The sequence below is a fragment of the Candidatus Omnitrophota bacterium genome, assembly GCA_026387175.1.
Classification (GTDB): domain Bacteria; phylum Omnitrophota; class Gorgyraeia; order 2-01-FULL-45-10; family 2-01-FULL-45-10; genus CAIMPC01.
Genome location: JAPLME010000002.1, coordinates 1 through 57671 on the forward strand (window position 1 = coordinate 1; position 57671 = coordinate 57671).

Consider the following 57671-nt stretch of genomic DNA (forward strand, 5'->3'; position numbering starts at 1 on the left):
CCGCCCCTTGTAGCTGTTGCACTACCTTGATTTACTACGGCGTGGTGATGGCGGGACGCCGAGCCGGCGGTTAACGGTTTAGGTTTTTTCTTCAGGGGTACCCCTGAAGATCGTTCGAACGCGGTGAAGCACACACCGCCAACTTGAAAAGTTGTTGAAATAGACTTGACTTAAAAGCGCATCCGTTGTATACTTTACAACAGTTGATGTATATATTACAACTGTCAGGTAAAGACTATGACACCATTTAGCGGATCAAAATTAAGATCAAGACTGCTAGCCTATTTTTTTACCAATCCGGAAAAGTCTCTCTATGTCCGCGAACTCGGCGTTATCCTCGACCTAGACCCCGGCAACCTTTCACGTGAACTTCGCAAGATGGAACAAGAAGGCATATTCACCTCCTACGCTAAAGGCCAGATAAAATTTTATTCTTTAGATAAAAGGTATCCGCTATTCAACGATCTGAAAAATATAATATTTAAGACGGAAGGCGTGGAGGGGAGTATGCGACAGCTGGTTTCCGAATATCCTGGAATATCGCTCGCTTTCATATATGGCTCATATGCAAAAGGAAAGGAGAGGAGCGCCTCCGATATAGATATGGTTGTCGTAGGTTCTTTTCCGAGGGACGAATTCACGCACAAGCTTCGGGCGCTCGAAGCAAAATTAAACAGGGAGGCCAATTTTAATTCTTACACTAAGGCGGAATTCGGAAAAGAGAGCAAGGAGAGCGGCGGATTTCTTAATATGGTAGTAAGGGGTAAGATTGTATTGCTGAAAGGTAGGCTTAATGATTGAAGCCCTTATAAAGAAATTTATTAAAGAGGGGAAACTCGCGGAACAAAAAGCAGGGATCGTTCAGGTGGAAGCCCTTTTAAAGGAATCAATTATTGATCTGAAAGAGGCTAAGAAGATACTGCGCATAGCCGACCGGGCAACTTATATAATGGCATACATTGCCATGCTTAAAGCGGGGCGCGCGCTTCTTCTCTTGAAGGGTTACAGGCCTACTGATGGCGCACAACACAAAACCGTGGTGGAGATGACGGGCGCTATTTTAGGTGAAAAATACACCGATCTTGTCAGTCATTTTGAAACAATGCGCAGGAAAAGGAACGAACTAACATACGATGCCGGAACGTTACTTTCCGGATCGGAATCTAAACAAGCCCTGGATGACGCCACCTTACTCGTAGGAAATATTTTTAAAGAGGCAAAATCGCGCAATCCTCAGCTTGAGCTGGATCTTTAACTGTAGCGACAGGCCCATGCGCAATTGCTCTATCAAGCCGGCACTGACTCTAATTATGAAATTGAATAAACTGCGGATAGCGTTATTACTCATCATCCTCGCTTTATGCATTCCCGCGTTTGCTGTCGCCCAGGGAAGCGAATTCCATCCCGCTAAGGTAAGAGATATATCCGATAGGGCATACGAGGGCGCCGTCATACAATTACTCGACAGCGCCAAGGAATCTATAGTCATGTCCATGTACCTGATAAAGGCTGACGGGAGCGGGCCGGTCTACCTTTTAGTGAAGGACCTGGAAGAGGCCCTCGACAGGGGCGTAAGAGTAGAGATATACCTCAATACGCATCCTATGCCTGATATACCTCCCGTAGATCTTACCGCACAGCCGCTCAAAACCATCATCGATAAAGGGGCCAAGGTCTATAAATTCACGCCAAGCGTGCGCATGCACGATAAGCTCATAATAGTGGATTCCCGCTACGTCGTGGACGGCAGTGTGAACTGGAGCGTTTCCGCGATAAAGAGTAATTATGAATCGGCTGTCTTAATAGATTCTCCGGAGCTGGCCAAGGATAAGCTGACACGACTCAGGAATTTTCCGTTGGAAGGCCAGGTGAAGAAAGAGGATAGGCTCGACAGGCCGGAGGCGTTTACGCCGCTCCCCGCGGGCGCAGTAGTCGAGATACCTTCGGAGCTTATGAATAACAGGAGCTATCTGCCGGCCATGCACGTCTCCTCGGCGGACCAGGATATTACTACATATCTTTTGCTACTGGCGGAATCGGCGAGGACGGGGAAGAGAGAGTTTTTCGTGCCGCTCGAAGAGCTGTCGGCTATCCTAGGCGTTCGTCCGAAATGGACCACCACCGAGATGCGCCAACAGGCGATGGGGGAACTGAGAACGCTTGAATCGCGATATAAGCTCATCGATGTGAGATTTAGCCACAGTAAGGATGCCTGGGTGAAGATGAGGGAACTGCCGGGTGCGGCCTTTAAGGTGAGCGGAGGCTTCTTCGAGGCGAAGAGCCTTGCCGGGATGAGCCTCTCCGCGAAATTCGTGTATCTCATGAGGGCGCTGCTCGAATCGGAGGGGAAGTCGATAGATTCGATCAGATTGAGCGATCTGTCGAGGCGGTTCGGCGTGAGCCGGTCCTCGATAAGGGCGGGGTTGAGGGAGATAAGGGGAGGGGATTCAGGCGCCGTCCCGGAAGAGGATACCCCGGGATCGCAGGGTGTCCCCGCGTAGGATGGCCCCATAAGGAGTAACCTTTTATGGCAAAACTAAAATTAGACCTTCATGATATCTTCAATAAATCCGGAGCGATCGAGGCGGAGCTCAATCGCGTCATTAACGAGGCCATGGAGAAGAGGATAGCCCTGGTGGAGATAATCCCGGGAAAGGGAAGCGGGCAACTGAAGAAGCATGTACTGCGCTTTTTAGCCGAACCCCGCATAAAGAAGCTCTACCACAGGATAGAGAAGGACGATAAGAATTTCGGAAGGGTTTTCGTGCATTTCAGACATTGAAATGAACGCAATGAATGGGGCCATGTCCCAGAGGGACGAAATAGTTGCAAATTTCTCAAGATGTGATACACTTATCTCATAGTTAATATCCGGCCCGAGGGCCGATAAAATATATTTAGCATCAGATTAGATCGGGTTTCATAAGTGGTGTGTTTCACAGTAGAATTGACAGAACCTTCATCGGTCGAACTATGACCGGCGAAGGTTTTTTATTTTAAACGAATTATAAAAAGGGGGAGTGCGCATCATGGAAGGCGGGAATTTTTTAAAGAATTCACAGATCATAGTTTTGGGCGTTTGTATCGCGGCGGCAACGATCATTTCGAGCGTTATTTTATCGGGCGGGTTCCTGAAGGTGATGAAATTTACCAGAGAACAGATATCGGTGACCGGTTCAGCTACAAAGGAGATCAGGAGCGACTATATCGTATGGGTGGGAGAGTTTACGAGGCGGGAGATCGATCTGAAAGCGGCGTATAAAGGCCTTCGGGAAGACTTGGATAAGGTGAAGGCATATCTTAAGTCCAAGAATGTAAGCGAGAATGAGATAATCATTTCTCAGGTCATTACGGAAACCGTTTACAGGAAGAACGAGAAGGGAAATGATACCAACGATATCGAAGGGTACCGTTTAACGCAGAATGTCCAGATCAGATCGAACGATGTCGATAAGATAGCGGTTGTTTCACGGGAATCGACGGAACTGATAGACCAGGGTGTTCAATTCACATCCACCGCCCCGGAGTACTTCTATACCAAGCTCGACGAGCTTAAGATCGAAATGCTCGCGAAGGCCACGGAGAACGCGAAGCAGCGCGCGGAGAGCATGGTAAAGTCCACCGGCAATAAGATCGGATTTATGCGCTCAGCCAAGATGGGCGTCTTCCAGATAACGCCCATCACCTCTACGGACGTATCGGATTGGGGGATGAACGATACGACGTCCCTCGATAAGAAGGTGATGGCTGTGGTGACGGTGAATTTTGGGATTGAGTAGGGGGTATGGAGGGCTGCCCTGGAAGTGCGCGCCCTGCTTATTTCTCACCCTGTTTACTTAAATGTTCCGCGCCTCTTTTAGTCAGGCGGTATTTCTGCAAGCGGCTGTTGGGTTTATCGGGAATGGTATATTCAATGTATCCTGACAGAAGCGCCGGATCAATATAGTTTGCGCGAAATGTCGGCCGATGTTTGATATTTAAGCTTAAACGCAATTTACCAGCAGCCATTTCTTTTATTCGCAACATCTGCAGGAGTCGAACGACTGGGTCGGTCGACTGGGTCGGTGACTGGGTCGGTACATCCAACTGCTGTTTACCACCCACGGCTTCATAAGCACGGCCAGGCTTACGGTAAACCGTAGTTACGAACCCGTCTGTAAGACTAAATCCCGGCTCCGCAAGCCCCGCATTTCTACAATCCTGAATCATATCTCTTGTCCCTGTACCCATGCGCTCGATGTATTTGGCAAGGTAAAGCGATTCCGCGAGCAGCGGATTTGCCGGAACAGAATTGTGGGGCTTGCGCAACTTGTCTAAAGTGAGCGATGGCGGCAATGAGCCCGGATTTGACACTTCAAATCTATCAGAAAAGAGCATTACCTGAACACTTCCGTTACTCGTATAGTCCCGATGTGCCACTGCATTAACAATGGCTTCCCTCAATACATCGGGAGGTATTTCATACTCGACCGGGGCTTGCATGCTTTTTGCTCTTGTACCGACAGCGAGATCTATTTTTGACAAGACGAAGTTGAGCGCCTGATCAGTTGTTTCAAACACGGTTCCTTTATATACCTGATAAAAGGGGATAGGTTTGCAAACTTCCGTGCCATGAAAATGCGCGCATTTGACCTCGGATGAGATCAAAAAGCGTTGCGGCTCTTTTCCAAAAAGAAGAATGGCGGCGTTAGTAGGCTTACCTTTTCTGAGAAGGTTTAAATGTTCCAGCACTTCTCTTGCAGGAGCATTTTCTCTTAATGGAAATCCCCTGGCTCCTCGCGCTATCCTGACAAATCTCCTTATTTTTTCCGCGGAAAGATCCTTAAGGGATGCGTTTTGGCAAGCGGCAGCATCAAATGGGCCGGATCGAAGAAGGTCTTTGGCCGCCAGATAGTTCACCAGGCTGGCATAGACGGAGGATATAAGCTCGGTGGTACTTTGAAATCTACGGCGAATCACCTGTGTTCCCGCCGTTTTAATCAAGGCGCACATTCTTGGATCCCGGAGCTTGTCGTCGGTTCCTTTGATAAAAATAAACCTCGGTTTTCCCGACAGCTTTGCCGATAAAAATTCTCTATGCGTTGGAGACATGCCTTTCTTATCTATATCACCGTATTGGTCGCCAAAAAGCCCAAGATAAATATCGCTATTCTTTACCCCATCTATATAAGCTCTATCCGGATGATGGCCGCTGGCAGGCAAGCTTTCAAACAAGAAGATTTCGAAAAATCGGCTGAGCAACACATCATAATAGATATAGTCTCTCAGCGCTTTACGCTCAGCCTGAAATTCCTTCTGAACACTGCTGATAAATATCTTATGTTTCATAAATAAGCCCATTTACCCCCCTATATATAAGACGCTAAAAGGGGCTAAATTGTTGCAAACTATTTTAAAATAGTTTGCAATGAGGTAAGGCACAAGCGTAGGGGGGCTGTTTCTAAGCGTCCTATCTCAATAAGCCCGTAGATTCGCGTATAATCTGAATATTTACTAAAATAGCGCGCTTACTATTCAAAACAGTGGAAAGCATCGCGAAGCCCTGTCCGGTAAACGCATAAGGTAACGATCTGCGGACACTCTCGTTAGGTCTGCCAGCTTGGCACCTCAATAATTCTTGCCTTGTCAGTCTAAACATAGAATCTTTAGGAAATCGTGTTATATTCTTTTTTACCCGCTGCCTTAATTGATAAGTTTTGACTTCATAAAACTCTGCCAGGTCCCGATCCAGCATTACTCTCTTACCTCTTATCCGGAATATTCTGTTTTCGACATTTTTAAATGGTTCCGATTTATCCATGACGCCTCCTTTTAGGTTACTACCTCTTCACCCTACAACACTCTCCTCAACATAAACCTCAAATCTATCACCCTTCAACCTTATTCCTTTTATCCGGGACTTCGGGATCCAGAATCTTCTGCCGTTGTCCGCCAGGATAGCCTTCTCGGCCTCATGTAAGATCCTGACCCCTGCCCATATGTGTTTTTCCTTAGGATATATAACGGCGCGGATACTGAAGGGTAGGGTCATTTTATCTCCATAGCCTTATCACCACGGGCAGATTTCAGTATAAATAACGATATTTTGTGATACAATAAGGATAATTATATTGAGAATAAACTATTGAATACATAGTAGTATAAATATACTATATTGTCAAGCTAAATGATATCACGCAGAATAAAAGAGCTAAGGAAGAAGTCCGAATGGTCTCAGCAGAAATTAGCTGAAAAGGCCGGCGTGTCCTACAATACAATCACTAAAATCGAGCAAGGTGCGGCAACTATGCCCACAATTCAGACAATGATAAAGATAGCGGATGCTTTCGGTGTTAGCCTGGATGAATTAGTCGGGCGCAAGTGAGTGACAAAGGAATTACGAGGCCCAGGATGGTAAAATGACAAATATTTTTATCCTGTATATCCCAAAAGGAAATTACGAAGCCCTTGTTCATTATGAAGATACTATTAAAAAGAAAGTTGCCCCCGATCGCATATCCCGCCACGTAGATTCCAATCTCCAGCATAAACTTACAGAAATATTCGGAAATAAACGGATAGCTGTTTGGGGATCCAGGGATTCATTGACTAATAGAGCGCGCTTTCAAAAGATGAAGCCGGGAGATGATATATTGATAGTCGAAGGAGAGACTATCAAGCTGTTAGGAAAGATTGCTACGACAACCATAAATCCAAGCCTATCAAAAGAGTTATGGAAAAATATAAAGGATGGCAGATCCGATGGGTGGGATCTGATATATTTTATAGCCAACCCGTTGGAAATAGAATTACCTTTCCGGGAATTTAAAAAACTTTTCGGATATGCAATCAACTGGGGACTTCGCGGGTTTACGAGTATTGCTGAAAATAAACTGACGGAATTCTATAATAAGTACGATGATCTGTATTCGATACTACAATGTATAAAAAATGGCCAGAAAATCGAAGAAAAGAAAGCTGTTGATACCGAGAAGAATGATAAGCTCGAAAAAACCGAAATAACTAAGGACGACATTGATGATATATTGGATAATAAAACGCTGAGTGACCATATAGTGATGCAATGGAAATTAATACGTCTTGGGATGAAGTCCGGTTCGCGAGTATGGATTCCCAAAAATGATCAGCCTAAGATTACCACTGCATACGGTTTTAAGGAGTTTGAGAAGGAGTTTACCTCCGGCATAGATACGCCAGCAAGATATGTGGAGAATATAGACGTAGTCTGGAAAGAAGAGTTCAGGATAGACGCCGCGTTTGAAGTGGAGAATACGACGTCTATCTATTCAGGCCTGCTGAGATTTTCAGATTTAAAACTAGTAGCCCCTAATAGCAACTATCCCTTATTCATAGTTGCCCCTACCGCTAAACGTAATCGTGTAATGGAACAGGTTAAAAGGCCAACGTTCAAAACATTTAACTTCGAGAAAAAGGTCCGCTATCTATCTTATGAAGCGTTAGACGAAGTAGACAAATTTTTCGAAAGTTCTAATAGTGGATTGAATGTCGATTTACTCGTTGGTAAGTCAGAAATGATTAATTAGTATAGGCTATCTCCGAACAGGATGGCCCCAGATACGGCCGAAACCGGCGAGCTGTTTTTTTGATGAATAAAAGGTGCCCTAGCCGGGAACTTTCTAATTAATGCTGTTTTTGTTTATAAATTCAGACTTATAATATGAAAAAAAAGTATACGAAGGTGGTTGGGCTTATAGATGCCGATTTATTGGATAATGGCACTAGACATCCGAATCTTGCCTTAATGAAAATAAGTGGTTTTTTAAAAGCGGAAGGAACTGGGACATCCTTATTATTAGATTATAACGAACTCAATGATTATACCGAAGTGTGGATGTCGAAAGTATTTACAACTACGAAAATACCAGCAGGAATTTTAGAACGTCAGAATATAAAATATGGAGGAACCGGATTTTTTCTAGAAAAAGCGCCTAATTTACCAGATAAAATAGAGCACCACATGCCAGATTATCATCTTTATGATAAGTTCATCGAAAAAGAAGTTGACCGGGGTATTAAAGAAAATAGGTATTTGGATTATAAACATTATTCAATTGGTTTTACGACAAGAGGATGTTTTAGAAAATGCAAATTCTGTGTTAACAAGAAATACAATAAAGTAATCCAGCATTCGGATGTCAGAGAATTCCTAGATAAATCTAGGAAATATATATATTTATGGGATGACAATATTTTTGGATACGAAAAATGGCGTGAAATTTTTGATAGATTGAATGCTACTGAAAAACGATTCCAATTTCGGCAAGGACTAGATATAAGGTTACTTACAAAAGAAAAAGCTGAAGTTTTATCCAAATCCAATTATATAGGGGACTACATTTTTGCCTTTGATCACCTGAAAGACAAAGATCTCATCATAAATAAACTCAAATTATGGAGGCCGCATACTAAAAAGACAACGAAGCTTTATATCCTTTGTGCTTATGAGTCTCAAGACTTACACGATATTATAGGTGTTTTTAAGCGGTTAAAAATATTGATGCAGTTCAGATGTATTCCGTATATCATGCGGTTTAATACATACAAGAGCACAGAATTTGAAGGCATGTATATTAATTTAGCAAGATGGTGCAACCAGCCTAATATCTTTAAAAAAATGAGTTTTGCCGAATTTTGTGAAGCAAACGGGTCGGATAGTTCAACGATGAGATACTTTAACAGTTTTAAGAAGAAATACCCAAGCATTGCGAAAGAGTACTTTGGTTTGAAATTTGAAAAGGAAGCAAAGTATTAATGGGAAGGCAATGAATTTTAAATCGCTTCAATTAAAAAAAGCATATAATTCAGATGAGGATGACATAATTGCCAATTTTTATGTTCCCGCATTGGAATCAGCAATTCAATATAAAAGGCTTACGGGTTATTTTACATCATCAAGTCTTGCTGTAGCAGCGTGCGGGATTTTAGGACTGCTGGATAATGGCGGGACAATGCAAGTTATAACATCTCCACAGTTCAGCTCGAATGATATAGAGTTAATAAAAAAGCATGCTCTATCTCTAGATGCATTAGTAGGTGACAAATTATTAAATGAACTTAAAGATGTGCGTGATGATTTTATTAAAGACCATTTATTTGCTCTCGGATGGATGCTGGCAAATAAACGGCTAGAAATAAAAGTGGCTGTTTTACTTGACGAGAACAACTGCCCTATTGACCAAACGAGGATTAATGAGCATGGTATTTTCCATCAAAAGGTAGGAATCCTTACTGATAGAGAAGGGAATATTATTACATTTAGCGGATCAATTAATGAAACTGGAGCAGGGTGGGCTGGGAATGATGAAGAATTTAAGGTGTTTCGAAGCTGGTGTGAAGATGAGCGCCCATGGATTGATGATGATATCCGAAAATTTAATAGATATTGGGATAACGCTGCGAACAGGGTACAGATATTGAGCTTGCCACTTGCTGTAGAAAAAGAGCTGATTAAAATAGCTCCTGATGAGTATCCAAAAATTAACTTAGCAAGATGGTATAAAAGCAAAGCCAAGAAAAAAGAATTATTTTTATATCAAAAAAATGCCATTGAAAAATGGGATGCAAATGGAAAAGTTGGAATATTTGAGATGGCAACTGGTACAGGCAAAACCTTTACTGCGCTTGGATGTGTAGAGCGAGTATTGAGTAGCGACAAGAAAATAGCCATTATTATTTCATGTCCATATAATCATCTTGTTCAACAATGGAAACGTGAAATAGAGGCTTTCGGCCTTAATTATGATAAGTTAATTATTGTTGATGGTACAAATGCTTCTTGGAAAAAAGAGATGCATGAACAGCTTGCCTACTTATCTATGTATGGGTCCAAGCCGCTCATAATTATTACAACTCATAGGACCCTTTCATCAGCACCATTTCGGGCTATCATAGGAAAAGTGCCTGCTAACAAATATTTTTTAATTGCTGATGAAGTGCATGGAATTGGGGCAGAGGTTAATAGAAAGGGGTTACTTGCAGAATATGGTTATCGCCTAGCATTAAGTGCTACGCCTAAGCGATGGTTTGATGATATAGGGACCGACGTTATTTATAAATATTTCAAAAATACTGTTTTTGAATTTAGCTTGAAAGATGCAATAGCTAAGATAAATCCATTAACAGGTCAATCATATTTATGTCCCTATTATTATTCTCCTAGATTTGTTTCATTAACCGAATTTGAGCTCGAACAATATATTAAGATCACGTTCAGGATAATAAATTTACTAAAGAAAAAAACGGGCGATGAAGACGAGTCGAGGCTCAGTATACTATTTATTCAAAGGGCAAATATAATAAAGAATGCAGCTAATAAATATAGCGTTCTTAAGGATGTCTTGGAGGAGATAAAAAAGAGAGACCCTACCTTTTACGGTACGATTGTTTATACGAGTCCACAGCAGATAAGAGAGGCCCAGAGAATAGTTAATGAATATGATTTGCAGACACATACATTTACGGTGAAAGAAAGTGCCCAGCCACATAAAAAGCTTAATAATTTTTCTGAACGAGAAATTATTTTAGACAAATTTGCAAAAGGGGACTACCAGGTCTTAATGGCTATGAAATGTCTTGATGAAGGAGTTGACATTCCGCCTGCAAGAAATGTAATCCTTATGTCGAATAGTAAAAATCCTAGAGAATACATTCAAAGAATTGGTCGTGTGATTCGGCAATATCCTGGTAAGAAAGAAGCGTACATTTATGACTTAATAGTAAAACCATCAAAAGAGTTAATTCCAAAGGAATTAAGAACCTTTGAGAATAAAATATACGCAAAAGAGTTAGAACGATGTGAAGAAATAGCGAAGACAGCACAAAACGGCCCTAGTGCCCTACGTGACCTATATAAATAATAGGAGGAATGAATGGCTCGATATAATCCGATGATAAAAGAAGAATTAGAAAAAGCGTGTGGTAGCGACGTGGTTCTTAGAGATGTTATAGAATCGCTGCTAGATATTGAGTTTGAAGGTGGGCAATATAAAAGAAAATATCACGATTTAATAGACCAAGTGGCTTCTGAGTGGGGAGGAAAAGAATGAGAATTGAAAAAATAGTTTTTAAAAATTATCGGCAATTGCGTGATCTACAAATACTTTTTGAAAAAACGCCCAATGATTTGCATGTTTTTGTTGCGCAAAACGGAGCAGCAAAGACCAACATCTTAAATGGTATAAATTGGTGTCTCTATGATGAGGAGCCTCACCTGTCAAAAGAATCTGAGGCTTTGCCTAAACTTAATCTGAATGTCATACAGGAGTCTAAAATTGGTAGTGAGCAGAGCATATGCGTTCAATTATATGTAAGAGCCACGGACAAACGATTATTCATCTGTAGTAGGACGCAACGTTTTAAAATAAATGAAAATACCGAAATTGGCGCAGCGAAAAAGCTACCTTGGCTAAGTTCTGTAGATTTTGCTGTAACAAGGATGGAGCCAGATGGGAATAGCTGCATTTACCACGGAGAAGAGGCGCAGCAATGGGTTGAAAGATTTGTGCCGCGCAATATCCGGGAGTTCTATTTTTTTGATGGAGAAAGACTGGATACGTATTTTAAAGATGCAACGGCAAAAAATATTTATTTAACAGTAAATAAAATATCTGGGTCAGATGATTTGAGAAGTATTCATCGAAAACTAAGTATAATTAAAGACGAGATTGCGAGGTTCTTAGGGCGTAGTAATCCAGCTGTCGAAAGGATAAACGAAGAGCTAAATAACACCAGAGGTTCAATTGGATCAAAAATAGGAGAGAAAGAGAAATGCCAAGTGGCGATAAACGAAGCCGACTATGAAATATCGCAGCTAGATGAAAAAGTAAAAAATTCGCCAGACGTTCAAACTTTAAAAAATAAACTAGATGACCTTGAAAAGCGCAGGGTGGATAAAGAAGCACTCCAATTAAGAAAACAAAAAGAAAAAAGAAACATTTTATTTGACTATGGGAAAATCTCATTCTACTGGCCTCTAATTGTGAAAATGAATGAACTAATTAGAGAAAAAGAAACAAAAAAAGAAATGCCTCCTCCAATTGACGAGGATATTCTAATCAAAGCCCTGAGAGTAGGTGTTTGTGAATTGTGCGAAAGAGATTTGGATGACAAATCACGACAGCATATTGATAAACTAGTGTACAGATTTCATACAATAAACGAAGTTGCTCAACAATTGAAACATGTAAAAGATCCCCTTTATGATATCGAAAAGAAGTCCATGCTTTATAAAAAAACGGTATCTGATTTAACGCTTATAATCAAAGATTACAATACAGACTTAGACAAGATTGAATCTGAAATAACCGATATTAAAAATAAACTACAAGGGCATGATCTGGAGGAAGTCAAGACATGGTATAGTAAGCTTAAAACTTATAAAGAAGCGCGAGATTTTAACAAAGAAAAATTAGGAGGTTTAAAACAAGAAATTGATAGGCTTGAAAAAGAAGCAGCTAAACTAGAAAGAGCCCTTGAGGAAGAAGCGAGAAAACAAAGTGAGGTAAAAGAAGCAGAAACTAAGCTTAGATTTATATCGGCAGCGCTAGGTGTGATTGATGAGGTTGTTAAAAATGTAGCTAAGAGTATTAAAAATAAAATAGAAGAAGCGACAAATGTGTTATTTAAAAATATGATGTGGAAAAAAAATACATATGAAAAAATTTATATAGACGATGATTATAATATTAATGTAATGCATGTAGATGGATATCGGAGTTTTGGGTCAATGAGCGGAGCCGAGGGTGAGGCCTTGGCGTTATCATTTACTTTGGCGCTTCACAAGATTTCTGGCTTTGAAGGGCCTCTATTAATAGATACGCCAGTTGCTAGAGTTGATGATGACAATCGAAAAAACATGGGCAATGTGTTACTCTCAATCAGTTCTCAAAAACAAGTCATACTTCTTTTTACACCAGTTGAATATACTGGAAGTATAAAGACTGTGCTAGAACTCAAAACGAATAATAAGTATAAATTGGTGATGGATGGCTCAGAAAGAGAAACCAAAATGGAGGCCTTGTAAATGCCGGAAGACATCATTATAGGAATCGATAATGCAGATGTTCCGTTATATGAAAAACTTAAGAAAGAAGTATTGCTTTTTGGTGACCAGGGCAATACGGAATTGCTCATGTTTGCTATTGGCTATGGCTATAAACATAATAAGCCGCTTCCGTTACGTGCAAAATATAGTGGCTTCACAAGAACCAAATATTTAAAGCCAGATGATTTAGCATTATTAAAAGCGCTCGCTTTGCAAGTTGGAGGGATAGAAACGCTTAAAGATCAGTCTAGGATGGTTGAAATTGCAGAAAAATATGCACATGGTGGAATTCAATTGCTCATGCAAGAGATTGGATCATCTTCTTTAGATTCCTTTGAAATTGACTTTGAATTAAGTCTATCGCAGCATTACGATACTATTACGAATGTGCAAAATAGCTAAAATAAAATGTTATGGATGCTGAACTAATTCCACAATTTAGTAATTTTGATGATGGCACAGTTAAGGTCGTAGAAATTCTTTATAACGAAAATGATAGAGGATTAACTTTTAACGAATTAGGATGGTTTCTTCAAAGAAGATTAAAAAAAGATGGTGCCCATAAAAAATACGGTGAAAATCACGCGAAATTAGCAAACTTGCTTGGGTTTGTTAAAATTAATAACTCAAGACCTAGAAATGTATTTTTATCAGCAGTAGGGAAAGAACTTCACCTCGCTCGTAATGAACAAAAGAAATTAATAATTAAAAATCAGCTACTTAACATGGCATTAATAAAAGATATTTTATCAAATTACAACGATGTATTTGACCTGAGTTTGTATTTAAAGCAAACGCTTTCAACTAAAACAGCCGTGCGCCGAATGCCTAATATTAAAAAGTTAATTCGAATACTTGCCATTGATTATAAGGTTCCAATCTTCAATGATATTTACAATGCAATGTAATAAGTGGACGGTCTAGAAAGTGCCAGCCCATAAAATTATAGGGTGGAACCAAATGGACCGTCCCTGATAAAACAAAAAGAATTTATATGATTAAAATCAAATATAAACTAGCTAAAAAAAGAATCCCACCAATGTTATGGGACGAATATGTCCACATAGCAAAAAGTGAATATGAAACGCTCCTTAACAAACAAGAATCGGGCGAAGCAGTTTTTCATAAATTCTTTGAACGGCATCCCTCCTTTATTCCTGGAGGATGTGACCTTGATGATGGCTCGGGGCATGCGCCGTATGCGCTGTCTTTAATTTCAAAACCAGGGCTATCTGGATCCTTTGAGAGAATACCTGATTTTTTATGGCTGGCTTCTTATTCGGGAGTTTTTCATCCTATATTCATCGAAATAGAATCGCCAGGTAAGAGGGTTTTTAATGTGGACGGTAGCGCAACGAAAAAATTTAATCAGGCCGTGGATCAGCTACGCTATTGGAAAATATGGATAGAAGAGCCTTCTAATATTAGCATTTTAATGAAAAAGTTCGGATTAGATAAAACATATTTAGCAGACAACAAGTTTGTGCCGAAATTTCTCCTGATCTATGGCAGGCGTGCCGAGTTTACGTCTAATAAAATGCGAAAGAAGCTAAGGGAAGAGTTTCTGTGTGGCATAGGGACGATTAGAAGTTATGACGGGCTCATACCTTCACATAAGTGTAAAGATTGTTTTAGCGTTAAAATTACTGAGAATGGGTATGAGGCTATAGAGGTAATGCCTACTATCGAAATCTGTCCGGCGTCCGCGGATAGTTATAGCCTTATTACTGGTAAGGATCAGGCTATAAAGAAAAATAAATATATATCAAAGGCAAGAAAGGAATTCCTGATAGATCGTTTCAAATATTGGGATAATTGGGTTATATCGACACCTTCCAGTGCGCGGGGCGTTTTTAATGGAAGAGATGTTGAGTGAGTTGGGAATAAAGAGTTTTTTTGTCGGAATTGTTTACGCTTAAGTTGGGAAATAGGAATTGTGCCACTCTCAAATCGCAGGTTGGCACTAAGTGTAAAATTGGGGAAGGCCCAGAAAGTGCCAGACCATAAAATTATAGGGGGCATCGAATGGATCGTCCCTAAGAGTACCTATACAGCATGCCGTCTCTAAAACGAAACAAACGGCATCGGCCCGTCAATTTATAGGTGAGCGCCATGATTACAATAGACTCAAATATTATAACAGCTTGGGCCACTCTAATAGGTGTTTTGGTGGCTATTTGGGCTGTGATATATCAAAACAAAAGATCTACATTTGCATTAGGCGTAGATTTAATTATGAAGCTAGACGATCGTTTTAATAGTGAGAAAATGCGTAAAGCCAGATGTGCAGCAGCTACATCATTACTTAATGGAAATATTTCTGATGCTACTGAAGTGTTAGATTTTTTTGAAACAATAGGATATTTTATTCGTAGAGGAGCGCTCGATAAGAAGACAGTATGGCAAATATTTTTTTATTGGGCAAACAATTATTGGCATTCCGCAAAAGAATATATAGAGCAAGAAAGAAGAGGCGATCCCACAGTTTGGGCGAATATTCCCTATCTTCATTCTGTGCTTATGTTGATTGAAAAGCGTGAACGACGATGCGGGGATTCAGCTATATTGCTTACAAAAGAAAAGATTAATAACTTCCTTAATGAAGAAACTAGGCTATCCTAAAATAGCTGAAAATCATTATGAACAATTTAAAAAAATATAGCAAAATTAGATCAAGAATGCAAAATGGAGACGTGATTGCTTTTCAGGGTACGGATTTTCCTGCCATGGCTGTACAAAACACCACTGGAAGTCAATTTTCTCATGTTGGGTTAGTTATTAGAATTACAGATGTAGATATTGATAGAATTTTTATAATAGAGTCAGTTCCATCGGCCGGAGTTGTGCTTCTCCCATTAAGCCGAAAGCTATATACATTTCCTGGTAGAGCATGGTGGGCTCCTTTACGGTTTTCTAAAATATCAAATAATATGTTACCGCAACTTAACGAACAAAAAGTACGTTCTATTATTTATAAATGGGCAATGTGCGAACTCGGTAAAGCATACGATTTTACAATGATAGGATCTATTATAAAAAGCATTCTATTAAAGTGCAAAGCTTCAGAAGAAGATTGTCGGGAATATATTTGTTCGGAACTTGTTGCCCAAGCTTTTAAACAGGGCCAAATCTGGCCCAAAGGCATGAACATATCTAACATTACGCCTGTGGATATCATCAATTTGCCAATAATAGATGCGCTGGTCGAGCTTTACTAAACTAAATAAGAAAGAATGGTGGCATATTCGAAGGTGCCACCCTCAAAGCGCAGACTGGCACTAAGTAGCATGACACCAAAAGAACATAAAAAGAAGGAGGAGTAAATGGGCGATAAAGGCAAGAAGGATAAGGATAAACACAACAAGCAAGCAGAGCAAGCAAAGAACGAAGCAAACAAGAAGAAACAGCCAACAATCAAGCATACTTGAGATTCGGCAAGCACTAAAGCTGAGGATCTGTTGAAGTAAGAGTCAAATAACAGACGTCCTATAAAGTGACACCCTGATAATAGGGTGCTACAAAGTAGGATGTCTACAAGATGCGTAGGCTGGCACTATTTAGGATGGTACCAAAAGAATTTAACATACAATGCTTGAATTCTTAGCACCATTAATATTTATCTGTATTATCTTCTTCCTATTCAGGATTCTTTTCCTCAGTTGGGTATCCGGCGAGGAGGGGGTAGCTAGGAAGCTTGAGTCCTTGCGAAGAATAAACAAAGAATACCACCCATTCAATAATATCATATTGAAAACTCCAGATGGAACTACGCAGATCGATCATATATTAATATCTCCTTACGGAATATTTGTAATTGAAACTAAAGATTTTAAAGGATGGATTTTTGGTGATGCACATCAAAAGAAATGGACTCAATCTCTTTTTGGCTCCAGACGCTCTTCTATTAAGTACCAATTTCAGAATCCGATCCGCCAAAATTATAAGCATGTAAAGGCCGCTCAAGACTTCCTAGATATTGATTCGAAATCCATATTTAATGTGGTCGTATTTACTGGAACGAGCGAATTTAAGACAGATATGCCAGAAAATGTTTTAAAATTGCATGATCTTCTCCCATGTATTAAACTCCAAACAAAAATATTATTTACTAGTGAAAAAGTAGAAGCGCTTTCGCAAAAACTTAGGGATTACGTTGAACACGCTTCCTATAATGAGGAAGATCATTTTAAAAACATTGTAAATAATATGATGCATCCAATCTGTCCCAGATGTGGCAAGCCGATGGTTCTTCGAAAGGCGAGAAAGGGGGCTGGGGCAGGTTCCGAATTTTGGGGATGCCCCAATTTTCCCGAATGCAGGATAACAAAGAACGTGGCCTAACGAAAACCAAGGAATAATTAGGCCAGCGCCCATTAAATAAAGGAGACCACATGCCCGAAGGAGGATTCTTAGTAAAGATTAACGGCAAGGAGCTGTGCCGTTGTTATGCGATAGCGTTCTGAAGATACCGAAAGCATAGCCATCGAAATTGAATAAACTATTAGGGCGGCCGTAAAAATGGGACAGTCCCGACCTCGCTGAGATTACGGTCCCGGGACAGTCCCTATTTTTCCACCGTAACCCGTGCTATGGCGCGGGTTTTTTATTGGAATTATTTTAAAATAGTTTGCAACTATTTTGGCACTTTTAGCGTCTTTATATGTAGGGGGATAGATTTTAGCTCACCAACAAGAGTTGTTAGGAACAAAAAAGTTTAAGTTAATGTATTGACAATGTAACTACAAAATGATATTCTATCCAAAAGATATTATAAAGAAAGGCGGCGATAAAAATGAGGAAGAAAATGCCGGAATTTAAATCAGAAGAAGAGGAGGCGCTTTTTTGGAGCAAACACAGCCCCCTCGATTACCCTGATGAAGCTAAAGCGGCAGAAAAACCTTTCGAATTTGCTATGTATCTTCTTAAGCGCGCCGCAAAAGAACACAAAGAGAAAAAGCGTTTGCTGACATTTAGAATGGAGCAAAGCCAAATATTGCTGGCAAAGATTATTGCTAAAAAATATGGCGATAATTATCAAAGTTTGTTACGGAAATGGATCAGGGAACGAATTTATGAAGAGATAAAAGGAAATCCAAATATCGCAAAGGATGTTAGGAAGCAGAATTTGCGATTGGTATAAGACAGAGAAATAGGTAATAACGGGGCCATCCTGCGCGGGGACACCCTAGATTGCAGGCTACCTCCAGATAACATATGAAAATACTAACCGAAAAGATCAGAGTAGATACTAAAGAAGCGAAGGATCTCGTAAATATAACGGGTGAGGTCGCGGATATCCTGAAGGGCTCGGGCCTTAAAAAGGGGAATGTCACAGTGTTTGTAGTCGGTTCGACCGCGGCCATAACGACATTCGAATACGAGAACGGCATGATAAAGGATATGCAGGATCTCTGCGAGAAGCTGGTGCCGTCAAATAAGCATTATAATCACGATGAGACCTGGGGAGACGCGAACGGATTCAGCCACCTTAGGGCCGCTCTCTTTGGCCCATCGCTCACGATACCGTTCGAAGGCGGCAAGCTGTCTCTCGGCACATGGCAGCAGGTGGTCCTGGCGGAATTCGATAACCGTCCGCGTAATCGCGAGATAATTGTTCAGATGATAGGGGAGTAACTTGTAAGAACCCGGAATTATAAACCGTGTAAGACCGCAACCCGTGCTAAGGCGCGGGTTTTTTATTTTGAACTATTTTAAAATAGTTTGCAACAATTTTGGCACTTTTAGCGTCTTTATATGTAGGGGGTATTATGGTGAATTCGCCATAATTAGAAGCCAGATTAGCCTGAATAAAACAGAAAGGTAGCAATATGAAGAATTTGAAAGGACCTAATGCTTAATAATTACCACATTTTTTTATCGAGTTTAAAGGAAAAGATACGAAAAGAGCGCTTGCGGGTTGTTCTCGCAAGCAATGCGGCGTTAGTGATGTTGTATTGGGATATAGGCCGGAGTATATTGAAAAAACAAAATGAAGAAGGATGGGGCTCAAGGGTTATTGACCGGCTTTCATCGGATTTAAGCAGAGAATTCCCGGATATGAAAGGATTTTCACCAAGAAATCTAAAATATATGCGCTCGTTCGGTATCGCATGGCCGGATAAGCTAATTGTGCAACGGGTCATTGCACAATTACCATGGCGCAGTAACATAGCTTTAATAGATAAGCTTAAAAAGCCCGAAGAACGTTTATGGTATGCGATGAAAACCATAAAGCATGGCTGGTCGCAACCGATTCTTTGTTTACAGATAGAGGCACAAGCTCATAAGCGTGAGGGTAAGGCAACCAATAATTTTTCACTGGCACTTACATCGGTTGACTCGGATATGGCCAAAGAGGTATTCAAGGATCCATATTTATTCGATTTTTTAGGAACCGCCGATATACGCAGAGAAAAAGAAGTTGAACAGGCATTGGTGGATCATATACAACGATTCTTGCTGGAATTGGGGCAGGGATTCGCTTTTGTTGGCAGACAGGTTCATCTTGAGCTTGGTGGAAATGATTATTATATTGATTTGCTTTTTTATCACCTTAAATTGAGGTGCTACATAATTATTGAACTTAAGGCAGGAGATTTTGTCCCGGAATATGTGGGAAAGATGAACATGTATCTAAGCGTTGTGGATGATATTCTACGGCATCCTGATGATAACCCAAGCATTGGACTGTTGCTTGTAAAACGAAAAAACAAAATGATCGCTGAATATGCTTTGAGTGGTTACACAAAACCTATAGGTGTAGCGCAGTGGGAAACAAAAATAACCAAAAGCTTACCTAAAGAACTTAAGTCGAACCTTCCAGCTATTGAAGAGATCGAGAAAGAGTTAAGTAAGGGCAAATTTATGCCATAATTACCCCATGGCGCGGGTTTTTTATTGGAATTATTTTACATATGGTGAACAGAATAAGGCAGGTTAAAGCGAAAAAAGCTAGATATCTTTCTATTGACTTAACGGAATTCTGTGCTATAATCATCTACAATGATTACCTATAAGCATAGATATAACCTACTATTTAAAGCTATCGCAGCAGCTGTAGTGTTTCTATTTGTAGCTAATGACATAGCCTGGACTCAGCTTTCCAATTGTGACTCTTCGAAAAGTTCTACACTTGCCCCCCTTGCAGGTAATCCTCAAGTATATAGCGCAATGCGCCAGATGATGGAAGAAGAACGTGTTCTACACCGGGAAGACATGGATGAGGTCATAGAACGGCACGCTAAGAATGCAAAGGATCTATTCGATGCTTCCTCTCTAGAAGATCTCAAGAAAGAGTTTATGGAGCGCATTGTTGATTGCGGCGCTAATAACATGCTGTCAAGGCTAAAGGCAACACTAGCTTCCACGGGAGGACAGGTTCAGGTCATATTCGTGAAGAGTGAAGATGAGCTGCCGGTATTTGAAGGAAAGAAAGTGTGGGGGCATGCCGGCACTTCCGTTACAGCATTTGCATTAGAAAGCGAGAAGGATTCAAAAGAAGGAAGAAGAGAGATAATCGCAAGGCTCTTTCACGAGATAAGGGCGAGATCGACCTTAGCCGGTGAATTCGCGAACCTTACTTTTGCCACCCATGTAAATGCCATTAATAGAATTCCGCCGGTTACGGAAGCGAAGCCCGTGCCGCAGGCTATCGATATTACTAAACCCCTCCTTGTAGTTTTTGATCTGCATGGAACCCTCCTTAAGCCGAGCTGGAAAGAAGCTCACGCCTTAGCCTATGCAAAAATAAAAGATGTAAGCCAGGAAGAAGCGCTCATATGGCTGGAGAACCTTCCGCTTAAGCGCCTAAGATATGAGTTCATACAATTACTTTCCCAGGCCACCGGTGTTTCGGAGGCCAAGGCGCGAGAATATCTGAAATGGGCCCAGAAACACTGCGCGAGGATAAAGACGCCTGAGGTTATGCCCGGAGCGTTGGAATTTATGGAGGCGTTATATAAAAAAGGCGTGCCTATGGTCATTATTAGCGGATCTAAGAGAGATGTTGTAATGGATCAACTCAGAGAACGCGGGTTTCTCAAATTCATTCCTGCAGAGATGGTGGTCTCCAGGGATGATGTCGCGCTTTCCGCTCCTCGTGCTAAAAATGATTCACGATTCCGTGAGGCCGCTATCGAAAGCTTAACATATAAATTTCAGGGTTACCGCCTCGCGCACTTTAATGACTGGGTCGGCGGCATCCGATCCGTGAAGAAGCGCGGGGGTATAGCCTTTGGCCTGCCACAGGGCGAAGGAGAGGAAAAGGATTTGAACAGCGCGGCTATGGAGAAAGAAGGCGCTGATTTAATGATAAATGGATGGCATAACTGGAAGGAGATCCTGGCCGGTTTACAGATCAATGAGAAGTTACAAAAAGAAAATAGGCGAGTCCCGGTTTATCTTAAGAAGGCAAAGGAGCTGCAGCTTGTGCTTCCTGCCCGGCGGCCGGATAAGTTAACCCTATTTATCGATGTAAGCGATGACCTTAGAGAATTAACATATTATGAAGTGGAAGATGACGACGGGGTGATGAGGTATGACGGCAGTATTGATTATGGCCGGCTTAAATTAAGAAAGATCTGCCGCTTACCTAGCTCTTATCTTATTTCTCCGGAAAGATACATGAATAAGCACCTTACCGGCGAGGCGAAGGCCAGTATTTACCGTGTCTGGCCTCAAGGTAAGCGCTATACGCGGTATCGTAATATCATTACCTCCTGGGACAAAGAGGTTGACAGAGATGTCTGGACGACAAATATCGATACTGTCTATCTGCACAAATGCATTGAAGATTCCGGACTTCTGGATTTCGGAGGTATCAGCCGCGCAATCGAAATAGGTACAGGCGGAGGGCATCTGTCTGTATTGCTTGCCTCCCGGATTCCCAACTTAAAAGAAATTATCATTACAGACATCAGCATGTACGCCCTAGAGGCAGCCAAGCGGGTTATCATGCCCTTCATGAATAAAGGCTTGCGCCTGCGGACCTATTTAGGCAAAGGTTTAGGCACGATAAGGGAGGCAAAAGCGGATCTGGTCGTTGTCAATCCGCCGTATATTCCCACCCCGCCATTTATACAAGGCCGGCACGTCGATCCTTACCGCGGCACCGGCCTGATCAGGGAAGTGCTGGAGAAAGGGATCTATAAACTCAATCCCAAAAATCCAAATGCCTGTATCGTTATGAATGTAAGTTCAATGGCGCAAAAACAATTTCAGGAATATACCCGGGAGTTCGGCGATAACCTTACGGTGGAGAAATTCGGCGAGCCGCTCAGGGTGCCTCTTAAAATCAGCGGTATCACCGATGAGTGGCGACAATGGCTGGTTAATGAGGGAGGATTGGAATATAGTCCGAATTGCGCGGAAGACGAAGAGCCGTATCATCACACGCTTCAGGCTTATATTATCAAGCCAAGATCGGGAGCGGTGAAGACCTGGGCGGTAAAAGAGAAGGATAAGATAGAGTCGAATATTTATACGGATACAGACGCAATGATCAGGCTATTCCGGCCGCTATTGAATCCGCAAGCCACCCCGGAAGAGAATGAATTAAAGTTAAGATTCCCCGAGATCTACGGCTATCTCCTGCTGCGCCCGGAGGAGATGAATTTTGACGCCGCGCCGGCCCCACTCGCGCCGGAAAGAAATCTGACGTTTACCAATCATATCCTTAAGCGCGGGTTTGGCAGGAAATTACTTGGTTTAGAGAATGAGGATTTTGAACTATTTCAAAAGGGACTCGGGGTCCAGGAGGCAGAATTCACGCGCCTATGCCGGATCGTCAGCGCCCTAAAAGATACCGATATTCTTCCTTATATCCGCTGCGCATTTCTTTATCATGATGTGGCTAAGGCGCAGCTGCCGGAATTAAAGAAAGAGTGGGAAAAGCTTCCCGGAATCGATTTCCGTATTTCGAATAAGGCCTCGGCGATAATTTTGCGTAACTTGTCTTCTCGGGCAAGCCGGAGAAAGGGGCTGTTTGAAAATATCGATCTGTTTAACAAGCACCCACACAATGAAATTTTAAATGAATTCTTCTATCGTATTATTGAGACCCGCGGTTTTGCCGGACAGCAAATAAGGGGGGAGCTTTCTTACGATGTGTTTGAGGATTTCACCCGATGGATACGCGACAACTTTTCAGAACTTCAAACTGCGCTTGGGTTTGAAAATAGAGACGCTCAGGCATGCTCCGATGGGATAACAGATATAATATATCTTTTCAATTTCATTGATGCGGCGAGTTTGCGCGAAGGCCTGATGACCACGCGGCTAAACGAGAAGTTCCGGGAATTCTTCGCTGATTTCCGGAAGGTGATCACACCTTCTGCCGGCAATTTACCGGTTAACTGGCGGAATATATTGTCCGACCGCTGGAATGACTTTAGGACGACCTATGACCAGCGCAATTATTTGAAGGATCGCCTAGGCCGGTTCCGCCAGGAGAGGCGCGATCTGGGCGAGAATGAATCGGAATTAAATGAATTTATCGATTCGATGAGCCCCGAGGCAGTTAAAGTTTTGACGCGGGATCTACAGCATTTTCAGGGTTGGTATGTGGAGAGCGCAACCTTTGGACTGACCCCGGAGGCGATGCTGAAGATCGTAATGCTTTCCATTGTCCTGGCAAAGCGTAAAGGCGCGGATTTGACCCGGCCATTTCATGTTAATTTCTTTAATCTTATGCGCATGCTTTCATCCGACCGGCACGATTTTGATTCTTACCGCATCCGGATGGTTGAAACATTAGTGCGCGACCTTGATCTCGACGATATCATCCTAAAACCGGAGGTTGCCGGCCGCTTAGATCTAGACGCCGATGATCAGTCGCGAGCCCAGCCGTTATTGGGTGCCGTGAGCATGGCGGTTAACGGTACGAAGTCCATCTCTTTCGATTTCCATTTCAGCGAAGAGGCGGAACACCTCCTCCACCTGGTGCATAAATACGAAAAGAGCGATTCGGTGAAATTCCACCAGGTCTTAAAGTTGCTCCTGGACGCCTATGGTATCCGTAAAGATGAATTTGACCGTGTAAGCAATGAAGCCTCATATCTTAATACTATGGCCTTATCCAAAAATGACAAGACGCGCTTATTGCGTTACGGAAAAGGCCCAGTTTGGGTGGATATCGGACCGGCGGACGGGGTAACCCTGGAGATCGCCGAGATGATGAAAGAAGAGAAAGGCCTTGAGAATATCGTCGCGGTGGAAAAATCGCAGGAAGCGATTAACGCCCTGCGAAGAAGAATAAAACTAAAGAGTCTCTCCGCCATGGCTTTAAAAGGGGATGCCCGCGATTTGACGGATATTTTGGAGAATGCCGGAATTAAGTCCTCGAATACTATCATTTTTTCCGCCGTGCTGCATGAGATTTTCAGTTACGCCGGTAAAGACGGCCGCAGTTTTAATATTGAGACGGTAAAAGATGTGTTGCGTGCCGCGCTGCGCTCTCTCGCGCCCGGCGGCCGGCTTTTAATCCGCGACGGGCTTATTCCCGAAGATGGCGAAGAGACGCAGATCTTGGAGTTAAAAGGCAGGAACAATAAAGAGGTCTTTGACTATTATGTAAGGAACTTTGCCGGCAGGGACCTCTCCCGCGCGTATGAGGTAATCGACGAGGATACATCAGGCGAGATTTATCGCATTCGCATGAAACGCAAGGACGTGATGGAATTTCTCTTTACGCTTACCTGGTGCTATCGGCCGCAATTTAGCCCTGACAGCCTGCCATATGAGGTAAGGGAACAGTATGGTGTCTTAACGCGAAGCGGTTATATTAAACTTATTCAGGAACTTGCCCGCGAAGAGAATATAGACATGCGCGAAGTCGAAATGCCGGAAGATGAACGAACCTATATTCAGCAGGGCTATGTCGATAACCTGAAAGGAATCGCCCGGCTGATGACGCTCGATGGCAAGGAAGCCCCCTTGCCGCCCAGCAATATGATGATCGTTGTAGAAAAAACCGATAAGGCTATGCCGCCGCCGATCGCGTTTGAAAAAGAGTGGGAGGCGTCGCGGTTGGATGCCGGCCAATTCCTTTCGGCGCTGTCTCCTATACTTGGATTAGAAACGGTTATAGACCATAATAAACCGATATTTGTATTTTCGGAAAAAGTCGCGTTCGATAATAATCTGGTAAGATGTCTTCCGAAACTTGCGGAGAAAGATATAAAGGTAGCGGTAATAGTCAAGGCTGATAATTATAAGGCAAAGGCTTTGATAGACAAATTGAATGAGGGCAAGACTGAGGATAAAAAGATCCTCCAGGCCGACACAATTGATGGTATAAGAAAAGCGGCGGCAGACGCAAAGATCTCCGCGCCAAGATTTTATTATTTCAGGATAAAAGATAGCGAAGATCCGGCATTTGAAGGACGCAATATCACGATGTATGATTTGACGCCTGATATGGTCAAAAGAATAATAGACGCTATCGGCACTGCTTGCGGCGTAGAAATTGAGAAACTCCCGCTCCTTCAAGAACTAGCGCATAAGTTTGCGGAAGCCGCATAATCTCCGGTCTTTAATCATCGGACGACAATTTATGTAATTTAGTTTTTTTGTTACATTTGCATAACATATAGGATGATGAGAGAAACCGCAACCCGTGCTAAAGCGCGGGTTTTTTTATTGGAATTATTTTAAAATAGTTTGCAACAATTTTGGCACTTTTAGCGTCTTTATATGTAGGGGATGAAACGACTATATATAAAAAAGGAGGCAAATATGAAGAATCTAATACCTCGGGAGGTTATTGAGAAGAAGATATATCTCATCAGAGGGCGAAATGTAATGCTGTCCAGTGATTTAGCAAATCTCTATGGCGTAGAAACAAAAAACCTGAATTTACAAGTTAAGAGAAACATAAAACGTTTTCCCAGGGATTTCATGTTTCAAGTGACTAAGGAAGAAAACTTGAGGTTGCAATTTGCAACCTCAAGTTATGGTGGACGCAGATATTTGCCATATGTATTTACGGAGCAGGGCATCGCGATGCTTTCAGGCATACTCAATAGCGAACGTGCTATCGAGGTGAATATAGCTATTATGCGGGCGTTTGTGCGATTGAGGGAGATTTTGCTGACACATAAGGACCTCGCCGATAAAATTGCAGCTCTTGAACTTAAGTATAAAAATCATGATCTGAGGCTTTCGGAATATGATAAGCACATAACGGCCATTTTTGATGCGATCCGACAGCTTATGGCACCACCGTCAGAACTCCCTTAATTCCACTACTCTTTGGGTTGTTTTTTGATATAATATGATACATAGACATGGCAATATTCTGGCCAAAGAAAGGTGATTATGCGAATAATTGATGCCATATCATTAGGTATCGGTTCTTTCGGAGTCATTTAACTAAGATGAAGATAAGAAGCGGTGTTCTCGGAACCAAAAAGACGGCGGGCAATATATGAGCCGAAAGACGCCGCTCAGGACAGCCTTTTTAACCATTTCCATATTTCTCCTATGTTTTTCCGCCTGCGCCTACGAAGCCAAGACCCACGGCAAGAGCGCGCGGTTGGCCTCAGAGCTTGTCCAGAGAACAGACTCCCTCAATATCTATAAAGAGCTTTACGACAGAGGTTACGCCAGCCAGATAATGGCGGGAGCCGAGGCAGGCGATTTCGGCAATGTCGACGGCAATAACCGTTCCTTCCGTCATTACTACGACCCCTACGCAAACACCTCCCAAAAAGGCCTCAAGTATTTCGATTATTATCAATTATGGGCCCATTTCGATGTCATAAAGAACCTTATCTGGCAGTCGCAGGGCAGGTGGATCGATGATATGGAGATCACGCCGCCCAAGAGCGGTTATTACGACGATGCGCTCGAGTGGGCCAGGAATAGCGCCGGCGCCGCCGATATGATGAACTGGGAAGGCGCGCTTCGCGTTTACGACTATACGACGAGCTCGCGCGGCCAGGCCTATCGCAGGCTGGGCTATGTTTCGCATCTGGCGGCGGATATGGCGCAGCCGGACTACGTCTTTGGCTATCCCCATCCGGGCTCGAGCTACCGCCGCGAGGAGGGAGGGAAAGTCTATTACGGCTTCGAAGCGCTGGTCGAGAATTACATCGACGATGTGGATTTTTCCGGGAAAGAGGTTAAGAAGCTCAGTTCTCTCGACGATTATTTTAACGAGATGGCGAGGGCCGCTAAGAGGACGGGCAGTCCCGCGCGTTACGTGCTTCCGCTGGGGCTTAAGACACAGACGCTTTCCGGCGCCAAGGATGTGGCCATTATCCCGGCGATAGACGACAGTAAACCGGGGGGACGTAAGAAATATCTGGATCTCGCCAGGGAACTTTTAGATCAAGCTGTCGAATATAATGCCGGCATACTGGAGCTATTTTACGATATCGTCAATCAGCCGCCTTATGTTGCGGACGTTACCGTTACCCAGAGCGGGGAAGGCCGCTATCATGGCTGGTATGAGGAGATGTATGACGATATCCGCGAACAGCTCGCGGGCGTGATCAATCCGGCGGTTTACAAGAGAGTATCCGCAAGGAGCCTGCGTAAAAAAGCCTCTCCGATAGATAGCGGCAAGAAAGCGCTTGTCCGCGTTACGTTCGGTCCGACTGAGGACATCGAAGAGCATATCGATCCGGCGAGCGTTAAGGTCCTTGTCGGCGATATCGAGGTGCCAGGGGCCATGACCGGGCCGAGGACGTGGGAGGGCGAGTTCACTTATAATTTCGAATCCAAGGAGCCGGAGAAGACATTTCCCATAAAAATATCCGCCAAAGATATCCATAACCATTTTCCGCGCGCCGGCCTCTCCGCGCAAGGCTATGAATTGGACTCGAATCCGGAAACACCGGCGAGGCTCTCCGGTTACGTGCCGCCCTATCCCTGGAAGGATTATGAGCCCGGGGCGGATGCTAACCATTCGATCGTGATACGGCAGATTGTCCCGCCTCCGATAGCGGAGTCGATAGAGGTATTTTCACAGGGCACATATTTTGTAAGATCGCGCTGGATAGCTCCCTCCGCGGCGGAAGCCCGAAAAGGCAAAGAGGCGCTCCTAGAAAAAGACTCTTCAGGCGTGAAGGACGGAGTGGAGCTCGGGAAGACCGACTCCGCGACGGTCAGGATCACTTTTAGCCAGATAATGGACGATGGGACCCTGCGCCTTAAATTAGGCGGGGTCGATCTGCCGCTTTCCAAGACAGGTGAATTTACCTATGAAGCGATCATCCCGCTGGAGGAATTTAACAGGCCCGGATCCGATCAGGCTTACAGATTTGAGATAACGGGTAAGGGGATATCGGGGCTTGAGCTTGACGCGCAGCCCGGGACGGTCGCGGTCTTCAACGATAAAGCAAACCGTTGGATCGCCCTGGAATCCGGGCCGGATACGACGCATTCCCTGCGTATCTACGGGGAGTTCGGAAAGGCCGCACTTAAAGGCATCGTCCACGAGATGGAGCTCGTTTCTCCGTCCGGCCGCCCAGTGGCCGGCAAACCCCTCGCAGGATGGAACGTCGTCATATATGTCGGTTCGATAGAGGTCGATCAGTCTCTTTGCGAAGAGGCCCTGCGGCTCGCGCGTTTGGCGGGCATTGGGGAACATAAAGAAGACCCTAAGGCGTTAAACCTCTTAAAGGATAAAGTGAAATCGTCGTGCCGCCTTCTTTACGGCACCATGCCGGGCTGGATCGTGAAGACCGACTCCGAAGGTAAATTTACGTTTCCTCTTTATAAGTATCCGGGGCTGGATGGAGTGATAGAGGCCTACTATACGTTCTTCGTATTTCCTCCCGATAATGTCGAAACCTACGATCCCCGTTCCATGGTTTCCGACACGCTGTCATGCGATATCTTTTTCCCGCGGGGCCGTTCGCGCAATTTAGACGACGTGTCTATCGAGATAGCGTTAACGGGAGAGAAGGGTGATTATAAACAGTCGCCTGTTTTGAGCGTTTATGAGATAGGCGGGACGGTCTCCGGAGAGGAGATGGCCCCGCCGGTAAAAAACGGCTACACTACCGAAGTCCATCTGATAAAACGCGGGCTCGATGAATCCAGGACCAAAGAGAGCGTAACTGCCTTAAGCGTCGATACGCATGACCGCCTTATCACAGGCGATCTCACCGACCCGAAGAGCCATCAGCCGCCGTATAAGTTCAGGTTCAGCGAGAAGATCCCGGAGCACCTGGCGATCAACAGGTATGTGCGCATTTCCACCGGCAGCCTGGTGGTAAAGCCTGTAGGCGCGGGGCCTGTCTTATTCGAATTGAGCCCTAACGGGGACAGTAAAAAGTTCACGGACGAGGCCATAGATACATTGTGGAACAATTTTACTGCGGGAAAATAAGAATATGAAGAGATGGTCTGATGCCGTGACGAATATGTAATTGTTTTGCCTTGATGGCAAACATCCTGTATAATATTACTAAGGGATGGTGCGTGACCATGAGTGAAAAGAAAAAAATATTAATTGTTGACGATGATATTGATTTTATGTTCCTTACTAAAAAGAAGCTTGAGTATGCAGGCTATGAAGTCTCCACTGCTGATAATGGCCGCATGTGTTTGAAGATGGCCTATCAGGCGAAACCCGACATTATACTATTAGATATAATGCTAGAGCATGAGGATGGATTTAATGTACGATCTCTTATCAGATCCGAATTGTCGTTCGCCAATATACCCATACTTTTCATAACCGCACATAAGGAATTAGAGCCGCTACTCAGGCTAAGACAGCAGTCTGTGCCAAGCCAGGAATTCATTTATAAGGGATGTTCTACGGGGGAGCTAATAAATAAGATCGAGTCGACCATGAATAAGAAGTAAAATGGCAAACTGGGGCCGTCTCAGGGGCCCCAGAGGATCTTCAGATATATGCCGAATATGAGACGGTTTAAGAGGCATACAATAATTGACAAGTTTATACTTGTCGCTATTGTATGCCTCTTTTTATTCTCAGGCGTCTCATATGGTTTAGCTCCCGCACCGGGAACACAGTCGTTTCTGATCCGCTGGGAATCGAAGCTTTTGTATATGAGCCGGACGGGGTCTCTCGGGTTTGCCGGTAGCGAAGAGGACAATCTCCGGCTTCATCAAAACGACGCGCAGGTCCTGCTCTTATCTCCCGAAGGCAGGATACTTGCGGACAACAGCTTAAGGAACGACGTCGCGGGCCTTATAAGGGCTGTCGTCTATGAAGAGGTAAGGGCTGTTATACAAATAATGGCCGAAGAAGATCCCTCAGGATATTCTCTCCTCGCGAAGGCGGTCAGTCCGGCAAATGAATCGCTTACGGATCATATTATCGCGAAATCCGTCGAGCTCATCACGGCGAGGGATAACGGCCTTCTCTCCGGCGCTTTGACGGAAGAGGAAGCACGGCTCCTCGCGATAGTCGAGCCGATAATTAAATCCAACGCTCACGGCCGCTTTACGCGTCTCTTCTGGGACGACGCCGCGCGCGCCGATAGGATAAAGCTCGCGATAGCGAACGGCATACACTTTGATGCCGCTCCGGCGGAAGGCCTTCCCGCGTGGGAGACACGGACCACTCCAAGCCCTTTGCGGAAGGTAGATCCGCATACGTGGTATTATCACAAACGTCTCGTTACGTATCAGGTGCCGGTGTTTGCGGTCGCGACCGATCAGGGCATAGGCAAGCTTTTAAATCTGCCGGCGCTTGCGAAGAAGAAGAGGGCGGAATTGGGAGTGAACGCCTTCATGCTGAATCCCATCCATCCGACGATAGACAAGGAGCATTCGCCTTACGCATTTGTTTCCGGATATGCGATTAATGAGCTCTATATCGATTGGCTTGTGGAAGCGTCCAGGTTCTTCCCTGAACTGGCGGCTGACGAAGATATCCTGGCTCTTCGGCAGCCTGAGCTGGCAAATGCGGATTTCGTCAAATATGAAATACTGGAGCCGATAGAGAGAAAGGCCGCGGAGAAGGTCTATAGAACTTTTTTGAAGGACAGGAAGTCGGGGCCTGTCCGGCGCCTGGCCGAAGAGTTTGAACGTTTCAAGAAAAGCCCCGATATGTCCTGGCTCGAGAGTTACGCGGACTTTCGCGCGCTTCACGATATCTATGACAGCGAGCGTTGCAGAAAGACTATCTGGATGGAGTGGGACGATGACGATAGGATAAGGTCCGGTGCCCGGTATGGAGAATTGAAAGAGCTTTATAAGTTCATGCAATTCCGGGCATACAGCCATTGGTTTGAGGCAAGGCGCGGATGCGAAGATAGTGGTGTTGCTTTATTTTACGACCATCCATGGTATTGCGGCAGGGACAGCGTCGACGTACGGGATAATCAGAGGTACTTCAGGGTTCTTGAAAACCCCGGCGTGCATACAAGCACCGGTACGCAGCAATGGGACTGCCTTGTAAGGCACAATTATACGGAGCTTAGCAGGTCCGGATACGAGCCGTTTCTCAAGTTCCACAGATATAAGATGGACGTGCTGGGGTTTGCCGGCGGCAGGATAGACGCCGGCCATATGGCTTATAACTGGATGTCGGAAAGGTACAGGTTCCTTCAGAACGGTGATGAGCCCGGCGATGCGCTCCTCTTGGCGATAAAGCGCGAATTCGATATCAGGAACGCATTTGTCGTAGTGGAAAATCTCGGCGCCGCTATGTGGGTGAAAGATAGGATCCAGGCACTGGGATTGAAAACGATGATGGTACTGAGGTGGCCGGATTCGCCTGTCCCGGAGAACACAATGGCGTTTCTTACCACACACGACCTGCCCCGGCCTCTCGTCGGATACCCGCAATTTTATCAGGATCGTGGAAGGGACTCAGATGCTCATAAAGAGCTGTTTAACTGGCTGGCGAATTGCGGCGCAAGAGATATATGCATCGCCGCAGGCGACGAGTACGGGGACTGGCATCGTATAAATGATCCCGGTCTCTCCGCAGAGCAAAGGATGGATCTGTGCTGGCGCTATATCTTGCCGCGCGACAGCAGTCCGAGGATGCAGTATAAGGATCTCCCCAGCCATATCAACTGGCTCAGTAAAAATTTCACCGGCTATAACTGGGAACATGTCGATGCGAAGGCTGCGCTCGTTAAAGGGAGAGAAGATGCCGCGAAGATGGTAAAAGAGCTTCGGGCCGTTTCAAAAGAGACACTCGACGATCTCGCCCAAGATACCGATTTTGACCTGAAGTATGACGAGGGATATAGAAGCCTGGTTCCCGGCGCGCATGGAAAGAGGATGGATATTTTCCGGAAGATAATCAACAGGATATCGGAGAGCGGTGAAACGGGCACCTATACCATGTGGCATCATGCCATAATGGGCGACTTCTTCGATTATAGCCGCGGCCTGCTTATGTCGATAAGAGGGCTCACCGTAAGCCGGGCGCCGGAAGTGTGGGGCTACATTAGGGAGTTGGAGGATAATATCCGGAGCAATATAAACAGGGAAGAGGCCAATTTCGTTCTTTTGGGATTCATGGCGGAGGTCCTCGAAGGCGCGGCCCTGCGGTCGCCGATGAATGGCGCGGATATTCCGCGGGACGGATTTAGCGCTACGGTGGCGGATCTTGACCGCAAAGCCGCCTGTTACGAAAGCCGGGGCCAGAGCCTTATCCTCTATGCCGACGATCTTTTAGAAAACGCGGTTATAGTGGACCTCGGAAATACGCTCAAGAATATCCTTGCCAAACACAATATATTGGAAGGCGGCCGTATAATATTATTCGCGCGTAACGGAGCGAACGCGAAGATAATGCGCGGGCTCATAAGCGCCGCGGCTCCTGCCATTGAAGTAATTGATATAACTCCCGATCAGCTGCAGGCCGGAAACGATGAAGTAAAAGAGGCGGAGGCGCTTCTCCGCCGGGCCCGGGCCAAAGGCGCGGGAGAGGTGCTGGCTTTGATCAGAGGGCCTGCGGCCGAATACGATGGGCTGGCCTCTTTCGCGAAGTCGGCTTCTCTGCCGATAATCCTGATAGGGAAGGACCATGGACCCTACTCGTTTGCGCTGGCTATAGCGCTTGCGCTCGAGGCCAAATTCCGCGATGCGCCGCTTGGCTGGCTAATTTCATTATCGAGGATAGAATCCGATGATGCCGGTTCGCTGTATGAAAGATACCGGCTGTCTCTCCGAAGCCTTATTTCCGCATAAATGCGATCCATAAACTGGCCCGATAGAATTAACTTCCCCTTAGCCTTCTCGCTAGTCTTCCTTTTACTGGGCTTCATAGGCATCGTCCATCATGAAATGTGGCGCGACGAATTACAGGCATGGATGATCGCCAGAGACAACACATCCCTCGCCGGCCTCGTATCTACTGTCAGATACGAGGGCCACCCGATATTCTGGTACCTGGGACTTTACGCGATAACGAGGTTCACTCATAACCCTTTCGCGATGCAGGTATTCCATATATTGATCGCATCCGCCGGCATATGGGTCTTCGCCAGGTTCTCGCCGTTTACTAAATTGCAGAAGGCCCTCTTCGCCTTCGGGTTCTTCCCGTTTTATGAATACGCCATAAAAAGCAGGGGATATGCGCTGGGGATCCTTCTACTCTTCCTCTTCTGCGTATTTTATAAAGACCGTTCAAAGAAATATATTCTGATTTCCTGCGTCCTGTTCATAATGTGCCAGACGAGCGTTTTGGGCCTCTTAATAGCCATATCTCTTCAGGCAATGCTTATCTTCGAGCTTCTTTCCGACGGTGCTTTCAGAAAAAATATCAATAAATTAGCGGTAGCGGTCATGCTAATAATATTTTTAGCCGGAATAGCCGCATCCTTATGGCAGATCATGCCGCCCGGCGACAGCACTTTCGCCGCTAACTGGCACTTGCAATTTGACGGCCTCCGCATGGAAAGGATCTTTAGCCTCCTCTCCCGGGCATACCTCTGTTCGCCGTATTACTGGTGCTTCGATCTGAACTCCGGCGCATATCAGGCGGAGACGTTATTTCCTAATCTATGCCTATCCGCGGCGCTATTTCTCTTTATCTCCATGCTCTTCCGCAGCAAGCCGAAGATCCTCTTCCTGTATATTTGCGGCACGGCGGTATTTTTAACATTCTTTTATGTAAAATACGGCGGATTTTCATGGCACCATGGCCATCTCTATATTCTATTGATAGCGTGTTTCTGGCTGTCCGCCTTCTACCCCGATACGCCTATTCGCAAAAGATTAGGGACCATCTTCGTCACAATAATTTTAGCCATACACTTTTATCAGGGTGCCATGGTATATGCTAAGGATTACTCTTATCCGTTTTCCGCATCTAAGGATGCGGCGCGGTTCATCGAAGATAGCGGGCTCAAGAGCATGCTGATAGCCGGAGACCTGGATTATGCCGTCTCGCCTATAGCCGGATATCTAGATAAGAAGATTTACTATTTAAGGGAGGGGAGATTCGCCACATATGTCCAATGGGACGACACCTGCCGGAAAGATTATGATCCTGCAAAGCTTCGTGAAGAGCCCGCCCTGCAGAATAAGAAGTCCCTGCTAGTGGTAAATGAAGATTTAAAAGTCCTGCCCGGCTATATGACGAAAGTCAAAGAGTTCACCAGTTCCATGGTCCCGGACGAGAAATATTACCTCTACCTGCTGGATTTCGAGAAATAATCCCCCTGACTTTATGTTTCAGCTGAACGAAGAGGAGTATGAAATCTTGAAGTCGCAATTTGCGACCTCAAAATCCTTGACGATTGGTAGTTATGTGATAGAGTTTAGTAGGATAGCCCAAGAGAATGTTAAAATAAAAAGGAGGGAAGGTATGGCAGAAAATGAGAATGAAGTAAAAAATGCGGCAGGTGAAAGCAAAAGCGATAAGTTTAAAAGGCTTGCTTCAAAGAGGGTAGTAAACGCGATACAGAAGATCGAGCTTATAACGAATCTCGCGGCTTCCAGTTACGAATCGACCCCCGAGGAGGTGGCGAAGATCCTGACCGCACTGCAGGGCTCAGTGGATAAGGTTAAGGCGGCATTTTCCAAGCAGAAGATCGACAAGACGACATTTAAGCTATAAATTATCATAGGACATGGAGCTGGAGGGCAAATGGCTAAAAAGGTTTTAGTGGTAGATGATGAACCGGATATACTGGAAATGCTTGGGATCCGATTAGAAAGCAATGGTTATACGGTTATTACGGCATTTAACAAAGAAGGGTGTTTTAAAAAAGCTACCGAGGAAAATCCGGATCTTATCTTGTTAGATGTTTTGTTGCCGGGGATAGGCGGGCTTGAAATATGCAAGCTTCTTAAAAAAGATGCTAAAATGAAAGATATCCCGGTTATTATTATAACGGCGTTGATCGGAGAATCGGCTGTTGAGGCAGGATTAGAAAGCGGAGCGGTCTGCGTAATAAGTAAACCGTTTGATCCCGCAGATCTTTTAGAGAAAATAGCGGATGTTCTTAAATCCGATCATGAGATAGTGTAATAAAAACGCAAGGAGGCAATGATAATGATGAAGAAGGCGGTGGCGGCGCTATTGGTTTTCGTGGTAATAATTTTTAATGCGGCTCCGGGATATTGCGAAACCCCGGCTTTCAGAAAATTCAGGCGGGGTTTTTGTAACATGCTGACTTTCCATATGGAGATCGGACAACAGATGGAAGCTGTAGGTGATGCACACGGCAATGGCTGGGCCGTAACCGTTGGCCTGACAAGAGGCATTCTTATGTCTGCGGCAAGGCTGCTCACAGGGGTGTACGAGACGGTTACATTTCCGGTGCCTTTTCCTGCCGAGTATAAGCCGATAATGAAAAAACCTGAGTTTTTCTGGACGGAACCATTCGCGGAGGCGCCGGGTAAATAAACTAAGCTAATTAGGCAATATGCAAAAAGTCCGATATGAGCTCGATCCGTATAACAGGCTCGTCCTCGCCGGCACCGGCGCGAAGAGCGATCTCCCGAAATTCCGGCAAGTCCTGGACGGCAAATTCAAGACGGATGAAAATAATAGCCTCTCCTACCACGTAAAAGCGCCCCTTTCGAAAGACGATAATATACCCAATCAGATCAAGCTCTCCGGCGAATGGTCCCTCACGGATGACCATGAATTGCGCCTGACATTGGACAAGTCAGCCAGAGAGACTTTCGGCGATCAGGTAACCTTGCAGGGAGATATCTTAGATGTAGATAAAAATTCTCTCTTATTCGCCGTCACGACCGCCGCGAAAGAGGGTACGCGATCGACATATATCTTGAATATCGCCGGATCATGGAAGGCCGACGAGAATAACAGGATCTCTTTTCATGTAAAGAGGGAAGGCGGCAGATACGATATCCTCACCTTCGACGGCATGTGGGAGGCTAATAAAGATCATCAGATCGTATATCGATACGAGAAGGCGAAGCTTGCACGAAAAAAACGGCAAACCCACACGGTGATATTCAAAGGATATTGGGACATAAAGGATAAGGTCAGGCTCTCCTATGCATTAAGCGGAGATACCGATTCCGTATTCGATTTCAAAACAAGCGCAGGCCTTTTTAAAAAAGACTACATCCAATACGAAGTGGGCATAGGTCTGACGGATCGTAAGAAACCGGCAACGCGAACCGTTAAATTATCGGGTAAATGGAACCTGAAAAAAGACGTCGGCCTGGTCTTTGAGATCGAGTATGAAGATAAGCCCGCAAAAGCGATAATCTTCGGCGCGGATATAAGGCTCGCCGGCAGAGACGCGATATCGTTCAGGCTCAAGAGCGGTGTCGGGAATAAAGACATGGGCATCGACCTGGAACTGTCGCGCGAGATATTTAACGGCGAAGGCGAGGTTTTCTTGAAGGCCCTTGTGTCGGGAAGAGAATCGGCCATCTGCGCTGGAGCCGCGTGGAGGTGGTAGTTGGAAGTGTAATTACTTTGCCTTCCGGGCCGGCTTTTTGTATAATGTTACAGGTATGAGAAAGACCGTTCCATTAGATATCGCGTACAGGCTGTTAGGTTCCGGGCCGGTGGTCCTGGTGAGTTCGCTATTGGGTAAAAGGGCCGCCCTTACTCCGATAGCCTGGAACATGCCGATATCTGACGATCCTCCGGTAGTGGCCCTCGAGATATGGAGGGACCATTTCGTATATAAGGCAATTCTCAAGACCGGCGATTTCGTAATCAATATACCTTCGAGCGATATGGCCGAGATCGTGCGCGGGCTCGGAAGCGTCTCCGGAGCTAAAGTCGATAAATTCGAGAAGTATGGCCTCGATAAAGAACCGTCGAAGAAAGTTAAATCACCCCGTCTTAGATCTGCCATAGGAATTCTTGAATGCAAGCTTCGCAGAGATAAGCATCTCCTTAATAAATACAATATAGTTGTCGGCGACGTGGTCTATGCCGAGGCCGAAAAGAGTATTTTTACAGACAGATGGCACCCTGAGAAGAAAGGGCCGAGACTGCTTCATCACCTCGGAGGCAGGATATTTTACGCTCCGGAAAGACGTATAATCTAAATTAACCAAAGGAGGATAGTGTGAATAGACGTATAGCAGTAGTGATATTAACGTTGTGCATATGCGCTGGAATCGCATGTGCGGCCGATGATAGCACGAAGGCCGCGTCCGAAGATAAAGATCTCGGAACAAAGACCGTCAACACCGTCACCGATACCGCAAAATCCGCCGTGGACGGTACGACGAATACAATAAAGACTTCCGTGAGCGATACGGCCGCCGCGCCGAAGACCGCCATTCAGGCCGTCAAGGATACCGCGAACACGGCTTTAAATCATGCCGACGCGGTTATGAAGACAATCACCGGCGAAGATACTAAGTAAATCGCAGTTCTGGCTCAAGTTTGACAACTAACTATTTATAGGATACAATCTAAACATGATTAATAAACAGATGAAATCAATCTATTACGGTATTATATTGGCAATGGGGTTATCTTTAGCGTGCGCCGCTTCTTCTTCAGCAGAAGAGAAAGGCGACGAGTCCATATTTAAATACAAAAAAGAGCTCTCTATCACAGATAAGCAGGAGAAGAACCTTCGCGATATCCTTACAAAGTTCCAGGACTTTATGACGGCAAAGCAGAAAGAGGTCGATGCCCTTAGCGCTGACCTCAATAAGTTGGTCACGGAGAAAGGGGACCTGAGCAAAATAAAAGCAAAACTTCAGAGTATATCCCGTATCCAGGCGGACGCGACTTACCAGGATATAGTGAGCACCAGAGCCATAGAGAAAGAGCTCTCCGCGGACCAGATAAACAAGTGGCGCGCCATGCAGGAGGAATTCAGGAAGAGCCAGCAGCAAGCGCAGGCGATGGCGGCTAAAGCAAAAGAGGATGTGGCACAACCGAAAGCAGAACAGCCGAAAATAGAAGGAAAAGTGGAAGGGATTGTCCCTAAGAAAACTAAGTAAACATAACGGAAGGAGGAAGTGACGTGCAGAAAAACATAGTACCCGTATTAGTAGTCATATGCATAATTTTAATCAGCGTTCTCGTGATCAGTTCGAGCGCAAATGGGGTAAAGCTGAAAAAGGCCCAGGCACAGGTTATCGTATTAAACAATACGATTGTGCAGAAGGATGCGGAGATAATAAGGCTTAACAGTGTATTGCAGGTGAAGCAGCAGGCTCTCGACAGCATGAATAGAGAGATGGAGAATGTAAAGACGGAATTAAGTAATACCGTAATAAGGCTCCAGGCCCTGCCTGCCGCGCAAAAAAGCGCCGCCACCAGATAGCGATAGTTTGAAAGGCAGGGACTGTCCCAACGTGTCTTCTAAGTGTTGAATGGGACTGTCCCGCTTTTCTCTATATGCGGAGGTGTCCATATGAAGAAATGGATATTTGCGGTAGTATGGATTTTAGCGATACTTTTGATATTAGGTATGGCCAAAGATCTGGTCATAAAATTTGCGGTCGAGTCGGGGGCGCGGATAGTAACGGGCCTTAATCTGAAGATAGGGGTTTTCAGGGTCGGCATATTTAACACCCTTGTGGACATCAGGAACCTGCGTATATTAAATCCGGCGGGTTTCAAAGATAAGATGATGCTCGATATGCCTGAGATTTATGTTAAGTATGACCTTCCGGCTATCTTTAAAGGGAAGATATATTTAAAAGAAGTGCGTATAAATATGAAAGAGTTCGTCGTAGTTAAGAACGAGAAGGGCGAATTAAATCTCAACTCCCTTAGGGTGGTAAAAGCCCAGAAATCCGGCAGTTCACCCAAGGTTCAGGCCGGCGGGAAGGCTCCGGAAATACAAATAGATAAGTTGCGCCTCAAGGCAGGTAAGGTCATATATAAGGATTACTCCTCCGGCGGCGTTCCGCGTATAATAGAATATAATATTAATATAGACGAAGAATATCGGGATATAACCGATCCTTATACTTTAGTGAGCCTTATCGTGGCGAGGTCCCTTATGAACACATCGATAGCGAACTTGACGAATTTCGATCTTAATGGTTTGAGCAGTTCAGTTTCCGGTGTTCTCGCGAATGCCCAGCAGGTTACCGATACGGCAAAAGCGGCGACTGAGGCCGTTAAGAATGTTCAGGGCACGGCATCGAAGGCTGCCAGTGCCGTGAGTGACGTGCTCGGTGATGTGTTTGGATCGAAGAAGTAGCGGAATTATCCTCCCTTAAGACTAAACGCGGAAAATAATATGGGATTCGGTGTAAAGAGAGACAAGGAGGAAGTCTTAAGGGTAAGGATGGTTACGCTAGGGATAAGAGAAGCGGACCTGGATGAACTTTTTATACGGGCGGGTGGAAAAGGCGGACAGAAGGTAAATAAAACCTCTGCGTGTGTTTATCTCAAACACAGGCCCACAGGCATCGAGGTCAAATGTCAGAAGGAGCGTTCTCAGGCCCTAAACCGGTTCTTTGCCAGAAGGATTCTCACCGATAAAATCGAATCGCTTATTCTGGGCCGGGAAGCCGCGGCCGAGAAGAAGATAGAGAAGATCAGGCGTCAGAAGCGGAAACGCTCTCGCAGGGCCAAAGAGAAGATGCTTAGGAATAAAAAGATGCGTTCCGAAAAGAAAGAGTTGCGAAGGCCCCCTGCGGCCGAATGAGCTGAACGAAATGTTTTGACTGAAAACCCTTTGGAGAGATGGCTGAGTGGTTGAAGGCGCACGCCTCGAAAGCGTGTGACCCTTTACAGGGTCCCTGGGTTCGAATCCCAGTCTCTCCGCCAGTTTTGATAATAGGTATATACAGGAATAATATTATGGACAAAAAGACATTAGCATTGCTATTCTGTTTAACCATTACGTGTTCATTTGCTTTCGCGGAAGATAATACGGTAGAGCCAGCAGGAGTCTATGCTACAATCGACACCAAACCTTCCATCCAGGCAATAAATATATTGAGAACCGGTACGGATAAAGAGAAGACGGCGATGGCAATGGTAATTGAATCGCATTCCGATAAATATTGTCCGGCCGTATTCTTTTCTTTGGCAGCGTATCTTTTTGATGTCGGCAAAACCGACGATGCTTTGTTCTGGTTATACGCGGGGCGGATACGAACACAATATGATATTAAGATATGTACCGATGAAACCGTTGCGGGTGGTTATGAGGAATTAAATATGTCTGTGCCGGATCTACTTAAAGTAATACAGTTTGAAAATTTAAATAACACAAAAATAATTGTACAAAAAGCAATTAAATGGGATAAAGAAACTCCGATCAATTATGATTCGCGCTGGATAGCTTTGCATGGAATGGGCGCCTTTACGAGGGCTATGGATAACAATAAAAAGAAACCCGTTCTGACTATACCCGAAAAAGAGTGGAAGGATGTGGCTGAAAAAAACAGAAAAGAATATTGGGATGCATTCCAGGAAGACCTTAATACCATAACGCCCGAACAGTTCGAACAGATAAGAGCAAAAATAAAGTCTTTGAAGCAGGAAGCCGCCGCTGCAAAAAAGTGAAAGTAGAAGAATATTCTGGGTATCACTGGGACGGTTTACACGACAATCCCCAAGCCTGTCCATGGGGCACAAGAGTTATTTTTCGTAATGACAGGCTTTTCGTGCCGTTTCTTGGCCGACTTTTAGAGACCTACCTATTGCTACATACGTCATTCCTAATATATGCAATTGTTTTGCCCTGACGGCAAATATCTTGTATAATGCTACTGTTGTATTGACAGGAATCACTATGCGGGCAGTGAGCTCAGACGCGGTTCGAATTGGTTGCACTCGCGTCCGCCATATTTAGTCAGTCTTAGTCAGTTTTATATGGCAACGAGTTGGGGATTCGAAGCGAGGCCGCGCCGAGCGAATAGCGAGGAAAAGCGCTATGCGCGACAGCGGCCGAGCTGGCTACGCAGGCGAGCTCCGCGAGCCGAAGTAGCCGAATCCCCCAACGGCGCCGCCAAACAATCCTATTGAAACTATGAAACTATCCAAACTCACAAGCCTCTCCATTGTTCTCCTCGTCATCGCCGGGCTGATCATATCCGGCCAGCAGATCAAAGACAGGGATACCCTGTATCAGGTCTCCGTTTTGGATGCTCTCATGAAAGGTGATTACGACGGTAAAGTGACCTTGAATGAAATACGCAGGCACGGTGATTTTGGCATCGGCACCTTTGACCGGCTCGACGGTGAAGCGATAGAATTAGACGGGATATTCTATCAGGTCAGATCGGATGGAACGGTCCGGCGCCCTTCAGGTGATATAAGATCCCCTTTCTCCATGGTTAAATTTTTTGGCGCTGATATAGAATTTTCTGTTCCCAGGGAATCCGATTACCTTTCGTTGCAGAAGTTTATAGACAGCCGCCTGCCGACCAGGAATATTCCTTATGCGATCAAGGTTGAGGGTAGATTCAGTTATATTAAAACCAGGAGCGTTCCCGCGCAGAATAAGCCTTATTCTCCACTGTCCGAAGTTGTTAAAAATCAGAGCGTTTTCGAGTTTACTGATATAGCAGGCACCCTGGTAGGTTTCAGGATTCCGGATTATATGAAAGGTGTTAATATGCCTGGATATCATTTACATTTCATAAGCCGTGATAAAACAAAAGGCGGCCATGTCTTGGCATGCGTGATAGATAGCGCCAAAGCGAATGTCGATGATATCGATCGTTTCATAATGAGCTGCCCATAATTTTTCTAATTTATATTGGCCCACTGGCGTATTCCATGATATTATTATTAGATAATGGCAAAGCTTATTAATAGAAACAGCATTAAATTCAAGATACTGAGCATAGTGCTCTTCGCTCTGTTCCTGCTGACGTTCACTCTCGGCTATTTCTCTTTTCAATTTAGCAAGAACCGCATCATAGGCATGCTGGGGGATTCTCTCACCGGAATTGCAGCCTCCATAGCGAGCTTTATATCCGCTGAGGACGTTTACTATATTGTAAAGAATTCAGAAAATATCAAACGAGCCGCTACGTCTGAATATAACCGCCCTAAGGGACTTGATCTGCTTTCGCCCCGGACCCTCGATGAAAAGCCCGAACCGCCGCCTAAAGAGCCGGAAATAAACCCTAGGGCCATGTATGATAAATATTCGGCGATTTTGCAAAGAATAAAGAAATTAAATAATATAGACAGTTCGATCACTGTATATCTGGCGTCAAGAAATCGTTTTTGGGCGTCACTGACAAGTGAGCCGGTCTATTTGGCGGGCACCGCTTATGTGATGAGGCAGGAAATTAAGGATGTTCTCTTATCAGGCACAGCGCAGGCGACGGGTATTTACGAAGATAAGGACGGAACATGGATCTCGGCATATGCGCCGGGCACACCTCTTCTGCTTGAGGATAAGCGGGTCGTGGTAGAGGTGAATTACAGGATCGATGCTTATATAAAAATGCTGAATCAGGAGCTGGTCATTATAGTGATAATATGCGTTGTGGGATATCTAATGGTGGCCTTTATAAGTTATCAGCTTGTCACCACTTTGGTGGGCGCGATAAAGAAGCTGGATGAGGCGATAGTCGATCTCGAACAGGAACGCTATGACAAGCCGATCGATATAAAAACAAACGATGAGATAGGACACCTTGCTGCGGCATTTGAGCTATTGAGAGTATCTATCAGGAAGAAGATAGATGAGCTGCGCCAGTCACTTAAGCGAGAGAAGAAAGCGCATCTCGAATCAGTTGTAGCCCTGACGAACGCCATAGAGGAGAGGGATCCCTATACGAGAGAGCATGTAAGCAGGGTCCAGGAATACGCTCTCCTGATAGCTAAACATATGCATCTTCCCCATGATGACTTGATCCAGCTGCGGTACAGCTGCGTTTTGCATGATATAGGCAAGATTTACATCGAGAATGCGCTTCTTAAGAAGGTCAACCTCACTCATGAGGATTTCGAAGAGATCAAAAAGCATGCCGAGCGGGGCGCCAAGATAATCGAGGGCATTGAGTTCCTGACGGATGTGAAGGAAGCGGTCCTGAGCCACCAGGAATGCTATGACGGTACAGGTTATCCGAGGGGATTAAAAGGCAACGAGATCCCTCTCCTGGCGAGAATAGTTTCCGTGGCCGATGCTTTTGACGCGATGACCACCGACAGGCCCTATAGGCCGAAGATGAGTTTCAGCAAAGCGATGGATGAGATTGAAAAAAAATCCGGGACCCAGTTTGACCCCGAGGTTTGCGCCGCTTTACTGGCATACAGGGATACGCTTGAACATATGGCGCATAAGCGGTTTACCGAGGACATATAAAGATGCCTGATAAATTGCCTTTTCTGAAAGTGGACGGAAGGAATATAGTCGATGAGAAGGGTAAACCCATCGTGCTGAGAGGCGTTGCCCTCGGCGGATGGCTGATGATGGAAGGCTACATTCTCGGCGGCCGCAACTTCCCGGAAAAAATCTTCAGGCAGGAATTCGAGAAGGCGCTCGGCAGGGAGGCCTTGGAAGATTTCACAAGGTCTTTTCGCAAATCATTTGTCAGGGAGTATGATTTTGAGCTGATCAAAGAATGGGGAGCGAATTGCGTGCGGATCCCGTTCAATTATCGGCTCATCGAGTTCGAGGACAGGCCGTTCAGCTTGAACGAAGAGGGCCTGCGGGAGCTCGATAACGCGGTCAGATGGTGCCAGAGGAACGGCCTGTATTGCATATTAGATATGCATGCCGCTCCCGGCGCGCAGAATCCCGACTGGCATTCGGATTGCGTCGGAAAGCCCGAACTATTCGCGAACGATTTGAATAAAGACAGATTTGTGAAGCTTTGGTACTTTCTCGCGAGCCACTATAAAGATGTGAGCGCTGTGGCGGGTTACGATATACTGAATGAGCCGGTTATAGAGATTGACAGGGAGAAGGAGCTGAAGGACCTTTACTGCCGGGTTACGAAAGAGATAAGGGATGTTGATTCGCGGCATATAATATTTCTTGAGGGCAATATATTCAGCCAGAGACTTGATTTTATAGGTAAGCCCGAAGACAAGAATACGGCGCTCAGCATCCATACCTATCCGATCGCCGATTACGTCTTTAACTTCGAAAAAGACTTAACCTATCCCGGAAAAATATATAATATACCATGGTCGAAAAAGGCCCTCGACCTTATGTCTCTGCCGTATAGGATGCTGATCGATAAGATCAATGTGCCTCTCTACGTAGGTGAGGTGGGAATAAACTGGCGAGGGGGCCATTATGGCGAGTTGAAGTGGGCAGAAGATATGCTGGATGTTCTTGAGCGTCATGGTATAAGCTGGACTTATTGGACCTATAAGAGCGTAGCGAATGCCATCCATCCGGATGGGATCTTTCGTTACGTGAAGAGCCCCGAATGGGTCAACCATAAAGGGCCGCTGACCGGATTGGAGACCTATGCCTCTGCCTGGCCGAAGCACAAGAATAGCATGATCTCATCCTGGAAGACCGAGCATTTCAAACTCAATGAGCGGCTCGCGGCGCTGTTGGAAAAGTTATTTAGCAAGAATTAATTAGGATTGTCGGAGAGATGCCCCAACGAACGGTTTTATGTTAGTCTGTCGATTTGCTGTTGTGTTCGTCGGGACGAACAACACTTAGATTGTGGCTGAAATTATCGGAGAGATGCCGGAGCGGTTGAACGGGCGCGCCTGGAAAGTGCGTGACCTCCAAAAGGGGTCCTAGGGTTCGAATCCCTATCTCTCCGCCAATTTTTCCGATAAGGAAAAAATGAGCGATGCCGTGAAAGCCCGAACGTCGCGATAAGCGACGTAGGCCGAAACGGCGCCGCCAAACATTACAACCTTTGGTATAAGTCAGAGATCATATGGGCAAGAAATATCGAGTAGTGACTGTAGCGATCACCTTATTATTGACGGCGGTCGCTTTTGTTTTTGCGGAAGAGAACAAACCGCAAAAGGTCACCTTCATTACGCATTGGAGCCCTCAAGCGCAGTTTGCGGGCTATTACGTTGCGAAGGAAAAAGGGTTTTATAAGGAACGCGGGATAGACGTTGAGATCCTTTCCAGCGGGCCGAGTATCTCCGCCTCGCAGGCCCTTGCCGACGGCAAGGCGGACTTTGCCGTGTTGTGGCTTTCGCAGGCCCTTCAGAACCGTTCCAAAGGCGTCAAGCTGATCAATATCGGCCAGATCATGCCGCGGTCCGGGCTGATGTTCGTCGCGAGGAAGTCTGCCGGCATACGTAAGCCCGAGGACCTCAACGGCAAAAAAGTGAGCCTATGGGACGGAGATCTGCGTCTTTCGGGGGAAGCGTTCATAAAAAAATACGGACTGAACGTCAGTAAGATCCATCAGTCTTACACGGTCAATCTCTTTCTTGCCGGGGGTGTCGATGCGGTTATGGCCATGTGGTATAACGAGTACCATACGATCATCAGCTCCGGGATGGATCCCGAGGAACTGTCGGTCTTTTTCTTCAAGGACCACGGTCTCAATGTTCCGGAAGACGGGCTATACACGCTCGAAGGTACATACCGCAAGGATCCAGCCCTTACTAAAGCGTTCGTCGAGGCTTCTATCAAAGGCTGGCTCTACGCGTTTAGCCATCCGGAGGAGGCGGTGGATATTGTGCTCGAACGTATGCGTACCGGCAATATCCCCGCCAACAGGGAGCATCAAAAATGGATGCTTAAGAGTGTCGAGCAGTTGATAACTACCAATGGTGGTATATCAAAGACAGTCGCTCTTTCGCCGGAAGATTATAGGGCCGTCTCCGGCATGCTTAAAGAGCACGGCCTGATCGACAGTGTTACCGATTTCGACTCATTCTACGTCCCGGCGGTTACCTATGTTGAAAAATAAAGGTATAACATTTAAGCTGATAGTGCTCTTTTCCGTATCGAGCGCGCTCATTCTCTCCGCCATCGTGGAGCTGAACTACGTATTTTCACGTAAGATGCTCGAGAAGAGCGTCGAGGAGGGCGCTCGAAATCTGACCATGAGCACGGTCTACCGCATTGAAACGATACTTGCCGCCGCCCAAAAAGTACCCGAGAACTTCGCCTGCGCCATAGAAAGCGGCGCCTGCGGTGAAGACCGGCTTTTGCGCCTTCTCGAAGCCATGACCGCGCGGAACAACGAGGTCTATGGCATGGCCGCGGCCTTCGAACCGTTCGCTTTCGACCCATCGAAGAAATATTACGCGCCGTATTTCTACAAGAGCGGCGGAAAGACAAAATACGTCCTTCTGTCGGAAGGATCATATGACTACTTCTCGTGGGACTGGTACCAGATACCCAAAGAGATGGACGCGCCGTACTGGACGGAGCCTTATTTTGACGAAGGCGGCGGGAATATCATGATGTCGACCTATTCTGTGCCTCTGTATGATACGGTTTCCGGCTCTAAAAAGTTCAGGGGTATAGTCACGGCGGACATTTCGCTGGAGTGGCTGCGCGGGATCATATCATCGATCAAGATACTTAAGACAGGATACGCGTTTCTGATATCGAAGAACGGTACCATCGTGACCCATCCGTCCGGCGAGATGATCATGAACGAAACGATCTTCAGTATGGCCGGGGCGCGGGGTGACAAGGCGCTTAGGGATATCGGCAGAAAAATGATAAAAGGGGAGTCCGGTTTCGCGCTTTCAAAGAGCGTTGTGGCGGGAAAGAAGTGCTGGATGTATTATGCTCCGGTCCCGTCGACAGGCTGGTCGCTGGCCGTGCTTTTCCCTCAGGACGAGCTTTTGGCCGACATCAGGAAGCTTCGCGACATATCGGCCCTGGCGGGGATCGCGGGTGTGGCCCTTCTGCTTCTGGTCGTGATCTTTATATCCCGCTCGATCACCCGGCCCATCAGAGCGATGGCGCGCGCCGCAGAGGTGATAGCTACGGGAAACCTGGACGCGCCCTTGCCGGAGGTCGAATCGAAGGATGAAGTCGGCAAGCTGACCGAAGCATTTCGATACATGAGCCGGTCGCTTAAAGAGTATATCGAACGGCTAACCGAGACCGTTGCGATCAAAGAGCGGATACAGAGCGAATTGAGCATTGCGCGCAGAATACAGATGAGCATTCTCCCGAAAAAATTTCCGGCGCTCGACGATAAGAATGGAGTCGACATATTTGCCATGATCAGCCCCGCAAAAGAAGTGGGCGGCGATTTTTACGATTTTCATTATATAGACAAGGACAGGATGTGTTTTGTGGTCGGCGACGTCTCGGGCAAAGGCGTGCCGGCATCGCTCTTCATGGCGGTTACCAAGACATTCCTGAAGGCGACGGTCATCAGGGAGGATTCTCCGGAGAAGGTCCTTGCTATCGTGAACAAGGAATTGAGCTCCGGCGAGGATCAGTCGCTCTTCGTGACAGTCTTTTTCGGGATCATCGATATACGGACGGGAAATATCTTTTATACCAATGGCGGCCACAATAGTCCCCTTGTCGTCAAGAAGACCGGCGAATCGGTATTCGTCCAGCCTATCGGGGGGATGGTCATGGGGATAATTCATGACGCAAATTTCGATGTGGGGAACTTTGTCCTGGGCTCCGGCGAGCTCCTATTCCTATATACCGATGGTGTTACTGAAGCAATGAACGAAAAAAGAGAGCAATATTCAGAAGAGAGGTTAAAGCTTATTCTGAAAAAGTCGGTTGAACTTAATTGCAGAGAGACGATTGAAGCTGTGCTCGCGGATGTGAAGGCATTTACAGGAAAAGCGCCCCAGTCGGACGACATTACTATGCTGGCCATCAGGAAGTACTTTTGTAAGTAGTTGACAAATAATAGTTAATGTTGTAACCTATTACCCGACGGAGGATCGATGGATCTTAATAATCTGTTTCAGTCAACGCTCATACTTTTCGCTATTGTAAATCCCATAGGCAGCATCCCGCTGGTTTTGCAGCTTACAGACGGAATGCCTTTGAAGGCGCGCCGCCGTGTCTTCAATATGGCTGTTTACACCTCTGCCATCATTCTCTTTCTCTTCATCCTCGCCGGGAAATGGATACTTTCCAATTTTTTTCAGATACAGCTGCCTGATCTGATGGCCGCCGGAGGGCTCCTCCTCCTGATCATAGCTATAGATCACCTGATATTCGGCGCGCTGGTGAAGAACGTCCGCGCCTCGAAAAAACAGGATACCCATCATGTTGGCGCTGTTCCGCTGGCCTGCCCCATCCTGGCCGGCCCCGGCGCTATGATGACCGTCCTTGTCATCTTCTCCGAGTATGGTTATTTGATAGCGGCCGGCTCTGTCGCTATAGTCCTTGGGATCACATGGATCATTATTTATTTCAGCGATGCTATATACCGTTTTCTGGGCGAGATAGTCTGTCTGGTACTTTCGAAGATACTATGCCTTTTCCTGGCAGCGATAGGAATACATCTTTTAATGCGGGGATTAAGCTATTATTTGAAATAGCGATCCAGTTAAAAATAACATTAGGAGGGGATATGCTTATAAGGAGACTCGGTTTTGCCGCGGGATTAGGAGCGGCGCTATTTTTGTTAATGGTATCTATGTGTCTTACTAACACGTATGCCCAGGAAAAAGCAGCTGACTCTTCAGCTACGACGCTTGACAATCTCATGGCCGCCTATAAAGGCGAGAGCAATGCTCAGGCGCGATACCTGGCCTTTGCTAAAAAAGCTAACGAGGAAGGGTATGACATAGCTGCAAGTCTTTTCAGGGCCGTTGCGCTGGCGGAGCGGGTGCATTATGAGCGTTATGCCGGAATAATTAAGAAGCTCGGAGGAACGCTGAATGCCGCCGTTGAAATTCCGGTAGTGAAGAGCACTCCGGAGAATCTGAAAGCGGCATTCGAAGGGGAAACATACGAAAAGGATGTTATGTATCCCGCATTTCTCATTCAGGCCCAAAAGGAAGAGATGAAAGACGCGATCGACGCGTTTGAAGATACTATTGCCGCCGAAGGCGTTCACGCCGATCTGTACGCCAGAATGTCCAGTAACCTGGTGCTCTCCAGAGGCTTATCGAAAGATTTTCTTGTGTGTCCGGTCTGCGGGAATGTTGTGGATGTCATTACCACCGAACTGTGTCCGATCTGCTCGACTGAGACGAGAAAATTTAAGATGGTAAGATAGAAAGCGAAAAACACCGGTTTTTTTAAGAGGCCTTCCCATATCTCGAAGGGAGGGCCTTCTTTTTAAAGGAACTAGATGATATCGATAAAGAATATAACTAAACAGTATGCCACCCGGGTGCTCTTCTCGGACGTGAGTTTTGATGTCCTTGCCGGTGAAAAGATCGGGCTCGTGGGCCGTAACGGCCACGGGAAGACCACGTTATTCAGAATGATTGCCGGAGAAGAAGAGCCCGATGAAGGTAAGATCTTCATGCCCAACAATTACTCCATAGGGTATCTCGCCCAGCATCTCGAATTTACCAAGCCTACTGTGCTCGAGGAAGGGTGTCGGGGATTAAATCCTGAAGAGGCAGGCGCCGAATGGAAGGTGGAGAAGATCCTGTCCGGGCTCGGTTTCCGGGAAGAGGATTTCGCCCGCAGCCCTTCGGAATTTTCCGGAGGATTCCAGATGCGTATCGTTCTGGCCAAGGTTCTGGTCTCCGAGCCCAATATGCTCCTTCTTGATGAGCCTACGAACTTCCTCGATATAGTCTCGATAAGATGGCTTGAGAAGTTTCTGCGATCATGGAAAGGCGAAATGATCGTGATAAGCCACGATAGGGACCTTGTCGACAGCGTGACGACGCATATCGTGGGTATACACCGCGGGATGGTAAGGAAGATGAAGGGATCGACCGGGAAATATTACGCTCAGCTCCAGGCGGACGAAGCTCTGCACGAGAAGAGGCGCGTGGAGGATGAGAAGAAGCGCGAGCAGATGATGGAGTATGTGAATAGGTTCCGCTCGAAGGCAAGCCATGCCAAGGGCGTCCAATCGAGCATCAAGAAGATCGAGAAGATGGACAAGCTTGACAAGCTCGAAGAGATCCGCACACTGTCGTTCTCGTTCAATTATGAGCCGTTTCGCGCCGCTCAGATCATGGACGTGAATGATCTTACGTTCTCATACGGCGGCAGGGAGCCGTATCTGATAAATGGCCTTAACTTTACCGTGAACAGGCATGATAAGATCGGTATCGTAGGCAAGAACGGAAAAGGCAAGACCACGCTTTTAAAGTTATTATCCGGCAGGCTTAAACCTGTAAACGGCAGCATTAAGACGCACACAGCGGCTCTTCCGGCCTATTATGAGCAGGCGAATACGGCCGATCTTGATGATGAGCTTACAGTGGAAGAGGAGATATCCAGGTCCAGTGCTTCTATCGATAGATCGCGTGTGCGCGGGATATGCGGCGCGATGATGTTCTCGGGAGACGACGCCGAGAAGAAGGTCAAAGTCCTTTCCGGCGGCGAGCGCAGCCGCGTTCTTCTGGGAAAACTTCTCGTGGCGCCTTCCAATATCCTTTTCCTGGATGAGCCTACGCACCACCTTGACATCGAATCCTGCCAGGCGATGATGGACGCTGTCAGAGATTTCGAAGGCGCGGCTCTCGTGGTAGCGCACGACGAGCATTTTCTGAATGCGGTGGCGACGAAGCTCATTGTATTTAAGAATGACAAAGTCTTTCTATATCCCGGTACTTATGGAGAATTCCTGGATAGTATCGGATGGGAAGATGACGATGAGAATAAACCGGCCGCGAAACCCCATAGCCCTGCGGCTGCGGGTTCTTCAGTCCCGGGGCCTGTGGCCGTCTCATCCGGCGCGCCAGCCGCTATTCCGCAGCCGGCTAAGCCAATTCAGCATAAAAAAATGTCGAGAAAGGCCCGCGCGGAGTTTAACGCGATGAAATCGGGCATCTTAAAGCCTCTTAAAGAGAAGATTGAGAGCCTTGAGTATGATATAATATTATCCGAGGCCAGGGTGGCTGATATGAATGAGGAGCTTGCGAAGTCTTCGACAAGAGGCGGCCCCGGGGCTATCCGAAGGAGCGAGATCTCCAGAGAATTAAAAGAACTGGCGGAAAAGATAGACTCCTGTTATTCCCAGCTTGACGCAGCGATGAAGACATACGATGCCGAGAAGATGAAATATAACGACGAATAGGAGGGATATATGTTATCATTCCTAAATGTTCCGGCAAAGATAATAGGCATACTGGAGGCAAATATTACGCCGCGGGAGATCGCCTTTGGCGTATGCCTCGGGATGTTCTTGGGCTTCACACCGCTTAACGGGACGACAGCGCTTTTACTGGCGCTGTTTTTTTTCATATTCAAAGTCAACCGCATGGCGACATTATTGACTCTGCCTGCCTTCAAAGGATTATATCTTCTCGGGGTAAGCAAACTGGCCGACGCCTTCGGCGTATACCTTCTGGAAAAAGCGAATTATCTGACCGGGTTCTGGCGGGCGGTGACAAATTGTCCGGTGATTGCATACCTCGACATAAACAGGACGACAGTCGCCGGAGGCCTCTTCCTGTCGGCGGCGCTATCTGTACCCGTATATTTCATCGTTAAGAGTATCAGCGCACCGCTTCTCGCAAAATATTCGAAGAAGATCAAAGATTCCGCTTTCTCGAAATGGGTCCAAAGGTTTAAGCTGGTATCACAGGCAGGCAATATCATAGGGCCGGATGTTTCCGCTACTCTCGGAAATGTTAAGGCCACATTGAAGCAGACCGTCATCAGTAAAGTAAAATCGGCCGTAATAAAACCCAAGCCGCCGAGAGAGAAGACGGGCATAATGAAGAGGCTGAACGTGAGTGGTATAGCCGTCATAATTGCCGTGCTCATCGTTGTCCAGGTCGGCGTGGGCCTTATCATAAGCCCGATAGTGAGCGCGTTCATAATAGACAGCCTTAACCGCAGCGGCAGCGCTAAGATAACGGTAGAGAGGATCAATGTCTGGCCGCTTACGTTATCATTTTCGATGAAAGAGCTGAAGGTCTTCGATCCTCAGGCTCCTGATAAACGCGTTATAAGAGTAGGCTCTGCCTCCGTCCATGTCAGCCCTCTGGCGCTGCTTTCGAAACGTCTCGTCTTCTCCACCATAAACATGAAAGGCGCCGAGTTGGATCTGGAGGGCGCGCCTGACGGCACTTTTAATATACAGCATCTTTCCTCATCCAAAGCCGAGGCCCAGAAGGCTAAAGGCGCGCCGGATCTCATGGCTTTATGGCGCGGAGCGCAAGAGAAGCGTGACTTGTTCGGCATGGTGTATGGGAAGATAAAGAGTAATTTCTCGAAGCAGGGGAAGGAAGAAGCAAAGGCCAGCCGGAAGGTGGCGAGGGTTACGCAGGATCTTCCCAAGGGCAAGCTTGTAAGTTTTAAGACGCCCTCCGAGATGTATATGTTTGAGATAAAGGACCTGAACATCGACGGCAGGGTAAATATTGTTCCTCATAATGCCGCTCCCGTAGAGCTGAAGAGCGCGAGGATCGCCCTGAAGCGCGTTGCTTTTGATCCGCAGAGCGGAGCCAGGCTTGACGGCATGAACATAAGAGGAGAATTATTTAAAAATAACGTTGCGGCCGGGAGGCTGGAGTTTTTATTTTCGAAGGGCTACACCGGCGCGGGACAGACAGCCGTTGTCAAAGCCGAACTCGATAAGGTTGACCTTGATGCCGTGCGCTTCATCTATGAGGATTCGCTTCCTGTCCGTATAACCAAAGGGCGGCTGACGCTCAGCTCGAAGACTAAGATAACCGGCGATGCGATAGATTCGAGAAACTCCCTCGTCCTGACAGGCCAGGCGTTGGAACCGAAGCAGGGAGGCGCTGCGGTAGTAGGGTTTATACCGATAGCAACTGTCTGCGAGGCGCTTAACCGTGTCGATCCGGCGTGCCTCAAATTCGATATAACAGGCACTATTGAAAAGCCCGAATTCGGAGGATTCCAGGAGACGCTCATGAGCCTCATCAAACCGTATATCACCAACATCGGCGAGCAGGTGAAGACGCAGAGCATCCAGCAGGCCGTTAATTCTTTAAAATCATTATTAGGAGATAAGAAATAAAAAAAGGAGAGCAGAGTGAACCCGTTATTAAAAAGAATAATCGAAGCGGCAGGTATATCCGGTTATGAGAAAGAGATCGCGCATATCATGCACGGCGAGCTTAAGAAATCGTGCGATGAAGCGCGGATAGATAACTTCGGCAACGTCATTGCTAAGAAGGGAAAGGGTAAACGGAAGATTATGCTTGCCGCGCACATGGACGAGATCGGGTTCATGGTAAAGCATATAACAAAGGAAGGCTACGTACATTTTATAAAGATCGGAGGCATAGACGACAGGGTGCTGCCGGCCCAGAGGGTGGTAATAAAAGCCAAGAAAGGCGACTGCGTCGGCATAATAGGGACCAAACCTCCTCATCTACAGAAAGAAGAGGATAAGAAGCAGCCACTGAAATACGAAGATATGTTTATAGATATCGGGTGCTCCAGCAGAGAAGAGGCGAATAAAAGGATAGAGGTCGGAGATACCGCGGTATTCGAACCCAATTCCGGTGTGCTGAACGGCAAGCTCTATTATGGTAAGGCCATAGACGACAGGATAGGATGTTATGCGCTCATTAAGGTCATGGAAAAGCTGCAGGTGAATGCCGAAATTTATGCGGTAGCGACCGGCCAGGAAGAGGTCGGGCTGAAGGGCGCGCGCACTGCGGCATTCAATGTGAGCCCGGACTATGCCATCGCCATAGATACCAATATAGCCGGCGATACGCCCCAGATAACCGAGCGCGAATCTTCTCTTAAGCTGGGCGACGGCGTCGCGATCACCATCATAGAGGCATCGGGAAGAGGCGTGATAGTCAATGAAAAGATGAAAGACCTTTTAACGGATACTGCCAAGAAAAATAAGATCAAATATCAGATCGATGTCATCGAAGGCGGGATGACTGACGGCGCGATCATATATATGAACAAGGAAGGCGTGCCGACAGGCGTATTGAGCATTCCTACGCGCTACATCCATTCGGCGACAGGGGTCTTTAATATAGATGATGTGGATGCCGCCGTGAAATTGACCGTTAAGGCAGTTGAGCGTCTTGGTAAACAATAGTCAGGAGGAGAGTATGGTCTCAAGAACGCGTATTACAGTGTTATTATTGTTGTCGTCTGTAGTCATCACAGGCGCCTCCGGGTGGGCGCAAGGTGCCGCCGGACAGGAACAGGTCCAGGCCGCGGTGAAGAATCCGCCGCCGGCGGCTGTTCCGATGATCGACCAGCGGGCTCTCGATGTATTGAAGAACATGAGCGATACCATTATTCAGGCAAAGACCATGGGCTTTCAATCGCGCAGCATGATCCCGATAAAAGGGCCTAATGGGATATGGATAAATCTTTTCGGCGTATCACGGGTCATGGTGCAGGGCCAGAACAAATTATTCGCTGAAACGCGCGGAGATTTTTTTCCGTACGATTTTTACTTTGACGGCACTACCGTGACGGCGTATGCCCCGACTAAAAATGTGTACGCGCAAAAAGAAGCGCCCGGGACGGTGGAGGAGTTGACGGACCGCGCCTACCGCGAAGAAGGCAGAACATTCCCGTATGCCGATATACTCACCTCGAATCCTTATGAGAAACTGACAAGCGGCCTGACGAAAGCCATATTTGTCGGACGGTCGACCATAGCGGGCGTAAAGACGGACCATCTTGCTTTTTCTAACGAAGGGGTAGAGTGGCAGATCTGGGTGGCCGAAGATGACCATCTGCCGCGTCTGGTCAGCGCGAGATATCTTGAGGATGTCAGTGAACCGGACTATACGATAGAGTTCTTTAACTGGAAACTGAATGAGCCTGTACCGGACGCTAATTTTGTATTCCAGAACACGTCAAATGCGGCCAAAGTCGATTTTCGTAAGCCGGATAAAACTATATAGGAGAACAGCTATGAAACAGTACAAAGTATGTATCTATATGATTGCGGTTGCGGCGATCGCGCTGTTGGTCATAAGCGATGTGGTAGCAGCGCGCGGAGGCGGCGGGTGGAGCGGCGGAGGCAGGGGCGGCGGAGGTTATAGCCGCGGAGGCGGGAGCGCTCCGGGTGGAGGCGGCAGAGGCCAGCAAAGGGATTTTCAACATTCCGACAGGGTACACCCTGACCACAATCCCGACCATCGTCCCGATCACAGGCCCGATTGGCCGGATCATAATGGTACGATCACTAAAAATGTCAATGTTAACGCGCCGAACGGCGGATGGTATGGTTACGGAGCGGCGGATGACGCGCTTGCCGGTATGATGATGGTCACGGCGATGGGCGCGGTTGCGGCAAAGTCGTCCGAGTCCAACACTGTTATTATCGAACAGCCTGCTCAGCCCGCGGTTCAAGCCGCGCCGGTCATTCCGTCCATCGGAGCGCAGGTGCCAATGCTTCCGCAGGGTTGTCAGGCCAAGAATATCGGAGGAACTTTATATTACCAATCCGGTTCGGCATGGTATAGGCCTTATTTTGGCGCCAGCGGTGTATATTATCAGGTAGTGGAGCCGCCTGCTGCAACAAGTTAATGTCCTTGGAAAAAAGACCGAAAAAAGCAGAATAAGATCATTCCTATTTTTCGTTTATGGTATAATATGGATATATCGAAAGGGGGTGTATCATGAAGGAAAGGATATTGGGAGTGGCCATCCTTGCCCTGGTTCTGTCAGCGGCTTCCGTGAATGCGGAGGAGACCGTATTTAATCAGGCAAAAAAGTGCGTAGAGGGCTGGAAGGCCCCATGCGTCTTTACGTCGACATGTGCGAAGGCCGAGCCGGCGAAAGGCACGGCAGAGAAGCCTATGCACAAGATGTGGACGATGGATGTATTAGGGAATAAAATTCCTACCGGAACTATGAAAGAGTGCTGCACAAAATAAAGCGGTATTATTACGAAAAGGGCGTGTCAGAGATGGCATGCCCTTTTTATGCTGAAAAAAATATTAAAAAGAAAATGATCGGACTAATGGAATACCGTATGAAAAGAAACCCGCTCCCGCTCTATTTATCCCTGCTGTATTTAATTCTATCCGCCGCGCTTTGTTTTGCCCAAAACATAAGCCCGATGAAAGGGTTCTCCGAAAGCGATAGGATATTGATTCTCGCCCCGCACCCGGATGACGAGGTGATGGCCACCGGCGGCGTTATTCAGGAAGCGCTGAAAGCAAAGGCCAAGGTGAGAGTGCTATTCCTGACTAACGGCGATCATAACGAACCCGCTTTCATAGTGTACGAGAAACGGCTGACTGTAAGGAAGGGCGAATTTATACATATGGGGCAGGTGAGAAGAAAAGAATCGCTCGAGGCGCTGAAGATGTTAGGGCTGGAAGAAAAAGATTGCGTGTTTTTAGGCTATCCGGATTTTGGCACAATGGAGATACTGCTTAAATATTGGGGCGATACCAGGCCGTTCAGATATATACTGACGCGAATATCCAGGGTGCCTTATTCCAATTGCCTGTCGCCCGAAGCGCCTTATGTCGGCGAAAGCGTTTTAAATGATATAGAGAATATTATAAGAGATTTCAAACCGACCAGGATATTCGTCTCTCACCCTGTCGATGTTAACAGAGACCACCGTTCGCTATACCTGTTTTTGCGGATAGCTCTATGGGACCTGGAAAGCGAGATGGCCAGGCCGGATATATTGCCGTACCTTGTCCATGTAAAAGGATGGCCGGAGCCGAGAGGGTATCATCCGGAATTGGAGCTGGCGGTGCCCGATACGCTGAAAAGCGGTGAAATATCCTGGCTAAGTTTGGGATTGACGGATGCGGAAGTGAAGACGAAGCACGACGCTATGGAGTCTTATAAGAGTCAAAATGAATATAATCCGGCTTATCTGGTCACTTATGCAAGAAAGAACGAACTTACCGGTGATTATCCGGACGTTACACTGTCCAAAAAGAGCGTATGGTGCAGCGCCGGGGCAATTCTGGCATACGAACGCAAAGATAATAAGCTGCTTATAAAGCTGGCGTTAAAAAACAGGCTGGAGAAAGATTTGGGCATATCTATTTTTCTGCTGGGATATAGAAAAGATTCGGAATTTTCCGAAATGCCGAAGCTGATTATTAATATCGGGCTGAACACCCTGAGCGTAAAAGATCGAAGACGGAATGTAAGCGCGGAAAAAGTTCAATTAACTTATGAAGGTAATAATTTAATTTTAAGGATACCTTTGTCTTTATTGAAAGACCCTGCCTATATATTGGCATGCGTGAAGGCGGGATCCATTGTTATGCCGTTTGAGGATACGGCCTGGCGCGCTATTCAAATAGTTGACAAAGACCCGGTAAAGTTGTAACTTA

Annotated in this window: 54 protein-coding genes and 2 tRNA genes; 53 read left to right on the plus strand and 3 right to left on the minus strand. The window is 46.0% G+C overall.

All coding sequences use genetic code 11. From position 1 onward, the window contains the following. The first annotated feature begins 237 nt into the window (after positions 1-237). From NTY76_00225 to NTY76_00245, 5 genes are all read left to right on the plus strand, one after another. Positions 238-801: a nucleotidyltransferase domain-containing protein gene (locus NTY76_00225; protein ID MCX5677524.1), complete on the plus strand. Its 564-nt coding sequence runs from the start codon at positions 238-240 to the stop codon at positions 799-801. Next, on the plus strand, positions 794-1255 hold the full coding sequence (locus NTY76_00230; GenBank protein ID MCX5677525.1) for a hypothetical protein: 462 nt from the start codon (positions 794-796) through the stop codon (positions 1253-1255). The genes NTY76_00225 and NTY76_00230 overlap by 8 nt, the downstream gene beginning before the upstream one ends. A 55-nt stretch (positions 1256-1310) precedes the next feature. After that, complete coding sequence (locus tag NTY76_00235; GenBank protein ID MCX5677526.1) at positions 1311-2501, plus strand: phospholipase D-like domain-containing protein; 1191 nt, start codon at positions 1311-1313, stop codon at positions 2499-2501. 26 nt (positions 2502-2527) lie between these two features. Then, entirely contained in the window at positions 2528-2782 is a 255-nt protein-coding gene (locus NTY76_00240) for a Smr/MutS family protein (protein ID MCX5677527.1), read from the plus strand. Positions 2783-3029: 247 nt separating this feature from the next. Continuing rightward, positions 3030-3779, plus strand: coding sequence for an SIMPL domain-containing protein (locus tag NTY76_00245; GenBank protein MCX5677528.1), 750 nt, complete (start codon positions 3030-3032; stop codon positions 3777-3779). A 37-nt stretch (positions 3780-3816) separates the two neighbouring features. Here the strand turns inward: NTY76_00245 and NTY76_00250 are convergent, their stop codons facing one another. The 3 genes from NTY76_00250 to NTY76_00260 form a co-directional block, all read right to left on the minus strand. Next, a complete protein-coding gene (locus NTY76_00250) occupies positions 3817-5328 on the minus strand; it encodes a DUF4062 domain-containing protein (protein MCX5677529.1) in 1512 nt (503 codons plus the stop codon). 121 nt (positions 5329-5449) lie between these two features. Then, positions 5450-5800: an ORF6N domain-containing protein gene (locus NTY76_00255; protein MCX5677530.1), complete on the minus strand. Its 351-nt coding sequence runs from the start codon at positions 5798-5800 to the stop codon at positions 5450-5452. A 27-nt stretch (positions 5801-5827) separates the two neighbouring features. Further along, entirely contained in the window at positions 5828-6031 is a 204-nt protein-coding gene (locus NTY76_00260; protein ID MCX5677531.1) for a hypothetical protein, read from the minus strand. A 135-nt stretch (positions 6032-6166) separates the two neighbouring features. Between NTY76_00260 and NTY76_00265 the strand changes: the two genes are divergently transcribed. The 48 genes from NTY76_00265 to NTY76_00500 all read left to right on the plus strand — a co-directional run bounded on the left by NTY76_00265 (position 6167) and on the right by NTY76_00500 (position 57667). Further along, a complete protein-coding gene (locus NTY76_00265) occupies positions 6167-6364 on the plus strand; it encodes a helix-turn-helix transcriptional regulator (protein ID MCX5677532.1) in 198 nt (65 codons plus the stop codon). A gap of 34 nt (positions 6365-6398) precedes the next feature. Next, positions 6399-7544, plus strand: coding sequence for a hypothetical protein (locus tag NTY76_00270; protein MCX5677533.1), 1146 nt, complete (start codon positions 6399-6401; stop codon positions 7542-7544). Positions 7545-7678: 134 nt separating this feature from the next. After that, complete coding sequence (locus NTY76_00275; protein ID MCX5677534.1) at positions 7679-8773, plus strand: hypothetical protein; 1095 nt, start codon at positions 7679-7681, stop codon at positions 8771-8773. 10 nt (positions 8774-8783) lie between these two features. After that, entirely contained in the window at positions 8784-10877 is a 2094-nt protein-coding gene (locus NTY76_00280; GenBank protein MCX5677535.1) for a DEAD/DEAH box helicase family protein, read from the plus strand. 12 nt (positions 10878-10889) lie between these two features. Then, on the plus strand, positions 10890-11066 hold the full coding sequence (locus tag NTY76_00285; protein MCX5677536.1) for a hypothetical protein: 177 nt from the start codon (positions 10890-10892) through the stop codon (positions 11064-11066). After that, a complete protein-coding gene (locus tag NTY76_00290) occupies positions 11063-13042 on the plus strand; it encodes an AAA family ATPase (GenBank protein ID MCX5677537.1) in 1980 nt (659 codons plus the stop codon). Before NTY76_00285 ends, NTY76_00290 begins: the two co-directional genes overlap by 4 nt. Beyond that, a complete protein-coding gene (locus NTY76_00295; GenBank protein ID MCX5677538.1) occupies positions 13043-13465 on the plus strand; it encodes a hypothetical protein in 423 nt (140 codons plus the stop codon). It abuts the gene before it with no gap. Positions 13466-13476: 11 nt separating this feature from the next. Beyond that, positions 13477-13971, plus strand: coding sequence for a hypothetical protein (locus NTY76_00300; protein ID MCX5677539.1), 495 nt, complete (start codon positions 13477-13479; stop codon positions 13969-13971). 86 nt (positions 13972-14057) lie between these two features. Continuing rightward, complete coding sequence (locus NTY76_00305) at positions 14058-14939, plus strand: DUF4263 domain-containing protein (protein ID MCX5677540.1); 882 nt, start codon at positions 14058-14060, stop codon at positions 14937-14939. A 236-nt stretch (positions 14940-15175) separates the two neighbouring features. Next, entirely contained in the window at positions 15176-15685 is a 510-nt protein-coding gene (locus NTY76_00310; protein ID MCX5677541.1) for a hypothetical protein, read from the plus strand. A gap of 17 nt (positions 15686-15702) precedes the next feature. Continuing rightward, positions 15703-16281 (plus strand): YiiX/YebB-like N1pC/P60 family cysteine hydrolase, encoded by a 579-nt coding sequence (locus NTY76_00315; protein ID MCX5677542.1) that lies wholly within the window; start codon positions 15703-15705, stop codon positions 16279-16281. A gap of 370 nt (positions 16282-16651) precedes the next feature. Next, positions 16652-17404 carry an NERD domain-containing protein gene (locus NTY76_00320; protein ID MCX5677543.1) on the plus strand — a complete coding sequence of 251 codons (753 nt, stop codon included), beginning with the start codon at positions 16652-16654 and terminating at the stop codon, positions 17402-17404. 451 nt (positions 17405-17855) lie between these two features. After that, positions 17856-18203 carry a CopG family antitoxin gene (locus NTY76_00325; GenBank protein ID MCX5677544.1) on the plus strand — a complete coding sequence of 116 codons (348 nt, stop codon included), beginning with the start codon at positions 17856-17858 and terminating at the stop codon, positions 18201-18203. A 74-nt stretch (positions 18204-18277) separates the two neighbouring features. Continuing rightward, a complete protein-coding gene (locus tag NTY76_00330) occupies positions 18278-18697 on the plus strand; it encodes a secondary thiamine-phosphate synthase enzyme YjbQ (protein MCX5677545.1) in 420 nt (139 codons plus the stop codon). Between the two features lie 216 nt (positions 18698-18913). Continuing rightward, positions 18914-19936, plus strand: a complete 1023-nt coding sequence (locus NTY76_00335; protein MCX5677546.1) for a PDDEXK nuclease domain-containing protein — start codon at positions 18914-18916, stop codon at positions 19934-19936. Positions 19937-20233: 297 nt separating this feature from the next. Then, on the plus strand, positions 20234-25582 hold the full coding sequence (locus NTY76_00340; protein MCX5677547.1) for a methyltransferase: 5349 nt from the start codon (positions 20234-20236) through the stop codon (positions 25580-25582). Positions 25583-25795: 213 nt separating this feature from the next. Then, positions 25796-26299 (plus strand): ORF6N domain-containing protein, encoded by a 504-nt coding sequence (locus tag NTY76_00345; GenBank protein ID MCX5677548.1) that lies wholly within the window; start codon positions 25796-25798, stop codon positions 26297-26299. Positions 26300-26486: 187 nt separating this feature from the next. After that, entirely contained in the window at positions 26487-29399 is a 2913-nt protein-coding gene (locus NTY76_00350; protein MCX5677549.1) for a hypothetical protein, read from the plus strand. A 98-nt stretch (positions 29400-29497) separates the two neighbouring features. Next, positions 29498-29881, plus strand: coding sequence for a response regulator (locus NTY76_00355; GenBank protein ID MCX5677550.1), 384 nt, complete (start codon positions 29498-29500; stop codon positions 29879-29881). 48 nt (positions 29882-29929) lie between these two features. Then, positions 29930-33193, plus strand: coding sequence for a 4-alpha-glucanotransferase (locus NTY76_00360; GenBank protein MCX5677551.1), 3264 nt, complete (start codon positions 29930-29932; stop codon positions 33191-33193). Next, a complete protein-coding gene (locus tag NTY76_00365; GenBank protein ID MCX5677552.1) occupies positions 33194-34663 on the plus strand; it encodes a hypothetical protein in 1470 nt (489 codons plus the stop codon). Between the two features lie 151 nt (positions 34664-34814). Next, positions 34815-35066 (plus strand): hypothetical protein, encoded by a 252-nt coding sequence (locus tag NTY76_00370; protein MCX5677553.1) that lies wholly within the window; start codon positions 34815-34817, stop codon positions 35064-35066. Between the two features lie 30 nt (positions 35067-35096). After that, on the plus strand, positions 35097-35480 hold the full coding sequence (locus NTY76_00375; protein MCX5677554.1) for a response regulator: 384 nt from the start codon (positions 35097-35099) through the stop codon (positions 35478-35480). A 24-nt stretch (positions 35481-35504) separates the two neighbouring features. Beyond that, positions 35505-35858, plus strand: coding sequence for an exosortase system-associated protein, TIGR04073 family (locus tag NTY76_00380; GenBank protein MCX5677555.1), 354 nt, complete (start codon positions 35505-35507; stop codon positions 35856-35858). A gap of 19 nt (positions 35859-35877) precedes the next feature. Beyond that, positions 35878-36891, plus strand: a complete 1014-nt coding sequence (locus NTY76_00385; GenBank protein ID MCX5677556.1) for a hypothetical protein — start codon at positions 35878-35880, stop codon at positions 36889-36891. A gap of 55 nt (positions 36892-36946) precedes the next feature. Beyond that, the gene (locus NTY76_00390; GenBank protein MCX5677557.1) at positions 36947-37492 is read left to right on the plus strand and encodes a flavin reductase family protein; all 546 of its coding nucleotides are present in this window, start codon (positions 36947-36949) and stop codon (positions 37490-37492) included. A 20-nt stretch (positions 37493-37512) separates the two neighbouring features. Continuing rightward, positions 37513-37815, plus strand: coding sequence for a hypothetical protein (locus NTY76_00395; protein MCX5677558.1), 303 nt, complete (start codon positions 37513-37515; stop codon positions 37813-37815). A 55-nt stretch (positions 37816-37870) separates the two neighbouring features. Further along, positions 37871-38404: a hypothetical protein gene (locus tag NTY76_00400; protein ID MCX5677559.1), complete on the plus strand. Its 534-nt coding sequence runs from the start codon at positions 37871-37873 to the stop codon at positions 38402-38404. Between the two features lie 23 nt (positions 38405-38427). After that, positions 38428-38730 carry a hypothetical protein gene (locus NTY76_00405; GenBank protein ID MCX5677560.1) on the plus strand — a complete coding sequence of 101 codons (303 nt, stop codon included), beginning with the start codon at positions 38428-38430 and terminating at the stop codon, positions 38728-38730. A gap of 90 nt (positions 38731-38820) precedes the next feature. Next, the gene (locus tag NTY76_00410) at positions 38821-39618 is read left to right on the plus strand and encodes a hypothetical protein (protein MCX5677561.1); all 798 of its coding nucleotides are present in this window, start codon (positions 38821-38823) and stop codon (positions 39616-39618) included. 39 nt (positions 39619-39657) lie between these two features. Then, entirely contained in the window at positions 39658-40068 is a 411-nt protein-coding gene (locus NTY76_00415; GenBank protein MCX5677562.1) for a peptide chain release factor-like protein, read from the plus strand. A 32-nt stretch (positions 40069-40100) separates the two neighbouring features. Next, a tRNA-Ser gene (locus NTY76_00420) sits at positions 40101-40190 on the plus strand. Positions 40191-40223: 33 nt separating this feature from the next. After that, positions 40224-40934 (plus strand): hypothetical protein, encoded by a 711-nt coding sequence (locus tag NTY76_00425; protein MCX5677563.1) that lies wholly within the window; start codon positions 40224-40226, stop codon positions 40932-40934. A 466-nt stretch (positions 40935-41400) separates the two neighbouring features. Further along, the gene (gene budA, locus NTY76_00430; GenBank protein MCX5677564.1) at positions 41401-42117 is read left to right on the plus strand and encodes an acetolactate decarboxylase; all 717 of its coding nucleotides are present in this window, start codon (positions 41401-41403) and stop codon (positions 42115-42117) included. 54 nt (positions 42118-42171) lie between these two features. Then, on the plus strand, positions 42172-43695 hold the full coding sequence (locus NTY76_00435; protein ID MCX5677565.1) for an HD-GYP domain-containing protein: 1524 nt from the start codon (positions 42172-42174) through the stop codon (positions 43693-43695). A gap of 2 nt (positions 43696-43697) precedes the next feature. After that, on the plus strand, positions 43698-44927 hold the full coding sequence (locus NTY76_00440; GenBank protein ID MCX5677566.1) for a glycoside hydrolase family 5 protein: 1230 nt from the start codon (positions 43698-43700) through the stop codon (positions 44925-44927). A gap of 106 nt (positions 44928-45033) precedes the next feature. Continuing rightward, positions 45034-45124 (plus strand) — tRNA-Ser (locus tag NTY76_00445). Positions 45125-45241: 117 nt separating this feature from the next. Then, positions 45242-46237, plus strand: a complete 996-nt coding sequence (locus NTY76_00450) for an ABC transporter substrate-binding protein (protein ID MCX5677567.1) — start codon at positions 45242-45244, stop codon at positions 46235-46237. Beyond that, positions 46224-48155, plus strand: a complete 1932-nt coding sequence (locus NTY76_00455) for a SpoIIE family protein phosphatase (GenBank protein MCX5677568.1) — start codon at positions 46224-46226, stop codon at positions 48153-48155. Before NTY76_00450 ends, NTY76_00455 begins: the two co-directional genes overlap by 14 nt. A 48-nt stretch (positions 48156-48203) precedes the next feature. Beyond that, on the plus strand, positions 48204-48806 hold the full coding sequence (locus NTY76_00460; protein MCX5677569.1) for a MarC family protein: 603 nt from the start codon (positions 48204-48206) through the stop codon (positions 48804-48806). Positions 48807-48838: 32 nt separating this feature from the next. Continuing rightward, on the plus strand, positions 48839-49489 hold the full coding sequence (locus tag NTY76_00465) for a rubrerythrin (GenBank protein MCX5677570.1): 651 nt from the start codon (positions 48839-48841) through the stop codon (positions 49487-49489). Positions 49490-49564: 75 nt separating this feature from the next. Then, the gene (locus NTY76_00470) at positions 49565-51478 is read left to right on the plus strand and encodes an ABC-F family ATP-binding cassette domain-containing protein (protein ID MCX5677571.1); all 1914 of its coding nucleotides are present in this window, start codon (positions 49565-49567) and stop codon (positions 51476-51478) included. A 9-nt stretch (positions 51479-51487) separates the two neighbouring features. Then, complete coding sequence (locus tag NTY76_00475; GenBank protein ID MCX5677572.1) at positions 51488-53392, plus strand: DUF2062 domain-containing protein; 1905 nt, start codon at positions 51488-51490, stop codon at positions 53390-53392. A gap of 15 nt (positions 53393-53407) precedes the next feature. Further along, entirely contained in the window at positions 53408-54439 is a 1032-nt protein-coding gene (locus NTY76_00480) for a M42 family metallopeptidase (protein ID MCX5677573.1), read from the plus strand. A gap of 13 nt (positions 54440-54452) precedes the next feature. Continuing rightward, complete coding sequence (locus NTY76_00485) at positions 54453-55262, plus strand: DUF2092 domain-containing protein (GenBank protein MCX5677574.1); 810 nt, start codon at positions 54453-54455, stop codon at positions 55260-55262. 10 nt (positions 55263-55272) lie between these two features. Further along, positions 55273-55890: a hypothetical protein gene (locus NTY76_00490; GenBank protein ID MCX5677575.1), complete on the plus strand. Its 618-nt coding sequence runs from the start codon at positions 55273-55275 to the stop codon at positions 55888-55890. A 92-nt stretch (positions 55891-55982) separates the two neighbouring features. Beyond that, complete coding sequence (locus NTY76_00495) at positions 55983-56240, plus strand: hypothetical protein (protein ID MCX5677576.1); 258 nt, start codon at positions 55983-55985, stop codon at positions 56238-56240. 98 nt (positions 56241-56338) lie between these two features. Further along, positions 56339-57667 (plus strand): PIG-L family deacetylase, encoded by a 1329-nt coding sequence (locus NTY76_00500; GenBank protein ID MCX5677577.1) that lies wholly within the window; start codon positions 56339-56341, stop codon positions 57665-57667. Positions 57668-57671: the final 4 nt, after the last annotated feature.

What these genes read in the sequence shown, in the direction of transcription:
- NTY76_00225 (MCX5677524.1), top strand. Translation starts at nt 238, where the DNA reads ATGACACCATTTAGCGGATCAAAATTAAGATCAAGACTGCTAGCCTAT.
- NTY76_00230 (MCX5677525.1), top strand. Translation starts at nt 794, where the DNA reads ATGATTGAAGCCCTTATAAAGAAATTTATTAAAGAGGGGAAACTCGCG.
- NTY76_00235 (MCX5677526.1), top strand. Translation starts at nt 1,311, where the DNA reads ATGAAATTGAATAAACTGCGGATAGCGTTATTACTCATCATCCTCGCT.
- NTY76_00240 (MCX5677527.1), top strand. Translation starts at nt 2,528, where the DNA reads ATGGCAAAACTAAAATTAGACCTTCATGATATCTTCAATAAATCCGGA.
- NTY76_00245 (MCX5677528.1), top strand. Translation starts at nt 3,030, where the DNA reads ATGGAAGGCGGGAATTTTTTAAAGAATTCACAGATCATAGTTTTGGGC.
- NTY76_00250 (MCX5677529.1), bottom strand. Translation starts at nt 5,328, where the DNA reads ATGAAACATAAGATATTTATCAGCAGTGTTCAGAAGGAATTTCAGGCT.
- NTY76_00255 (MCX5677530.1), bottom strand. Translation starts at nt 5,800, where the DNA reads ATGGATAAATCGGAACCATTTAAAAATGTCGAAAACAGAATATTCCGG.
- NTY76_00260 (MCX5677531.1), bottom strand. Translation starts at nt 6,031, where the DNA reads ATGACCCTACCCTTCAGTATCCGCGCCGTTATATATCCTAAGGAAAAA.
- NTY76_00265 (MCX5677532.1), top strand. Translation starts at nt 6,167, where the DNA reads ATGATATCACGCAGAATAAAAGAGCTAAGGAAGAAGTCCGAATGGTCT.
- NTY76_00270 (MCX5677533.1), top strand. Translation starts at nt 6,399, where the DNA reads ATGACAAATATTTTTATCCTGTATATCCCAAAAGGAAATTACGAAGCC.
- NTY76_00275 (MCX5677534.1), top strand. Translation starts at nt 7,679, where the DNA reads ATGAAAAAAAAGTATACGAAGGTGGTTGGGCTTATAGATGCCGATTTA.
- NTY76_00280 (MCX5677535.1), top strand. Translation starts at nt 8,784, where the DNA reads ATGAATTTTAAATCGCTTCAATTAAAAAAAGCATATAATTCAGATGAG.
- NTY76_00285 (MCX5677536.1), top strand. Translation starts at nt 10,890, where the DNA reads ATGGCTCGATATAATCCGATGATAAAAGAAGAATTAGAAAAAGCGTGT.
- NTY76_00290 (MCX5677537.1), top strand. Translation starts at nt 11,063, where the DNA reads ATGAGAATTGAAAAAATAGTTTTTAAAAATTATCGGCAATTGCGTGAT.
- NTY76_00295 (MCX5677538.1), top strand. Translation starts at nt 13,043, where the DNA reads ATGCCGGAAGACATCATTATAGGAATCGATAATGCAGATGTTCCGTTA.
- NTY76_00300 (MCX5677539.1), top strand. Translation starts at nt 13,477, where the DNA reads ATGGATGCTGAACTAATTCCACAATTTAGTAATTTTGATGATGGCACA.
- NTY76_00305 (MCX5677540.1), top strand. Translation starts at nt 14,058, where the DNA reads ATGATTAAAATCAAATATAAACTAGCTAAAAAAAGAATCCCACCAATG.
- NTY76_00310 (MCX5677541.1), top strand. Translation starts at nt 15,176, where the DNA reads ATGATTACAATAGACTCAAATATTATAACAGCTTGGGCCACTCTAATA.
- NTY76_00315 (MCX5677542.1), top strand. Translation starts at nt 15,703, where the DNA reads ATGAACAATTTAAAAAAATATAGCAAAATTAGATCAAGAATGCAAAAT.
- NTY76_00320 (MCX5677543.1), top strand. Translation starts at nt 16,652, where the DNA reads ATGCTTGAATTCTTAGCACCATTAATATTTATCTGTATTATCTTCTTC.
- NTY76_00325 (MCX5677544.1), top strand. Translation starts at nt 17,856, where the DNA reads ATGAGGAAGAAAATGCCGGAATTTAAATCAGAAGAAGAGGAGGCGCTT.
- NTY76_00330 (MCX5677545.1), top strand. Translation starts at nt 18,278, where the DNA reads ATGAAAATACTAACCGAAAAGATCAGAGTAGATACTAAAGAAGCGAAG.
- NTY76_00335 (MCX5677546.1), top strand. Translation starts at nt 18,914, where the DNA reads ATGCTTAATAATTACCACATTTTTTTATCGAGTTTAAAGGAAAAGATA.
- NTY76_00340 (MCX5677547.1), top strand. Translation starts at nt 20,234, where the DNA reads ATGCGCCAGATGATGGAAGAAGAACGTGTTCTACACCGGGAAGACATG.
- NTY76_00345 (MCX5677548.1), top strand. Translation starts at nt 25,796, where the DNA reads ATGAAGAATCTAATACCTCGGGAGGTTATTGAGAAGAAGATATATCTC.
- NTY76_00350 (MCX5677549.1), top strand. Translation starts at nt 26,487, where the DNA reads ATGAGCCGAAAGACGCCGCTCAGGACAGCCTTTTTAACCATTTCCATA.
- NTY76_00355 (MCX5677550.1), top strand. Translation starts at nt 29,498, where the DNA reads ATGAGTGAAAAGAAAAAAATATTAATTGTTGACGATGATATTGATTTT.
- NTY76_00360 (MCX5677551.1), top strand. Translation starts at nt 29,930, where the DNA reads ATGCCGAATATGAGACGGTTTAAGAGGCATACAATAATTGACAAGTTT.
- NTY76_00365 (MCX5677552.1), top strand. Translation starts at nt 33,194, where the DNA reads ATGCGATCCATAAACTGGCCCGATAGAATTAACTTCCCCTTAGCCTTC.
- NTY76_00370 (MCX5677553.1), top strand. Translation starts at nt 34,815, where the DNA reads ATGGCAGAAAATGAGAATGAAGTAAAAAATGCGGCAGGTGAAAGCAAA.
- NTY76_00375 (MCX5677554.1), top strand. Translation starts at nt 35,097, where the DNA reads ATGGCTAAAAAGGTTTTAGTGGTAGATGATGAACCGGATATACTGGAA.
- NTY76_00380 (MCX5677555.1), top strand. Translation starts at nt 35,505, where the DNA reads ATGATGAAGAAGGCGGTGGCGGCGCTATTGGTTTTCGTGGTAATAATT.
- NTY76_00385 (MCX5677556.1), top strand. Translation starts at nt 35,878, where the DNA reads ATGCAAAAAGTCCGATATGAGCTCGATCCGTATAACAGGCTCGTCCTC.
- NTY76_00390 (MCX5677557.1), top strand. Translation starts at nt 36,947, where the DNA reads ATGAGAAAGACCGTTCCATTAGATATCGCGTACAGGCTGTTAGGTTCC.
- NTY76_00400 (MCX5677559.1), top strand. Translation starts at nt 37,871, where the DNA reads ATGATTAATAAACAGATGAAATCAATCTATTACGGTATTATATTGGCA.
- NTY76_00410 (MCX5677561.1), top strand. Translation starts at nt 38,821, where the DNA reads ATGAAGAAATGGATATTTGCGGTAGTATGGATTTTAGCGATACTTTTG.
- NTY76_00415 (MCX5677562.1), top strand. Translation starts at nt 39,658, where the DNA reads ATGGGATTCGGTGTAAAGAGAGACAAGGAGGAAGTCTTAAGGGTAAGG.
- NTY76_00425 (MCX5677563.1), top strand. Translation starts at nt 40,224, where the DNA reads ATGGACAAAAAGACATTAGCATTGCTATTCTGTTTAACCATTACGTGT.
- budA (MCX5677564.1), top strand. Translation starts at nt 41,401, where the DNA reads ATGAAACTATCCAAACTCACAAGCCTCTCCATTGTTCTCCTCGTCATC.
- NTY76_00435 (MCX5677565.1), top strand. Translation starts at nt 42,172, where the DNA reads ATGGCAAAGCTTATTAATAGAAACAGCATTAAATTCAAGATACTGAGC.
- NTY76_00440 (MCX5677566.1), top strand. Translation starts at nt 43,698, where the DNA reads ATGCCTGATAAATTGCCTTTTCTGAAAGTGGACGGAAGGAATATAGTC.
- NTY76_00450 (MCX5677567.1), top strand. Translation starts at nt 45,242, where the DNA reads ATGGGCAAGAAATATCGAGTAGTGACTGTAGCGATCACCTTATTATTG.
- NTY76_00455 (MCX5677568.1), top strand. Translation starts at nt 46,224, where the DNA reads ATGTTGAAAAATAAAGGTATAACATTTAAGCTGATAGTGCTCTTTTCC.
- NTY76_00460 (MCX5677569.1), top strand. Translation starts at nt 48,204, where the DNA reads ATGGATCTTAATAATCTGTTTCAGTCAACGCTCATACTTTTCGCTATT.
- NTY76_00465 (MCX5677570.1), top strand. Translation starts at nt 48,839, where the DNA reads ATGCTTATAAGGAGACTCGGTTTTGCCGCGGGATTAGGAGCGGCGCTA.
- NTY76_00470 (MCX5677571.1), top strand. Translation starts at nt 49,565, where the DNA reads ATGATATCGATAAAGAATATAACTAAACAGTATGCCACCCGGGTGCTC.
- NTY76_00475 (MCX5677572.1), top strand. Translation starts at nt 51,488, where the DNA reads ATGTTATCATTCCTAAATGTTCCGGCAAAGATAATAGGCATACTGGAG.
- NTY76_00485 (MCX5677574.1), top strand. Translation starts at nt 54,453, where the DNA reads ATGGTCTCAAGAACGCGTATTACAGTGTTATTATTGTTGTCGTCTGTA.
- NTY76_00490 (MCX5677575.1), top strand. Translation starts at nt 55,273, where the DNA reads ATGAAACAGTACAAAGTATGTATCTATATGATTGCGGTTGCGGCGATC.
- NTY76_00495 (MCX5677576.1), top strand. Translation starts at nt 55,983, where the DNA reads ATGAAGGAAAGGATATTGGGAGTGGCCATCCTTGCCCTGGTTCTGTCA.
- NTY76_00500 (MCX5677577.1), top strand. Translation starts at nt 56,339, where the DNA reads ATGAAAAGAAACCCGCTCCCGCTCTATTTATCCCTGCTGTATTTAATT.